The organism is Photorhabdus asymbiotica, from assembly GCF_003634575.1.
Classification (GTDB): Bacteria; Pseudomonadota; Gammaproteobacteria; order Enterobacterales; family Enterobacteriaceae; genus Photorhabdus; species Photorhabdus asymbiotica.
The window spans coordinates 173015-230685 of the sequence record NZ_RBLJ01000006.1 but is presented as its reverse complement, the minus strand read 5'-3'; the positions used below and the strand labels follow the sequence as shown (position 1 = coordinate 230685).

Sequence of the window (57671 nt, the reverse complement as noted above, 5' to 3'; positions counted from 1 at the left end):
AGTTACACAGTCAATAATATTATTTGATTAATATTCGGGCAAAAAGATATCCCAAAAACCCAACGGTGTCTTGATGATGAGCCAAATTACTACCGGGTAAATTTAATGAAATGTGATAAGTGTCACGAAATAACGCCAATAATCTCGCTGGAAGCCAGTTTTAATTAAGTTAAATAGTAAAAATCTTATTAAACACATTCACCTTCCCGGTTTATAGATCTTGCATTATTCACCATAAAAAATTAATTCTGTATTTTATCTAATATTCATAATATTAAATAAAATATCCCTATTGTCATCAACAGCTCATTGCGAACGGTTTGTTTAAGCATCGTTGCTCAACTATGTTGGATGTTAACCCGCAAAAGAAGAGCGTTCATTCCCATAATTCAGGGATAAGATAATGAAGTGGTTCACAGAGTAGGTGAACCATTCTTTATCACTAATTAACTGATTTCCTGTTTCTCACATGATTCTGCATCAGTGTTCAGAAAACGATGAATTGCTCTTAAAACTGCGTCTGGTTTTTCTGAATGAACCCAATGGCCGCAACCGGTAATAACCCAAGCTTTAGCTTGTGGAAATTGTCTGACAATATCATCACGATACTCTTCCTGAATATAAGGAGAGAGGCCACCACGAATAAACAGAGCAGGGTGAGGCCATGCGGGAATTTCCTGCCAGCCAATAATTTTTTCATATTGGTTGATTAATATCGGTAAATTGAATTTCCATTCGCCCTGACGGAATGATTTTAGTAAAAACTGAATGACACCTTCTTCCTGAATATCTTCTCGCATAATTTTAATGGCATCTTGACGGGTTTTAACTCCCGCTTCTGTGACTTTATTCAATGCCGTAAAGATTTTATCATGGCGACGAACCTGATAGGCAACTGGGGCTATATCAATAAGAATAATTTTTTCTATCCGCTCTGGTGCCAGTGCGGTCATTGTCATTGCGATTTTACCGCCCATTGAATGACCAATAATAATGGCAGACTGAATTTTCAGATGATCGAGCAGCGAAATAATATCTTGAGCCATATCGCGATAATCGATGTTATCGACCCACGGAGATGAACCGTGGTTGCGTACATCAACTTGAATGATTGGATAATGTTGTTGTAAATCACGGGCTAAGACGCCAAGATTATTTAGATCACCAAACAACCCGTGGATCAATACAATAGGCGTAGTGGAAACCGGATTTTCCGGTACTTGCATATGATAATTTAATTGGCCGTCTAACTTCATGATGAGAATTTTTTCCTCTGAGTATTAAATGCTATGCCACATATTGTCACGGGATATTGTTGCTTAAAGGGCAAAGAAGCAACCAGAATGCAATTATAGTTAATAATCTTTTTTAATTAAATTGTTACTAAAACGTTCAAAGTGTCAAAAAGTTGTCAATTTTCCAATAGTAATACTTAATAGATTGAAAAATAAAGATTCTTCAGGTAACTGATATTTTTAAATAGAAAGTTTTAAATAACTTGTGAGATGATTGTCGATTCAGTCACTTTAGTGTGGTTATTTATTGTGTATTTATGTGATCTATATCTTATAAAATTGTATATTAGTTTTAATTTTTTGTGAAAAAATGATAGTAGTTTACGTTATATCCTGTGCAAATGAATATATAAGGTAAATTAAACAATAATCATACTATTCTAATAAGAATAAAATAGAATCTGGTTTTACACTATGGATTAGGGAATTAATAAGTGAAAAAAAATTTACTAAAAAGTCTTTATTTTCAAGTTTTAGTTGCAATAACTGTCGGTATTCTTCTGGGACATTTCTATCCTGAGCTTGGGGCAGAAATGAAACCGTTGGGTGATGGATTTGTAAAATTAGTTAAGATGGTTATTGCACCTGTTATTTTCTGTACTGTTGTGACAGGAATAGCAGGTATGGAAAGCATGAAAGCTGTTGGTAAGACAGGCGCTATTGCATTGATATATTTTGAAATAGTTAGCACAATTGCTTTGATTATTGGGCTGATAGTTGTCAATGTCATGCAGCCTGGTGTAGGGATGAATATTGATCCATCCACGTTAGATGCTAAAGCTGTATCTATGTATGCAGAGAAAGCGTCTGAACAAGGCATAATTGCATTCCTGCTTGATGTTATTCCGCACAGTGTGATAGGCGCATTTGCCAGTGGTAATATTTTGCAGGTTTTATTATTTGCGGTGTTATTTGGCTTTTCACTTCATCATTTAGGTGAGAAAGGAAAACCAATCTTTAATATTATTGATGGTTTCTCTCATGTGATATTCGGTATTATCAATATGATAATGCGATTAGCTCCTTTGGGGGCTTTTGGCGCAATGGCATTTACCATCGGAAAATATGGTATTGGTACATTAATTCAATTAGGACAATTAATCGTTTGTTTCTATATCACCTGTATTCTCTTTGTCATATTTGTTTTAGGGGCAATAGCAAGAGCCACAGGATTTAGTATCTTCCGGTTTATTAATTACATTAAAGAAGAGCTATTAATCGTATTGGGCACATCATCTTCTGAATCGGTCTTGCCTCGCATGTTAGATAAAATGGAGAAAGCGGGATGTCAGAAATCTGTTGTTGGTTTGGTGATACCGACAGGATATTCATTTAATCTGGACGGCACTTCTATTTATTTGACAATGGCAGCTGTGTTTATTGCGCAGGCAACAAATACGCATATGGATATTGTGCATCAAATAACATTATTGGTTGTGCTACTTTTATCTTCTAAAGGTGCCGCTGGCGTGACAGGTAGTGGATTTATTGTATTAGCTGCAACAATTTCTGCTGTTGGACATTTACCATTAGCAGGACTGGCGTTAATTCTGGGCATAGATCGTTTCATGTCGGAAGCAAGAGCCTTAACAAACCTGATTGGCAATGGTGTTGCAACTATCGTAGTAGCAAAACGCTGCCGTCAGCTTGATGAAGGGAAATTAAACCAAACGTTAAATGCTAAATAAGTTAATGATTGGGTTTTAGCTTACCCGATGACAATGGCATTTAGGCCCAATGCTTGTCAGTAACGCTATATCCGTTATCTTTCAAGTTGCCTCTTTGTTGGCTGCACTCACCCACCCCGGTCACATAGTTCTCTATGCTCCCGGGGATTCGCTCCCTTGTCGTCGCGATGTATCTTGAAATCCATTGGGTATATAATAAATTTATTGATAAATTAGCAGTTCAGGAAAACCGGATCGGATAATGATCCGGTTTTCCTTTTATTGAACGGGGATAACTTCGACTGAAAGTAACCGGTTTGCGGATCAGCTTTTACATCCAAACGCAGCCCGTTATAGGTTGGTACCTTATAAGGCGACATATCGGCATGCAGCTGATATTCAAGATAATCTTTTGATTAACGCCTAGTGAATAAAATAGAGAGATAATAAGGGTAACGTTATTTTCAATATCTTCATACTAACGATTCCTTTTGATCACAGTGTTCTCGTGTTGGCATTTAAGCAAACTGGTGATATGACTTTAGAAACATGGCTTTATTTTCCAGACTCCTCTGATAACGTTACTTCATATACATATACCGAAAATCGGCTATTTGAGTACCTTTATCAATCTTTCCGCTTTACGAAATGTAAATTTTGTAAGAAAGTGTTACAAAATCAATAGAGATTGAGTTATTGACAATCTTATATAAGGAATTAATGATAAAAATAACTTATTTATAAGGTAAAGCAATCCTCGATATATAAAACAAACTGGCTTTCACTTATTTCCCATTTCATGACTATGGCACCAAACATTCAACATCTTAATTTTTAACTAAAACATATCTTTAATACCCCTTATCATGGTATGGGTGGTCGTTGGTATAATGCGCTATCCAGCTGCTAATATCGTAAATTTATACCCTTCATCCTTCAAGTTGCTGCTTTGTTGGCTGCGTTTACTCACCCCAGTCACATAGTTATCTATGCTCCTGGGGATTCGTTCACTTGCCGCCGCGCTGCAACTCGAAATCTATTAGGTATATATATCCACCGTTGGGAAATGATTGAGAAATGAAACAACATTGATTGAATAACAAGTTCACCCTATGAAGTAAACAACCCGCCTTGGTTTTCCTAAGTGATGAACGTGTCAATAAATTTTTTATAGTGTTAACTGACAACTCCGGCTTTTAGACCGGAATTTTTATTTAATTTAGATGTAGCGCAAAAAAATAAATTTATTTTTATACCTCGTAAGACACTTAAATTTTCCTGTTCTATTCTTTTGTTTATATCTCAACCGAAAAGATCGTGATTATTTGAGAAGCAAGGAGTCGGACAACATTATGGCTCAAGACAACCCTTTAGTGCCTTTTCACTTTAATGCTGGCTTTGTGATGATGCCGCGCGACTGGCAGGATGTCAGCATTTTGGTGCTCAATAGCCCGGATGATAAAAACGGCAGCAGTTTTACCCTTTCCCGCGATACCTTGCCGTGGGGGCTCGACTTTGCGCAGTTTACTCAACGGGAAATCACTTCGTTGAGCCAACAACTAAAAAATTATCAAATGGTTTCACAGGAAAGTGGACAACTCAACGGATGGGAAACCGTGACGTTAGAGTTCTCTTGGTCCTCCCCACAAGGCCCTATTCATCAAGTCATGATGTTACTCAACCTGTCCGAACAGGTACTGATTTTTACTGGCACCTGCAACGGTGATATGACCCCAGTCCAGCGTGAAAAAATGCTCGCTATGATGACCTCGTTTCAGCCTCGTATCGATGCTCGTGAATAAATAATAATAATTAATGTCAGGGGAGCGTGATGAGTACATTACAAAATGTCTGGATAGGGGCAGGTTCAGCCCAGCGCTCCCCAGCCGCTGAACCACAGAAAATTGCCCCGGATACCCATAAAACGCTTATCAAACCATCCTCTCCGCTACCCCGGACAGCCAAAACTGCATCAGACAACGTACTCGATTTTCTGGAAAGCAATACCCTCAGTAATGTCTCTATGGCGATGGCGGGAGCCTATGCTGTTGCCACCGGTACCATCGCTCCCTTTGCTGTTGGGCTGGGGGCGGGGATAGTTGGTGCTTATACGGGTGGTTATGTTGGCGATAAAATAGGTCATCAGGTTGCTGATTTTTTGGGCATGCAGACAGTGGCCTCCGAAGGAGATGTTCCGGCCCGGCTGGGAGATGTGATTGCCCATCAGAACAAAAGCGCGGGGGCATGGGGTACCTTGGGGGGTATTCTGTTGGGCACTGTAGCGGTGGTGGCGGCTGCGGCTTTTGTCGTCGCCACTGCGGGTACCGGTGCGGTTATTCTGGCGGCGGTAGCGGCGGGGTTAGCTGGCGGTTTTGTTGGTGGTGTTATCGGGGGTATCGGCGCGGCTATTGGGCAGTACGGCCAGAATAAGGGCACCATTATTGAAGGCTCTCCCAATGTCTTTTTTGAAGGCAAGTCGGTAGCTCGGGCTGGGGACAAAATTCTGTGCAGTAACCATCCAGGGCCGATGGTGATTGCGGAAGGGGCCAAAACCGTATTTGCCAATGGCAAGCCAATTGCTCGGTTAGGCCACCGGACGACCTGCGATGCCAATATCAATAGTGCAGCTGCTTCCATTGTCATTACCAGAGAGACGGAAGGGGTTTATGACATCATGGAAAGCGGCAACAAAGCCTTACGTTGGGCGGTTGCTATAGCGGGGTTAATTCCTCTGCCCAGAAGGAAGAACACGGGTAAAAATCAAGAGGCCAAACCGTCGGTAAAAAAGAGAGGCTGTAGCCATAAAAGCTGTGGTCAAGCGGGTGAGCCGGTGGATGTGGCGACCGGTGACTTCTTACAGGTTTGGCCGGTGTTGTCTTTACCCGGGTTCCTGCCACTAGCTCTAAACCGGGTCTACCGTTCAACCGCGAATTTTTCCGGCCTCTTTGGTCCCAAATGGGCATATGACTGGTCACAGCACCTGAAACGGGACGGTGAGGAGACTCATTTCACTGATGGCGAAGGGGTGATTTACACCTTTCATACACCAACGGAACAGGTTTTCTCGGTTAACCTGCATGCTGGTCACTATCTGTTGTATGGTCAACGAAGTGGTGCACTGCATCTGTTTAACCGCCAGACTCAACAGATTCTGAGCTTTGCTAAGGGACAGGGCGATAAATACTGTCTATCCACCATTGAGGACCGTAACGGTAACCAGATGGTATTACGTTACGATGAAGTCGGGCGTTTGGCGGATATCGGGCGATCGGACGGTACTGAGCTGGTCTTGCACTATGAACAGCAACAATTAACCGCTATTGATTGGCTGCATGAAGGGCAGCGTCAGCGGTTGGTCAGTTGCCGTTATGATACACACGGTTTTTTGGCGGAATGTCAGCCATTCCAGTTTTTCCATTTGTGGCATGAATACAGCCCACAAGGGTATATGACCCGATGGCATGACATGGATAAAACCGATTTCACTCTGCAATATGATACGGTTGGTCGGGTGATATCGACGGCTACCCCGCAGGGTTACTGGCAGGACCGTTTTATCTATGATGACACTGAAAAGGTCACGACTTATCTGGATGCGGAAGGCGGCAAGAGTCGTTATTGGTATAACGCTGACGGGCTGGTTACTCAGCAAATTGATCCGCTGGGTAATGAAACTCTGAGCGTGTGGGATTTTAGCCACAAAGTATCAGAAACTGATCCGTTGGGGCGGACTGTCGCCAATGAATACAGCCCTTATGGTGAGCTGATAGCGGTCACTAATCCGGCAGGGGAAAGTACTGCTTATGGCTATGATGAATATGGTCAACTGGCTCAGGTTAAGCAACCTGACGGGGGTATCTGGGGATATCACTATAACGACCGGGGAAATCTGGATGCAGTCACTGACCCGCAAGGCCGACGGGAGGATTATCGTTACGGTCCACACGGAGAAATTTTGCGTCATGTGTTACCGGATGGCAGACAGTGGTATTACGGTTATCAACGGCAGCGATTAAGTGAAGTGGTTGCGCCAAACGGTTGTGCCACGCAATTTGAATTTGACGGTTTAGGTCGCTTACTAACGGTAACTGATGAGCTTAATCAGCAAACCCGTTATCACCATAGTTCCTTTCATGCTAGCCCAGCGGGTAGTGTCAGTGAAATTCGCTTACCGGATGGGGTACGTCAGACGATTGGTTATGACAGTGAACGACAAGTATCGGCGGTAACGGATGGACAAGGTCGGGTTACCCGGTATAACTATGGGGCTTTTGACCTGTTGAGTGGTATTACCCGCCCGGATGGTACGACTGTTACATTTGCCTATGACAAACTGACCCAACTGATAGCGGTAACTGGCGCTACCGGAGAGACTTACCGCTATGTCCGCGACCGTGCTGGACGCATTATTAGTGAAACCGATTTTTCGGGTCGGACTCTCCAATATCAGTATGACCGTGCCGGACGTAGAATTATCACGCGTTATCCTGATAACCAATTACTGCGTTGGTGCTATAGCGTTGAAGACTGGGTGACGCGGCAGGAGGTTTGGCAGGAAGAAGACAGGCAATGTCAATTACTCGAAGTCACAGAATACGCCTATGACAGTAAAGGTCGGCTTATGCGTGCCATCAACCCAGATGCGGCGGTGGAATTTGAGTACGATCCGTTTGGCAACCTGACCAATGAGAAGATTAACGGGCGGACCGTAGCCCAACAATGGGACCCGCTGAGTGGTTTGCCGACTCGTCACCAGGTGGATGGCGTGCCGGGTTTAAACTGGGAGTATGGCGCGCTTGGTTTGGTGACGCATTTCCGGCTGGACGGTCATAAACCGCTGTATATTCAGCATGATGGACTGGGGCGGGAAACGGTACGGGAAAATGAGGTCGGTTTTATCCAGTCGCAGTATTACACTTCGACTGGGTTGTTGTCCCATCAATCTGCTGGTTGCAGTTCAGCGATGTTCAGACAGGCATTGCAAGAAGCTGACCCGCATCACCCGCCCTTTGGCAGTGTGGTTAATCGCCGCTGGCACTATGACCGGGCGTATAATGTGGCCTGCATTGAAGATAGCCGTTGGGAACAGACCCGTTACGGTTATAACGCTAACGATCAGGTGGTGGAAGCCTTGTTTGGTGGTACGCCTTCGGCGCGTGAAGAGACGTTCAGATATGATGCCAACCAGAATATCAGTTACTGCCGACAGATACCGGAATGGCCGAGTAAACCTATTCATCAGGCTTATCAGGAACAACAGGACGGGCGGGTGGTTCGTCATGGGGAGAATGAATATCGTTATGATGAAAATGGCCGGATGGTGGAAAAGATCGTGCATAAGTACGGTTTCCAGCCCCGGACCTTTCGTTATTGCTGGGATGCGCATAACCAGTTAACTGAATTTATCACCCCGGAAGGCACCCGTTGGCGCTATCGTTATGATGCCTTTGGGCGACGCATCAGTAAGCGCAAAGAAGTGGACGCTACGCTGGAAGCGATCAATTTACAGCGGTGGTTTGATGGATTACCGGATCTGGAAATGAAGCCGACGGCGGTTATTGGCTATGATTACCTGTGGAGCGGTGATCAGCTGATAGCCGAAACACCGGTTTATGCTAACGGTACGGTGGCGTATGAAGAGAGTATTCATTGGTTGAACCGGAGGAACTGACCCCGACGGCCCGTTATGAGAAAGGCAAACTGCACTATGTAGTGAGTGACCATCAGGGGACGGTGCGGGAAATTCTGACGGAAGAGGGGAAATTGGCATGGGCTGGCCGGCTGTTTACCTGGGGAGACTTGGAATTTTGGGGAGTATCATCCCGCAAAGCGGAGACGGTCAGCTGTAACCTGCGGTTTGTAGGCCAGTATGAAGACGAAGAAAGTGGGCTGTTTTATAATCGTTTTCGTTATTATAATCCCGAAACGGCGCAGTATCTTATGATGGCGTCGGAATAGTGCCGAAGACCCGATTGGGCTGGCGGGGGGCCTGAACTTATACACTTATGCGCCCAATCCGGTGACGTGGATCGATCCTTGGGGGTTGAGTGGTACATATATATATCGAGGAATGACAGAAGAGAATGGTCAACCTAAACCTGGTGAAACTGCTAGAACATTAGGAGCAAGGCCAAATGGAGATCTTCCTGTAGATGCACATGGAAATGTTCACCCCAATACAGGTGGTGTATCAGTATCACCATCACCGCAAGATTTACCTTCCCATAGAAGGCCTCCTGAACATGGTGGTACAGGTAAAGATCCTGTCTGGAAAATGGATACAACGGATCTTGGTGATGACTTAAAACATGTACCAGATAAGCCAGGTCATGGGACTATTCAGCCTAAGCGCACGATGTCATTAACGAAATACCAGCAAGCACTAGCTAACTTAAAAGGTAAATGGACAAGATGCTAATAGAGCAAGAACTAATGAATGCCTTGACTGAGAAAATTCAGTCAAATAAGAATCTTTTGGAACTCAGAGAACTACTTGTTTTATTTAGGGATAAAGGAATGACAAAAGAATCTATGCGAGATGCCTTGAACAGCCTTATATCTGATGAAAATGAAGATACAATTTGGGATTTATTAGATTTTGTTGAAGGTTTTTGTAATCCTGATTTAGATCTTTACTAGATCTAGTATCTAAAAGTGGAAATATAAATTTAATACCGGAAGATCAAATGGATATTCCGGTATTATTTGTTTTTATCGTATGAATATCGGTGATAGGCTAGCGCACTCTGTAGCCGCTCAATTTCTGCTCTTATGCTTGTACTCACCAATCAGCTCACGCATTCTCAGCTTAATATCACTAAGTTGATCCTGCTGGCGCTGGTACTGTTGCTTGATGGTGCGGGTATCATCGCTGTCAGGGATCAGCACCAGACAACCGTCCATCACCTTCACGGTAATCTGGCCGCCGGTATTAAACCCCGCCTGTCTAAGCCACTGCCCTTTAAGATGTATCGCCGGTGTAGCCTTGCTGACCCGGTTGCTATTCAGCACATAATCCACCGTATAATAATAACGTTCTGTTTTAGAATGCGCCTTAGCCATAAATGGACTGGCGCATTCAGGCATCCATGACGTCATTTTTGACGCTCATCAGGGAAGCTTTATAAATTTAGCCTGAAGCAAGCAAAGTTCAGGTTAATTAAGCAAATTTCCCTCTACCAATCGCTGCATCAGTCCACGCGGTTGTAATGGCGATTTTCGCTTTACTGTCCAAATTCTCAATAAAACCGTTATCCCCCGATGTTGGTGCAAAACTACTCATTGTCTGGATTAAAGAATCAACCATACTGTCAGAAAATGCGGTAAATTCACCCTCACCTGATGCGTTTTTATCCCCCATCTGCATCACCAATTTGGCGCGATGACCATTAAAGTAATCATCAAAGGTGACTGACCCCACCGATTCAAATATGCCTTGAGCGGTTTTGTCCCTAGAATGACGATTCACCGACAGCACCAGATCATATCCGCTGCGTTGGAACCACAGATTTTTCCAGTCAAGATTGTGCAACAGAATGATGTCTTCTGCGTTGATATCATTAACCCGGCTATCAATCACTTCGTCACTGACCACAAAACTGTCTACACCTGCCCCGCCCTGGAAGCTGTTCTGATAACCTCCTAGCACTAACAAATCCTGACCATCACCACCGTCAAATTGGCTGAACTTCGAAATCGCGGCAGCTATCAGGTGATCATCACCTTCTCCGCCATTAATCACCGCATGGTAACCCATGAGTTTGATCTCATCGTTACCGATGCTGCCATCAATTCGGTTATCGTTGCCAAACACTCTGGCACAGTCATTACCTTCACCTAAATCAACTCGGTTGTTATTGCCGATGGTCACCGCATAGTCCTGACCTGCCCCAGTATCCACCCGATTGTAGTTACCAGAGGTGACAACGTAATCCTGCCCGTTACCCGCATCAACAAAACCACCTTCACCAAAGACAAAGGCTTGATCATTACCTTCGCCCATAAAGGCATAGTTAATACGTCCGGCCACCACGGCGGTATCATCACCATTTCCACCAAACATCCAGTTTTCACGCCCCATCAAAACGCCCAGGTCATTCCCTTCACCGCCCGTAAAGATGTTGGAGGTACCCATCGAGTAATAAACATCATCACCACGACCACCCCAGAAGTTGTTGTTATCGCCCAGATAAGCGCTGAGATCTTTACCGTCACCACCCCAGTTGAAGTTATAGTTCCCCAGCGATATATGCATGTCACCATCTCCTTGCAGATGACCACTGTTACGCAGGAAATCAAAGGTTTTTTGCTCCATGTTAAGCAGATCTGCCGTTAAATTTTCTTTTAAGTTAGCCATTAATGACTTCATTTCTGCTTGCTTCTCTTGACTGAATATCGTCGCAAACAGGTTAGGCAAGTTCAGTGAATTAAAGCCAAATGTACGCTCTGATTTGTCGTTAGCCTGAGCATTCTCTCTATTGTTAATAATAACCGGCGATCCTTGTTCCGGGTTTTCCTTAAGCGTTTTCCCTATCAGCCCATGACTTTCCGCAAATGACCTGACACCATCTGCCCCCATATCGATGCCTGCTCGCAAACCATCAAGTAATTTTTCTGGGTTAGTGAAGACTTTCAGTTGGTCACCGCTAAATTCTCCTATCACTTCCAGCATCTCGCGCAGAATCACCTCGCCATCAACCGACTCGCCTGTACGGGAAACAATTTGCCCCTCCGCGGTGTAATCCACACCAAAGATATCCGCTAAGGTGGTATCCGCACTGACACCTGCCAACCGACCAAGTAATTTGTTTTTAAGCTGACGCGGCAAGTCCTGCGGGCTATAGGTGAAGGTGGTCTTTACTAGCCCGGTTGCCGTGAATTGCTGGCTCATCAGACCAAACAGCGAACCCAAGTTAGTATCCAGAATCGACTGGATATTGTCACCGAACATTAAGTTCCAATTACCAGTTGTAACCTGGATATCGGCCCCACGTCCGCCAACCGCAAAATTGAAAGCCAGCCTCTGATCAGCCTGACGAAATTTATTTGCACGGCTCATGTTGCTTGTATCCGTACTATTACCACTTAGCCATTGGTAGTATCTCTTGTTCAACGTTGCTTCCGCGTCACTCTTCAAGCCACGACTGCTTCGTTCATGTTGTGAATCCAGATTAACCAATGTCTTGTAGTCCACACTGCTGGTTTGGTCTAAGCCAGATATATCCTGCACAAACTTCTCCGCGCCGGCGACTGTCCACTGCTGATCTTGTTCCGTTAACCAATCCTGTTCTTCACCAGAACGGGAAATCGATTTCAGTACACCAGTAACACGAACCGCACCGTCAAATGAATTGACCAATGGTGGCGTTGGAATGGATTTATCCATCATGACGATCAGATCATTACTTCGTCCTTGGTTAAAACTGATGTTACGGTTACCAATAAACATCTGTGCTCCTTCAAACGCTTGGTAGCCGCCAATATCGAAGCTGTGTTTGCTATCACCATGGCCGATGTGAACCATTACATTGTTATCACCGAAAGCCAGTGATTTAAAACCTCCAGTTCCCACTTTAACGCCTACGTTCGATGTTCCCCAATTGAGCGCTGTAAACTCTCCTTCACCCACGTTTATCTGAATATTGCCAGAGTAACTGAGCAAGCGATTTAGTTTATCGTTTGTGGCAATCTCAATACTCTTTTTACGTTTTTCAGGCTCTGTAAAAACACGATGATGCTCCGCAATCGCCCCTTTAGCCATGGCATCGGCATCGGTGTATCCCACTCTGGAGAGGGTGATATCACTTTCAGCAATACCGCGAATAACCCTTTCTGTACTGGTCGTCAGTTCACCCTGTTTATTCCATTTGAATACGATTTTGTTATCAGGCAGGTTGTTAACCCATTGGTTATTTTGGTCACGGGTAAATTTACGACCACTAACATCAACCGCCACTTCGCTACGGCGGGCGGAAACATCACTGCGAATACCTTGTTTATCCATAGCGACGATAAAACGACGGGCAAAACCGTCCCGTTTGTCATCACTGATCAGAGAACAACCCACGATGCTGATGTGACTAGGTTTATCTGCCCGCCGAAGATTTTGACTGAACTGTTGTAGTTTTACTGCCAGTTCATCAGCACTGTAACCACTCAGGCGAATGTTATTCTGCGCTGATCCGTCACGGCCATGCCCCACAATTTGCCAGCGTAATATGCCTGATAATTTAGACGGATTTCCATAAACCACATGGTATTTACCATCGGAACCGAGCTGTACAACCACGCTAGAATCAGGATGTTTACCCGCCAGATTAGCGGCTGCTTTAGCGACTACCGGATCATCCTCCAGCTGAATAATAACCTGACCAGTGAAACGAGTTTCACGATCATCAATTTGGGGGGTGACAGCCACACGTTCCCAATTTTCTGCGTTTTTATTTTTAACCGTGTCATTTGATGACAGTTTTTCCAACCCGGGGAACATCATGTCACCCTCAGCTGAAGCTTTTAATATCAGTTTGTTTGCTACCGGGTAAGTCAGGATCTTGCTGATATTCGACTGCACGAAACTGGCAGCCTGTTTAAAGTTATTGCTCTCAACTTCCACCAGGATTTTTTTGCTTTGCTTCGTTGTCACTTCCAGCGTTATTTCTCCTTCACCGTAATCAACCACGCGCCCGGTGACACCTGAACCCCAGGTAAAAATCTTGCCCTGCTCTTTCAGAGCACGCAGTATGTAACCTTGCTCGCCCTCACGAGCCTGTTTCCAAACGCCGTCATATTTCGCAATGGTTCCCTTTTCAAACTTATTGAATTGAACATAGAAACTTTGGCTGGATTCTTTACTCGCTTGGAATTTATAACCTATATAACCCGTAAGGTATCCTTTATGGAAAGCGTCCATAAAACGGCGAAAATCATGGTAATTGGCAAACGACTTAGCACCATAGTTAGGATCATAGAACGACCAAACCGTTTGAGTTCCATTTTTATCCACCACAACCGACATGGCATGTTCTTCAGACATAAATGTCATGTAAGTGGATTTTTTTACATTACGCAATTTATCCATGACAGATTCATAGCCTTCAGCCTCATAATTCAACGCAGTGCGAATATTCGGCCCGGTCAGCCCATTGGCTTTTAGTTTTCCGCCATAAGCAGCATTGGCTTTGTTATACGCCGCAAGCGTGGAGCTATCCATCGACTGGCTGTACTGCATCGACAATAAATCTTCAATCACCGGACCGATATTTTGGCGGCGATATTGGGTCAACAAAGAGGATTCAATAGAGTTAATATCGGTTTTCTTATTAACTGAGGTGTCGTTATAAGCTTTAACGGCATCCTTCAACCACATCATATAAGCTTTACCGCCCCCAGAGCCATGTACCCGTTCTTCCATCAAATAACGAGCAGATAAGGCAAAGCATAATCCCTGACGCAGTGATTTTGACTCAGCCTTATTTCCGTCTGTCAGGAGTACGCTGCCAATTTCAGGAATCATCTTACTGAGTTTATCCAACAAATTGACATCCTGGCTGAAATGGAATGAATAAGCCTCCAGCTCTTTTCCAGATGCCATAAAGTCGAAGATTTTGTTGTCAATTTTTTGCAACACATCTCCCTTAATGACATCACGATTTTGAGAATAAGCGACTTGTTTATCAGGTCCCGATATTACGGGTAATGCTTTTTCTTTATTGTCGATCAGCGTATTCGTCGTTAGATTTTTATGGTTTTTCTCTACTGAGAATTGATTGTTCACCGAATGGCGGAAATTGGCATTAATCTGCAATCGGCTAATGGCACCTTTCGCCTCTTTCAGTATGCCCAAATCTTCTTCTGTTAATCCTGTACTAAATCGCCCATCGGCATGTACGACAGATTCAGGGTTAGCATGGTTGCCAGTTTCTACCATCTCCGCCGATTGATAAGCCTTTCCAGACAAACCACTGCCAGAGGCACCTGCACGTTGCGGTTTAGCATTATCACTTTGCTGCACACTTTGCGCATCAGTTCGTGCCTGAACTACTTTCTCCTCGGCAACCGCAATGTCACGTTTACCCTGCTTTTCCGCATTCTGATAGGCAATATTGGCATCGTTTGCCGCTTTTTCCGCTTGTTGTGAAAACGCCTCTTTTTTTCTTAATTCTGCCCTTATCCGCGCTTTCGCAATATCTTGTTTCACGCTGGCACGATGTTGCTCACTTTGCGCTACACCTACCTCTGATTTTGCTACCGCTTTTTTGACTTCTTGATTGTTACCGGCAACAATTCGTTCCGCATTAACTATTTTTTCCTGTGCAAGATGCTTGGTGTCATCCAATTTATCCTGAACATTACCCAAAAATCCGACAGCAAATTGATTACGCCATTGGTCACCTGACTCACCGTAGTCATTCGCATAGTCACTGAGTACATCCAGACCTTGAGTCATTGAGATAAGTTCGTTAGTGATTGCCTGTGATTCTTCTTTCACTGCATCACGCTGCATTTGCCCATTGGTGTTTAACACCGTCTGATCTGTTGATTTAAGTTGAAATTGTGTTTCTGCAATCGCTGCCAGTTGTTTATCTTTTTCTTGCTCCAGGAGGCGACGATCTTCTTCGGCTTTTTCTTTATCGTTTAACGCATCTTGCGCCGCTCTATCCTGTTGCGCGTGTTCGGTAACGGCATTGACTTGTCTGGAATTCTCAGATTTTGCGACGATATTATCCAGTACATAACCCACCCCATCATTTAAACCAGTACCTTTAAACTCAATTCGGTTACTACCCGTTTTTGCTGTCAACTCCAGCGTTTTATTTTGCCATCGAGTGACATCTCCAGATGTTGAGAATACAGATTTACCGTTCCAAAAAACCTCCATACCATTGTTGGTAAGATAAGCATTGGGACGATTGGCAAAATCAAAGCTCAGTAAAATCACTTCTCCTTCAAACAGGTTTTGCAGGTCCTGATAAATAGTGGTGTTTTTATCCGCATCAAGCTCACTGACTCGCTCTCCATGACCTGCATTATCCAAGCCGTAAGCACTCGCCGGGTGATATGCCTCAATACCATTGGTTGTTAACCAACCATGATTACCTTGTTCAAAATTACCATTGATGATCAAATTGGTTTTCTGGCCTGAATCAGCATTTTCGTTAATATCTAATGAACGATGAATCTTATCGAGCTCTGGCGTTGCTATCTCTGTCACAGAGCCCCTCAAGCGACTGTTCAAATCCGAACCTAACGGCGCAATTTCCTCCATTTTAAACCCGTCAATCGCAGAGACTTTGGTTATATTAATCGCACCACGGCCCTTATGTGTGCCAGATGTGCTGGCCTCATCCCCCTGAATCAGATAGTTGATCGCTTGACTGCCGCCTACACCTAATGCCGTTTGTTTGATATTTTCAAAGAAAGCAGCGAGTTTATTGCTTTCGGTGCTACTTTCTGCAATGGCAAGGCTGTAAAAATCACCGTTACCAATCTTAATCGCCACGTTATTACGTGCATAAGAGACATTGATACCCAAACCATCACCAACATGGATATTGGCATTACCTTTGCCTTTCATAACCGCAACATTCAGACCATTTCCAATGTTGGTATTAACATTGTACTGACCCCATGCCAGATTAACCGAAACACCATCACCGACTTTGGTATTCACGTTAAAGTCGCCGTGAACCGTACTCACACTTAAGCCGTTACCTACCGTTGTCGTGATGTTGGCCTGACCTTTTGCCGCAGTAACCTGCTTACCATCACCCACTTTGGTAACGATATTGCCTTTACCCCACAAGGCGCTAAAGCTGTCACCCTGCCCCACCTGAGTCACAATATTAGCGTCACCTTTAGCTAACACCACATTGCGCCCATCACCGACCTTAGTGATAACATTTGCTTTGCCCCAGGCCCCCGTATAATCATCACCACTACCCGCATGAGTGATAATATTGGTATCCCCCTGAACAACCGCAACTTCTTGTCCATCACCCACTTTCGTAATAATGTTCGCTTCACCTTTCGCAAAGTTGTAACGATCACCATCACCTTTTTGCGTCAGAATATTAGCCTCACCCCAAACAGCGTTAATTCCAGCACCATTCCCCACTTTGGTAATAATATTCGCTTTACCTTTAGCGAAACCGACTGTAGTCCCATCACCGACATGAGTCATGATGTTACCCACATCGGAAACAAGCAGGCCGATGGTCGTACCATTTCCCACTTTCGTCAGAATATTCCCTTTGCTAAGTAGTACTCCAGCGGTTGCCGAGTCGCCTACATGCGTGATGATGTTAGCTTTCGCTGCGGCAACAACCCCCATAAAATCATGACCCACTTTAGTAACAATATTCGCTTCACCCTGCGCCAAAACACCCGTCAGGCCATTGCCCGCATGAGTCATAATATTGGCTTGACCAAACATTGCCGCCAGCGTTATACCGTCACCCACTTTGGTCATCACATTCAGTTCACCAGCAAACAAGCCAATACTGGTGCCATCACCCATATGCGAATAAATATTAGCTTTGCCAATCATCAAGGCGGCGGTCAGATCATCACCGACTTTTGTCAGCACATTGGCACCACCGATCATGGCAGCAAAAGTATTACCCTCGCCCACATGGGTAAAGATATTGGCTTCACCAATCATCGCCGACAGAGTCATACCGTTACCCACTTTGGTCGCGATATTACCTTTTGCTAACATCAGAGCAACGCTCGTGCCATCGCCAATATGGGTAAACACATTGCCGACAGCAACCATCAGTGCCAACGCATTACCGTCACCCACTTTGGTAAAGATGTTCACGGCTCCTCCCATCAACGCCCACGCATCGCCCTTGCCAACATGGGTAAAGAGGTTGCCCACGCCGATCATGGCGGCAATCGCGGTACCATCCCCAACTTTCGTGAAGATATTGCCCGCCGCCCCCATCACGCCCAATGTCTGACCGTCACCGACATGAGTCAGTACATTACCTATCCCCAGCATGGTACCAATCGTATCGCCGTTTCCTATTTTGGTCAGAATATTGGCACCACCCAGCATAACGCCCGTTGTATTGCCGTTACCAATGTGGGTTAGAACGTTTGCACCACCCCCCATCACAGCCAACACATTGCCATGCCCTTTCTTAGTAAGAACATTAGCGCCACCTAACGCAATTACCTTGGTATTTGACATTTCAACATCACCACTGATATGCGTGATAATGTTGGCCCCCCCTAACATGCCGGAAACCAGATCACCGTCACCAATCTTAGTTAGCACATTCGCGCCGCCCACCAGCACCGAGGACACATTGCCATTACCCTTTTGGGCCATAAGATTAAAACCACCCGCACCTGACCAGTTCGCTCTACCGTTACCAATATGCGTGTGCGTATTGTAGCCACCCAACAGCATCACTTGGCTGTTGCCGTTGCCTTTATGAATCGAGATATTACCAACCGCCAAAAGATGGGCCAGATATCGGCCATCACCGATTCGTACAAATACGTTCGCTGCGCCGCCGGCGTTAACATCCATTTCTCCCCGCAGGCTTTGATGAACAACAACATTTGCTAAACCGGCACCATGAAACGTCAGATTTCCTTCTTCACCATGTCTTACAATGATGTTAGCAATGCCTCCACCTTCAAAATCGACATTGCCACGGGTGACACTGGAGGTAATCACATTTCCACCACCTGCACCGCTAAAATGAATATCACCGGAACTGGCACCATTTTTGGTAAACGCGCTTACCAACTCCTGCTGAAGGTATTCTTCGGTATGCGCCAACCGATCAGAGGCCCGACGTATCGTTGTATCAAGACTATATTGCAGCTGACTTAACATGCAGCTATCAGCACTGATAGCGTAATAATCGTTTGCGGTCGAAACTTCTTCATCAGCCAAATTGCCAGTATGATCACCGGCCTTGTACCATGCACAGGCAAAGTATTTAAGTTCCTCCGTAATCGGATCGTTTTCCAACTTAACGACCACTACTTTGGTGTGCGATCCCAAATATTTGGCATACATATACGTGTTCGGTTGACGGTTAGATTTCACCGCAGAAACATCAACTTTCTCACCATTAGCACAAATCGCCGGCCCTCCCATTTTTGCATGGAGCAGCGTGATATCTTCCGCTTTAACCGTTGTCCCACCGGCATAAATAATCCATTCGTTTCCAGTGACATTCTCCTCAACTGAACAAATGGTAACGGGTTGATGATGTTCAACACCCAAATTAAAAAGGCGGTAGGCATCATTGATGTTTAGATTGATAAATCCATTAGCTGAAGATATATCCGCTGAAGCAAGATCTTTAAGATGTTTACCCTCTTTATACCAAGAGGTAGCGTAATAATTGAGCTTACCGGTTTCGGGATCGTTAAGAAGATGAACTTTGCTGATTTTGGTATACATTTCATCAGCAAATGCGAAGAGATAAGTATCAGGCTCCATCGTTGACTTTATGCCAGTCACTGGCTGGGATTCCAGAATCCAACTTCCTCCCATTGTCGCAGTGGTTAAGACTACCTCTCCAGCCTTAGCATATTCCAGTGCCTCACTAAGAAAATCCTTATCTGCGCCGATTCTTGATATTTGATTGTAGGCACCAGCCCCGGAGAAGCTGATATTACCGTGTGCAATATCAGAGTAAATTTTGTTATAACCACCTGTGCCTTCAAAGGTGATATCACCATGGGTCTGCACATAGATATCTTCTTTTTGGCGAATACGCTTAATTCGGTTCGAAGCTCCTGCACCACTCAAGGTAATATCACCTGCTTTACCTTTACGTATAATGTGGTTATCTGCTCCTGCCCCAGTGAAATTAATGCTACCACTTTCAATTCGCGAACTGATGCTATTTGCAGCACCTGCACCATTAAACGTCACATCTCCAGAGCTTCCTTTATAGCGGTCATACCAAGTGTGGTCGATTTGGTTACCCGCCCCTGCGCCATAAAAGTACAAATTACCCTGATTAATTTCATGCCATAATTTATTGTAGCCACCAGCCCCTTCAAAGCTTATCTCACCGGTTAGCCCTTTACGGATCATTTCGTTATAAACAGCCGCACCAGTAAAATCCAGCTCACCGTGGTTACCTGTATGATTCAGGAAAACACTACCCGCTGCGCCAGAAAATAAAACATCACCATCACCACTTTTATCAATATCTGCGTAACCTGCCCCCCCTTTTACGGTCAAATTACCCGTAGAATCCTCGATTTCTAAATACGCAGTACCACCAACCACCGTGTCATTACCGGTACCGGTATATACCTTAGCCGCTATTGAACCCAACGTAATATAGTCATTCCCGCCGCGGGCATAAATGTAACCACCAAATCCAATAGCATTAATGTCATTATTATCGTCATCAGCGAAATAATTTCCGGTAAAAAAATATTCTGCGCTCCTGCTTGATGATTTACCCATAAACAATTCCATTAGTTTAATATAAAATTTAAAATTGTATCTGACAGATATAACAACAATGTTGAATATCCTATTTCATACACAATACAAATCCCCAGTCCTTCTAAAGAAAAAGAACCGGCAGAGAAAACCATGAGTAACCTTATAACCACAACCAAATAGCATGCTTATTTCAGAAAAGAAGCATACGAATTTGTTTAATAATCAGGCTTGATTTGGCGTTTTTATCGATAGAAATATTGTTTCATCATCATTTCACTAGACATGACATTTACCCAGATATAATCAAAAAAAGAAAAAAATCTAAAAAAACCAATTACGTAGATAATTTATACGAATTTTTTAGACATATTTTTACCCAAAAGACAATTTATTAATAAAAAATGCACAACAACGACACTATTAAATGCAGCAAGATTTTAAGCTGATATCTCTATACCCGTCATCTTTCAAGTTGCCTCTTTGTTGGCTGCACTCACTCACCCCGGTCACATAGTTAGCTATGCTCCCGGGGATTCGCTCCCTTGCCGTCGCGATGCATCTTGAAATCCATAGGGTATATAAACCCTTTCAAATAAATGAATCGAATAAAATAAAGCAAAAATTCAAAAACAATATTTAATGAAGAAAATATAATGAATTGAAACTAAGATATAACGTTTTACGAATTATGACCAATTATTTATTATCTCTTTATGAAAATATCAAATAAATTTATTACCAATGAAATTAATTTTCAAGAAACAATATTATTTTAATATAGTTATATAAAGAAATTTATAATAATAATCTGCCTGAGAAAAAACAGGTAAGATAAGGAATACATAGAAAAAATCCGGCATAATCCAATTATGCCGGATTATAAAATAAACACAGGATCGTTCAGTCTCAATTAAATCATCACTGAACTTCCCCGTCACAACTGATTGTCAGCTCCATACTTAAAGCTCGAATTAAAACGACTTTGTCCTCACTATCTTCCAGCAAACTGAAATGATTACCCGGAATAGGAATTAGCCGAAGCAAAGGAGCCGGCACTATCTGCGACCAACCTAATGATGGCTCCATACTTAAAGGTCGTGGGTTGTCATCCATAACCAAAGGAACGGGTGGAGAGGGTTCCATCGCATAGAACTGATGAAGGCTTACCGTTAATACTTGCGGTTCATAATCCCTGACGATTTGTGCATAATTTTCTATCTGTTCCCAACGCCTCGCAATCAAATTAGGACTCAGATTTAACGGGTACAACGCCAGTTCTTGCGCCGCCGTAATAAATTGAACCAAACTCAGTTCGTCGATTTTTCGGTACAATGCTGCAAGCTCTTCAATGCGTTCTTCCCCTAAATGCCTTGCTAATTCAATAAAGAACTGGAGTTTTGGCGGTATTATCTGTTTCCTGGAATAGTAAGGCGCTGGCGTATCAATCACCCCCAAGAAATTGATCGTCTCACCGGCATCCAAAAGTTGCTGAGCAATGGCGTAAGCCAATATACCGCCAGAAGAGTAACCGCATATTCGATATGGGCCTTCCGGTTGAACAGCCTTCATTAAGATGATCATTCTTGTCGCCTGTTGCTCCATCGTTGGCATAGGTTTTTCACTGATGGATGGCCAAGGCAACGCATAAATCGGATAGCCTGATTGAATGTGCTGAGCCAGCCCAAAAACATAGGAATAATCACCCATTCCACTGGGAACAAAGAACAACGGTAGCCCTGTTCCGTCAGGTCGCACAGGTATGGCATTATTCCGTGGCTGAGACAACCAATCTGAGGCCATTTTTGCTGCCAGTTCCACCAGCACAGGGAATTGAAATAAATCATTCAGTGTACATACCAAATCATGACCTGCAGCAAGGTTTATCATCCGCATGGCAAGCAGTGAGTGACCACCCAACGCAAAGAAGTTGTCATGTCGGCTAATCTGCTCAACTCCCAATAATTCACGCCAAATAGCCACCAATGTGATTTCTATTTCCCCTTGTGGGGCCTCGTAAATCTGACGGGCAAAACCCCCTTCGTTTGGCATCGGCAATGCCCGGCGATCCAACTTACCATTAGCGGTCAGCGGGAAGGCATCCAGACGCACAAACGCCGTCGGTACCATGTAATCAGGTAAAATTGTGTTCAGATAAGTACGCAGACTATTAACCAATCCGTCCTCAGCGTCGGCCACCACATAAGCAATCAATTGCTTATCTTGTCCATTACTCAACGCCAGCACCGCCGCCTCACGCACTGCAAAATGTTCCGTCAATCGAGCTTCGATTTCTCCCGGTTCAATACGGAAACCGCGAATTTTAACCTGCTGGTCATTACGACCAAGGAATTCCAAATTACCGTCAGGCAAGTAGCGAGCTAAATCCCCGGTTCGGTACATGCGCGCATTCGGGATACCACTAAACGGATCTGTCAGAAAGCGTTCAGCTGTCAATTCCTGCCGATTGAGGTAACCACAGGCAACCCCATCACCACCAACATAAATTTCACCAGCCACCCCTAACGGCACCGGCTGACTATCATCATCCAGCAAGTAAACACAGGTATTGGCTATCGGTCGGCCAATCGGAACCCTTGCCGCTCCCGGTGGTAACGCGACAATACGGTACATGGTAGTAAAGGTGGTTCCTTCACTCGGACCATAAGCCTGCAATAATTGTTGTGGTGGACTGTTGTCCAAAACCTCAGCAATCACACGCAGATCGGGGATATCTCCCCCGAAAATCAAAATTTTTATCTGCGGAAGAACCGGGGACAACTCTGTTACCAGCCGGTTAAATAATCCGATAGTCAGCCACAGAATCGTGACTCGATACGCCTGTAACACCCGCACCAATGCCTGCGGCGTTAGCAAAGTGGCATAGTCAATCACCACCAGCGCCCCGCCATTGAGTAAAGGTGCCCAAACTTCAAAGGTGCTGGCATCAAAAGCCGGGTTAGCCGTAAAGGACACCCGGTCATCTTGCTTAATTTCCACATAGCCATTGTTAATGACCAGCCGAACTACCGCACGGTGAGGCACTACCACGCCTTTTGGCATACCGGTCGAGCCGGAGGTATACATGACATAAGCTGGGTCTGAACTACGACCAGACCAATCAAGATTGGAATCTTCTTCCCTGCTTGTGCCTGCCTCATCAGTAAGACGAAATAACGGAACAGCAAGGCCAACCGGAATATCAACCCATCCATTAGTGAGCAACAACTTGGCTGAGCAATCGTTTATCAACCAATTTTTCCGCTCATCCGGCACATTGGGATCAATAGGAACATAAACAGCACCCACCTTGAGAATAGCCAACTGGGCCACTACCAATTCAATTGAACGCTCTAACAGCAGCGCAACGTGGTTATTCGGGCAAATCCCCTGTGCAATCAATTGACGGGCTAGCCGGTTAGCTCGAGTATTCAGTTCAACATAGCTAAGAGTTTCATCTCCCGCGATCAGTGCCGTGGCCGCCGGAGTTTTCTCCACCTGTTGTTCGAATAATTGATGAATACACAGCTGATCGGGATAGATTGTTGCAGTAGCATTCCAGTTTTCCAGCAACAATCTGCGCTCAGTCTCAGGCAGAATTTCTAACATCCGCACTGATTTTTCTGGGGTCTGTTCAAGTGCTTCCACCAAACTTTCCAGTGCCTGTTGCATATAACCGCATATACGTTTCGGATCAAACGGCTGAACAATTTGAGCTGTCAGCCCCAGTGCATCACCAAAATCTTCCACCGACATGACAAATGGATAATTAGTACGCTCCTGTCCACCAAAGGATTCAATACCGCTCATCGTTTCATACTGGGTTCTCAGAGACGCGTTATGTCGGTAATTCAACAGAGTATTAAAGAGTGGTGTTCCATCCTGCACGCCACTACAACGCTGAGCTAACGCCAGAGATGCATGCTCATGTTCCAGCAATCCAGCCAGCCGGGTATGTACTATCTGTACACTATCCCGTACTGGGGTATCATCTATATCCAGTCGCACTGGCAGGGTATTGATAAACAATCCCATCCCACTATCAACCCCTTCCCCCGCTTGCATACGCCCAAACAGTACAGTCCCGAACACCACCTGTTTTTGTCCGCTGGTACGCGACAACACCTGCGCCCAAGCAAGATGGCACAAAGAAGCCAGACTCACACCCAAACGCCGGGCTTGACCCCGCAAGCGGTCATTAAGTTCAGTTGCCAACAACTGGTATGATTCTGTTACTTGCGAACCATCATGATGCACTTCTGTTAAACCGAATGGTAATGTCGGCTCATTTACCTCAGCCAACATGTCAGTAAAGAAGTGAGTATGTTTTTCCTGACTCACGCCCAATCGTGCCTGAGCCACCAGATTGCGGAAGGGAACCGGAGCAGGCAAGTTGTCCCCTTGTCCGGCAAGATACGCCTGAACTTCACGGTTCATCACGCCCAAGGTTGTATGATCGCCAATCAGGTGGTGCAACAATTGCAGCACTATCCAGCGACCATCCTCCTCCTGCGCCACCACAAAGCGCAGTAATGGCGCTTGTCCCAAGTCAATACGATGTTGACGTGTATCAAAACGTCGCATCAATTGATCACGAACTGGACCATCATCCGGGTGCAGAGTCAATTCAATCACTGACAAAGGCGCCTGACGCCAAACCACCTGAGCCGGAACCGATACCCCTTGCCAGATAAAAGCAGTACGCAGAATATCGTGACGATCAACCATCTGTTGCACTGCGGCCAGATAACTCTCCAGTAAAGAGCGATTAGCAAAAGCCATTTGACTAACCAGTAGATACGGATCACCTTTATTTGCCAGCAGATGATGGAACAAAATACCATCCTGCAACGGTGACAAAGCATAGATGTCCTGAATATTCGTCATTCCACCCGGCACTTGTCCGACAATACAGTCAATTTCCGGCTGAGTCAGGTCAATCAGCGGCAACATCTCCGGTGTCAATTGAGTCGCCGTCGGTGTAATGATATTAACTGGCACCACTACAGCCCGGTATTGCCCCAGCGTTTGAGCCAGTTCAGACAATACTGGAAATTGGAACAAGTCGCGCACCGCCAACGTTAATCCAAGATTACGCAGGCGTTCAACCATTCGCACAGCAAGCAGGGAATGTCCCCCCAGTGTAAAGAAACTATCATGCCGACTGATCTGTTCAATTCCCAGCAATTTGCGCCAGATAGCTGCCAGTATGGTTTCTATTTCCCCCTGCGGTGCTGCATAAACCTGACGAGCAAAATCTTCCTCGCCCGGAACCGGCAGTGCCCGGCGATCCAGTTTGCCGTTAGGCGTCAGCGGAAATGCATCCAAACGCACAAACGCCGCCGGCACCATATAATCAGGCAAAATTATGCTCAAGTGGCTACGCAGGTTATTAACTAAACCATCATCCGCTGGCACTACGACATAGGCAATCAGCCGTTTGTCCGGCCCATCACCGGACGCTAGCACCAGTGCTTCACGTACCGCAGAGTACTCCAGCAGCCGAGCTTCTATTTCCCCCGGTTCAATACGGAAACCACGAATTTTAACCTGCTGATCATTACGGCCAACAAACATCAGATTGCCATCCGGCAAGTAACGCGCTAAATCCCCAGTTCGGTATATACGCGCATTCGGGTCATCGCTAAATGGGTCAGTAAGAAAATGTTCAACAGTCAGTTCTGGATGATTTAAATAGCCACGTGCTACACCAATACCGCCAATATACAACTCACCTACCGCTCCCAGCGGCACCGGCTGACCATAAGTATCCAACAGATAAATCCGTGTATTCGCTGTCGGGCGACCAATCGATATCAATTCATCCGTATAGTCTGGCGGGCAATACCAGACAGTGGCGCACACGGTGATTTCCGTCGGACCATAAGCATTGAACAGATTCACCCGGCCACTCAGTGCCCCGAGCAATGCTGCACTGGGCGCTTCACCACCCAGTATCAATGTCGGTTTTATTGTCATCACCGGCAAACCCGCCCCCTCCCGGAGCATAGTCGGTGTCAAACAAGCATGCGTTACCGTATGTTCTTCCAGATAATGCCAAAGGTGATGTGGCTCCTGGCGAACTATGTCAACAGGAATATCCAAAGTGGCACCACCACATAGCGCCATCATGACCTCCCAAACACTGGCATCGAAACCAAACGAGGCGAATTGCAACATTCGGCTCCCTGAATGAATATCAAACTGAACAATTTTTTCCTGAATAAGATTAACTAACCCACGATGTTCAATCATCACCCCTTTCGGTGTGCCAGTAGAGCCAGAGGTATAAATCACATAAGCCAGATGACGAGAAGTTAATGAAGAGACCAGAGGGTTGCTGTCCGGCTGGTCAAGCAATGAATTCGGATCAAGTAAGGTCAATCTCGTTAATACTTTCTCGCCTAACGCATCGCATCCAGCACTATCCGCCAGCAAAATCGCTGGAGCGGCATCAGTCAAAATATGTATTAAACGCTCTCCCGGATAAGCCGGGTCCAGAGGTACATAGGCACCACCCGCTTTTAGTACTGCCAACTGTCCTACTACCGTTGCAGGTGAACGTGTCACGCAAATCGCGACTCGCTGATCTGGTACTACACCTAATGCAATAAGCTGATGAGCTAACCGGTTAGCGCAGATATTTAATTCGGCATAAGTTAAACTCTGCCCTTCATGCACCACCGCAATGGCATCAGGATATTTTTCAACTTGTTGCTCAAATAACTGATGAATACACAATTGGTCAGGATACGGTACTTTAGTCGCGTTCCAGATTTCCAACAGCAACCTGCGCTCCGCCGATGTCAGAATATCGATCTTCCCGACTCGTTGCTGAGGGTTAGTCACCATCGCTTGCAGCACCGTGTGCAGATATCCCAAGTGTCGCTCGATAGTCTGTTGATCAAACAAGGCCGTGGCATAACTCAAATAACCAACAATCTTGCCATCCCGCTCAGATAAGTTCAGTTCAAGATCAAACTTAGCGATATCAAGGAATTGCTCGGCAGGTGAAACCGCCATCCCCGGCAGTTTCCAATCTGTGCTCTCATTGTTCTGCCAGGCAAACATCACCTGAAACAGGGGCGTATGCGCCAATCGGCGTGGCGGTTGCACGATTTCCACCACTTGTTCGAATGGCAAATCCTGATGCTCCTGAGCCGCCAGTGCCGTCTGCCGCACACGCGCAAGCAACTCAATCACATTTGGCGCACCCGATAAGTCGATACGTAAGGCTAACGTATTAACGAAGAAGCCGATCAGGGATTCCACTTCTTGACGACCACGGCCCGCACTTGGTGTACCAATAACCAGATCATCCTGACCTGACAAGCGTGATAAAACCGTAGCCCAAGCTGACAGCAAGGTCATGAACAATGTGACCCCCTGCTGCTCGCTCAGGCGCTTCAAGGATTGGGTTAATTCGGCATCTAAACTGACAGGCAATAAATTCCCCGCAAATGATTGCTGGACAGGACGTGGTCGGTCAGTTGGCAAATCCAACAATACCGGCACATCCGCCAATATCGTTCTCCAATAGTCAGATTGATTCTGAATACGCTCCGCCGACAGCCACTGACGCTGCCAAGCGGCGTAATCAGGGTACTGAATCGGTAATGGTGGCAATGGATCGGGTTGCCCGGTCAGAAAAGCCGTATAGAGGGCACTTAATTCACGCATCAGGATGCTGACAGACCAGCCATCGAAAACAATATGATGCAGGGTCAACAGGAATAAATAATCATCATTAGCCAGTTGTATCAAAGCAGAGCGGATTAACGGCCCACGAGCGAGATTAAACCGCGTTTCAGACTCCTGCATGCGCAGATACTGAAGTTGTTTCTCCACATCAGGTACTTTACGCAGATCGTATTTTTTCATCGGCAAACCAAATTCCGCCGGCAACAGTTCGATCTGGGGGTGACCATCAACCGTCACAAAGACAGAACGTAAAGCCTCATGACGAGCAAACAAAAGATTAAGTGCGCGCTGCCAGACAGCAATATCGAACTGACCACGCAAACTCAGTACTACCGGGATATGATAGGTATTACCGACTTCTTCAAATTGGGCAAGGAACCACAGACGCTGTTGCGCAAATGACAGAGGCAGCTCGCTATCGCGGGATATCGGTACGATGGCGGATAATATCCTATCCCGCTCATTACAGCGGATAATCATCGCCTCCGCCAAGGCCATCAAAGTGGGTAATTTAAACAGCGTGGTCAACGGCAATTCGATGCCTAAAGCGGCTATCCGGTTCATCATCCGTACAGCCAATAGCGAATGACCACCCAACGCGAAAAAGTTGTCATGGCGGCTAATCCGCTCAATCCCCAGTAATTCACGCCAGATAGCGGCCAGAGCAATCTCAGTTTCCCCTTGCGGCGCTTCATAGCGCTGACGGGCGAAAGCTTCTTCGTCTGGTACAGGTAATGCCCGACTATCCAATTTACCGTTAGAGGTCAGTGGGAAAGCATCCAGACGCACAAACGCCGCCGGTATCATATAATCAGGCAATATGGTACTCAAATGGGTACGCAGACAGTTAACTAATCCCTCATCCTCATCTGCCACCACATAGGCAACCAGACGCTTATCCAGCCCCTCACCCAATGCCAACACAGCGGCCTCACGCACCGCAGGAAACTCTGTTAATCGGGCTTCGATTTCCCCCGGTTCAATCCGAAAACCACGGATTTTAACCTGCTGGTCGTTACGGCCAAGGAATTCCAGATTACCATCCGGCAAATAACGGGCTAAATCGCCAGTCCGATACATTCTTGCACCCGGTACATCACTAAACGGATCAGCCAAGAAACGTTCAGTCGTCAATTCAAGGCGATTGAGGTAACCACAAGCAATCCCGTCTCCACCAACATAAATCTCACCCATCACTCCCAACGGCACCGGTTGACCATATGCGTCTAACAGATAAAGGCGCGTGTTGGCTATCGGTCGGCCAATCGGAACCCGCGTCATCCCCGGAGGTAACGTTGTAATACGGTACATGGTGGTAAAAGTGGTTCCCTCACTTGGGCCATAGGCTTGTAATAGTTGTTGTGGTGGACTCCTATCCAAGATCTGAGCGATCACGTTCGGATCAAGCACCTCACCCCCGAAAATCAGAACCTTAATCTGCGGAAGCACCGGAGACAGTTCCGCCACTAACCGATTAAGCAGCCCTACACTGATCCACAGAATAGTAATTCTGTAATCCTGCAAAGCCCTGACAAACTTCGATGGCGTTAGTAAAGTCGTATAGTCAATAACTACCAGTGTTCCACCATTGAGCAACGGTGCCCAAACTTCAAACGTGCTAGCATCAAAAGCCGGGTTAGCGGTGAAAGAAACGCGATCATCTGGTCCTATTGCGACATAGCCATTATTAATAACCAATCGGACTATCGCACGATGAGGCACCACGACCCCTTTAGGCGTACCCGTCGATCCAGAGGTATACATGACATAGGCTGTCCCAACACTGGAACAGGATAAATCAGGATTAAGGTAATCCTCTTCCCTCATGGTGTCCGTTTCATCGGTCAAGTAAAACCGTGGAATAGCAAGGCCAACTGGGATATCAACTTGCCTATCAGTCAGTAACAATTTGGCTAAGCAATCGTTTATCAACCAGTTTCTCCGCTTATCCGGCATTCTAGGATCGACGGGAACATAAACGGCACCAACTTTGAGAATAGCCAGTTGTGCCACCACCAGCTCAACAGAGCGTTCTAATAAGATTGCTACATGGTCATCCGGTAAGATGCCTTGTTCTATCAATTGGTAAGCTAACCGGTTAGCACGGGCATTCAGCTCCGCATAGCTCAGGATGTTATCTTTCGCTATCAACGCCGAAGCTTGCGGGGTTTTCGCCACCTGCTGCTCAAACAACTGATGAATACACAACTGGTCAGGATACGGTGTTTCGGTTGCGTTCCAGGTTTCCAACAACAATTTCTTCTCTGCGCCTGGCAGGATATTCAATGCCCGTACCGGTGTGCCCGGGGACTGTTCAAGTGCTTCTGCCAGACTTTCCAGCGCTTGCTGCATATAACCGCATATTCTTTGTGGATCAAAAGGTTGGATTATTTGCGCAGTCAACCCTAATGCATTACCAAAATCTTCCACTGACAGTACCAATGGATAGTTAGTACGCTCCCGTGCACCAAGAAATTCGATTCCTCCCATCATTTCATTTGAAGTCGCCGACAGCGCATTATGCCGGTAATTTAACAGAGAGCTAAAAAGTGGAATTTCACCCTGCACACCACTACAACGCTGGGCCAGCGCCAATGATGCATGTTCATGCTCCAGCAATCCGGCTAAGCGGTTATGTGCTGCCTGTATGCTGTCCTGCACCGAGGTATCATCCATATCCAACCGTAGCGGTAAGGTGTTGATAAACAGTCCCATGCCACTGTCAACACCTTCACTTGCCCGCATACGACCAAACAGTACCGTGCCGAACACCACCTGTTGCTGTCCGCTGGTTCGTGACAATACCTGTGCCCAAGCCAGATGGCACAGAGCAGCGAGACTGACTCCTTGACGTCTCGCCTGACTTCGCAAGCGGGCATTCAGCGCAGGTGTCAGCATCCGATGCGATTGTGTCATCTGTGAACCGTCATGATGCACCTCCGCCAATCCGAATGGTAACGTCGGCTCATTGACTCCAGCCAACATGTCGGTAAAGAAGCGGGTATGTTCCGCATGGCTGATCTCCAACCGAGCCTGAGCCACCAGATTACGGAAAGGGACCGCAGCAGGCAGACTGTTTTCCTGACCCGCAAGATACGCGCGTACTTCGTTGTTCATCACTTCCAGCGTGGTATGGTCGCCAATCAGGTGATGCAGCAGTTGTAGCACAATCCAGCGACCATCAGTTTCCTGCGCCACCACAAAGCGTAGCAACGGTGCCTGGCTCAGATCGAGGCGATGCTGGCACGGATCAAAACGTCGCTTTAACTGGTCACTGACCGATCCATCGACTGAATCCAATGTCAGTTCAGTGACTGATAACTGCGCCTGACGCCAGACCACCTGAACCGGGACTGACAATCCTTGCCAGAGAAAAGCCGTACGCAAAATATCATGACGATCAATCACCTGTTGAACCGCCGCCAGATAACGCTTCAATAAAGCTCGATCCGAAAAAGCCATCTGACTGGCTAACAAATACGGGTCACCGGCATTTGCCAGTAGATGATGGAACAAGATACCGTCTTGCAACGGTGACAAGGCATAAATATCCTGAATATTGGGAATTCCGCCCGGCACTTGATCAACAATATAGTTAATTTCAGACTGAGTCAGATCAACCAACGGCAACATCTCCGGTGTTAATGCAGTCGTATCCGGTGTAATACGGTTATCTGGTATCTGGATTTCACGATGCTGAACCAGAAACTGAGCCAAGATACTCAATATTGGATACTGGAATAATACCTGTACCGATACGCCCAATCCCATACGCCGCAAACGTTCAATCATCCGTACCGCAAGCAGTGAATGACCACCCAGCGCAAAGAAACTGTCATGACGACTAATCCGCTCAACCCCCAACAACTCACGCCAGATGACTGCCAAAGCAATCTCAGTTTCCCCTTGCGGTGCTTCATAGCGTTGACGAGCTAAATCTTCTTCGTCTGGTGCTGGCAATGCTCGGCGATCCAACTTACCGTTCGGCGTCAACGGAAACACCGCCAGACGTACAAAAGCGGTCGGCACCATATAGTCAGGTAAAATTTTGCTCAAATGGATACGCAAACGGCTAGCCAATTCCTCATTCGCATCAGCCACCACATAGGCAACCAGACGCTTATCCTGCCCATCACCCAGCACCAAAACAACCGCTTCACGTACCCCAGGATATTCCGTCAACCGGGCTTCAATTTCACCGGGTTCAATCCGGAAACCACGGATTTTAACTTGCTGATCGTTACGCCCCAGAAAGACCAGATTACCGTCCGACAGGTAACGTGCTAAATCCCCGGTCCGGTACATTCTCGCCCCCGGTGCATCATTAAACGGATCAGTCAGGAAGCGTTCAGCTGTCAATTCAGGGCGATTGAGATAACCGCAAGCCACCCCATCGCCACCGACATAAATCTCACCCGGTCCTCCCAGCGGCACCGGTTGACCATATGCATCCAACAAATAAACATGGGTATTCGCTATGGGTCGGCCAATGGGAACTCTGGTCATCCCCACGGATAGCGTCTCAATATGGTATATCGTGGTAAAAGTAGTTCCCTCACTCGGGCCGTAGGCTTGTAGTAACTGTTGTGGCGGACTGTTGGCCAAAACCTGAGAGATCACATTTGGATCAAGGACCTCTCCGCCAAAAATCAGAATCTTAATCTGTGGAAGCACCGGAGACAGCTCCGCCACCAGCCGGTTAAGCAACCCGACACTGATCCACAGAACAGAAATTTGATGAACCTGTAAAGTCCGCACAAACTCCTGTGGCGTCAGCAAAATAGCATGGTCGATAACCACCAGCGTTCCGCCATTGAGCAACGGCGCCCAGACTTCAAACGTGCTGGCATCGAAAGCCGGATTAGCCGTAAAGGCTACCCGATCATCCCGTCCGATGTCAGCATAGCCATTATTGATAACCAGCCGGACCACCGCACGATGCGGCACTATTACCCCTTTTGGCGTACCGGTCGAACCAGAGGTATACATAATATAAGCTGGCCCGATGCTGGAACGAGGTAAATCAGGATTGAAGCGACTTCCTTCCTTACTTATACCTACCTCATCAGAAAGGCGGAATAACGGAACAGACAAACCAACCGGGACATCAACTCGCGCACCAATGAGTAATAATTTGGCTGAGCAATCGTTTATCAGCCAGTTTTTTCGCTCATCCGGCACTCCAGGATCGAGCGGAACATAAATAGCGCTGGCTTTGAGGATCGCCAGCTGTGCTACTACCAGCTCAACAGATCGTTCTAACAGGATCGCAACATGGTCATCCGGGCAGATACCTTGCTCTATCAATTGGTGAGCTAGCTGGTTAGCACGAACATTCAATTCCGCATAGCTGAGGCTTTGATCTCCCGCTATTAGTGACATCGCCTCTGGAATTTTTTCTGCCTGTTGCTCAAACAACTGGTGAATACAACACTGTTCAGGATACGGAGTTTTCGTGGTATTCCAGATTTCCAACAGCAACCTGCGCTCCGCCGATGTCAGAATATCGATTTTCTTTACTGGCTGTTGAGAGTCAGCGACCATCGCTTGCAGTACCGTATGCAAATACCCTAAGTGCCGCTCGATGGTCTGTTGATCAAACAGAGCAGTTGCATAATTCAGGTAACCTACAATCCGACCATCCACCTCAGATAGATTCAGTTCGAGATCAAACTTGACCGTGTTAAGGATTGGATCAATCGGTGAAACTGTCAAACCCGGCAACTCCCAGTCTATGTCCTCATTGTTCTGCCAGGCAAATATCACCTGGAACAACGGCGTATGAGCCAGTCTGCGCGGTGGTTGCACGATCTCAACAACCTGTTCGAAAGGCAGATCTTGATGCTCCTGTGCTGCCAGCGTGGTTTGTCGTACACGGGCAAGTAACTCAGTCACACTTGGCATATCCGATAAATTGATGCGTAAGGCCAGCGTATTAACAAAAAAACCGATCAGGGATTCCACTTCCTGACGACTACGGCCGGCGCTCGGCGTCCCAATAACCAAATCCGTCTGACCTGACAGACGCGACAAAACTATAGCCCAGGCTGACAGTAAGGTCATGAATAGCGTGACACCCTGTTGCTCACTCAAGCGCTGCAAAGATTCCGTTAATGCTGCATCCAGATTGATGGGTAACAGATGGCCGGCAAACGATTGTTGAATGGGACGAGGCCGATCAGTTGGCAAATCCAACAGGATTGGTACGTCATTCAGCATCATTCGCCAATAATCAGATTGGGTTTGGACACGTTCAGCTGACAGCCATTGACGCTGCCAGGCAGCATAATCAGGATATTGAATCGCCAATGGTAGTAACGGATTAGGCTGTCCGTTCAAGCAAGCCGAATAAAGCACGCCCAGTTCTGATTTTAATATCCCTAACGACCAGCCATCAGAAACAATATGGTGCTGAGTTAGCAGGAATACGTAATCATCGTTAGTCAGTTGTATCAGACAGGAACGAATTAATGGGCCGCGGGTCAGATCAAATGGCACCTCAGCTTCCTGCACACACAAATACTCAAGCTGTTTATCCGCATCAGGCACTGCACGCAGATCATATTTTTTCATCGGCAGACCAAATTCTGCCGGCAACAGCTCGACCTGAGGCTGACCGTCAACAGAGACGAAGACAGAACGTAATGCTGCATGGCGGGCAAACAGATGATTCAGCGCCTGCTGCCAGGCAGCGATATCAAGCTGTCCGCATAAACGCAGGGCGATAGGAATATGATAAGTATCACTGACACCCTCAAACTGAGCGAGGAACCATAACCGCTGTTGAGCAAATGACAGAGGCAATTCGCTATCACGGGATATCGGCATAATTGCGGGTAATATACTATCTACTTCACCAAGCTGAACACTCATCTGCTCGGCAAAAGTTGACAATGAAGGAAATTCAAACAACGTGCTCAACGGCAGCTTGATACCTAAAGCTGCTATCCGGTTCATCATTCGTACCGCTAACAGAGAATGACCGCCCAGCGCGAAAAAGTTGTCATGCCGACTTATCCGCCCAATTCCCAGCAATTCATGCCAGATAGCCGCCAAAGCAATCTCAGTTTCCCCTTGCGGCGCTTCATAGCACTGACGGACAAAATCTTCTTCCCCCGGAGCCGGTAACGCCCGGAGATCCCGTTTGTCGTTAGGCGTGAGCGGAAAGGCATCCAGACGTACAAAAGCCGCTGGCACCATATAGTCAGGTAAAATTGTACTTAAATGTTCACGCAGACTAACCACTAGCCCATCACCTGGCTCTGCCACCACATAAGCAATCAGCCGTTTATCCTGTCCATCACTTAACGCTAATACCAGTGCTTCACTCACTGCTGGGTGCTCTGTCAAACGCGCTTCGATTTCCCCCGGTTCAATGCGAAAACCACGGATTTTAACCTGTTGGTCATTACGGCCAACAAACAGCAGATTACCATCCGGCAGATAGCGGGCTAAATCACCAGTCCGATACATACGTGCATTCGGTACATCACTAAATGGATCTGTCAGAAAACGTTCAGCGGTCAGTTCCGGGCGATTAAAGTAGCCATTGGCAACCCCATCACCACCAACATAAATCTCACCGGTCGCACCGAGTGGCACCGGTTGCCCATATGCATCTAACAGATAAAGGCGCGTGTTAGCAATTGGCCGGCCAATAGGAATCTTTGCGACTCCCGGCGGTAACGCCGTAATGGGATATATCGTGGTAAAGGTGGTGCCTTCACTCGGGCCATAAGCTTGTAATAATTGTTGCGGCGGATTCTTGTCCAAGATTTGAGCGATCACATACGGATCGAGGACCTCACCGCCGAAAATCAAAATTTTGATCTGAGCAAGCACCGGAGACAACTCCGTCACCAATCGGTTAAGCAAACCAACACTCATCCACAGAATAGTGATTCGATGAACCTGTAAAGCTCGTACAAAATCCGATGGCGTCAGTAAAGTAACATGGTCGATAACCACCAGCGTTCCACCGTTGAGTAACGGTGCCCAAACTTCAAACGTGCTGGCATCGAAAGCCGGATTAGCCGTAAAGGCCACCCGGTCATCTTGTTCAATTTCCGCATAGCCATTATTAATCACCAGTCGGACCACAGCACGATGAGGCACTACCACCCCTTTTGGTGTACCGGTCGAACCGGAGGTATACATAATATACGCCGACCCGGTGCTAGAACCCGGTAAGTCAAGATTGAAGTGATTCTCTTCCCTGTCCGTGATGATATTGCCAGAGAGACGAAATAACGGCACAGCAAGGCCAGCCGGGATATTAGCTTGCTCATCAGTGAACAGTAATTTGGCTGAACAATCGTTTATCAGCCAATTTTTCCGCTCATCCGGTACTTTCGGGTCTATCGGCACATAAACCGCACCGACTTTGAAAATCGCCAACTGTGTCACTACCAACTCAGCTGATCGTTCTAACAGGATCGCAACGTTGTCACCCAGGCTAACCCCCTGTTCAATCAGTTGACGAGCCAACCGATTAGCACAAACATTCAGTTCCGCGTAACTGAAAACCTTATCTCCCGCTATCAGTGCTATCGCCTCTGGGGTTTTCTTCACCTGCTGTTCAAATAACTGATGAATGCATAGCTGATCAGGATACGGTGACTCGGTGGTGTTCCAGATTTTCAGCAACAGCTTTTGCTCTGGTTCCGGCAAGATGTTCAATGTACGTATCGGCGTTTCTGGTGCCTGTTCAAGCACTTCTACCAGACTTTCTAATGCTTGTTGCATATAACCACATACCCGTTCTGGATCAAACGGCTGCACCACTTGAGCGGTCAATCCCAAAGTAGAACCACCGTCCTCCACCGACAGCACAAATGGATAGTTAGTACGTTCTTGTTCACCAAGGAATTCAATGCCCGGCACAAACTTACCCGGCATCATCGGCTGATCATTATGCCGGTAGTTCAATAAGGCGCTAAAAAGTGGCGTTTCGCCCTGCACATCACTGCAACGCTGAGCTAACGCCAACGATGCGTGTTCATGATCCAATAATGCTGCTAACCGAGTATGTGCAGCCTGTACGCTGTTCCGTACCGAAGTGTCATTCATATCCAACCGCAACGGCAAGGTATTGATAAACAGCCCCATTCCGCTATCAGCTCCGTCACCTGCCTGCATACGCCCAAATAATACCGTGCCGAACACCACCTGTTGTTGTCCGCTGGTACGTGATAACACCTGAGCCCAAGCCAGATGACACAGCGCAGCTAGGCTCACACCCAAACGTCTTGCCTGACTGCGTAGGCGGTCATTCAGCGTGGATGTCAGCATCTGGTGCGATTGGGTGACTTGTGAACCATCACGATGGACCTCCATCAATCCAAACGGTAACGTCGGCTCATCCACTCCAGCCAACATGTCGGTAAAGAAACGAATATGCTCTTCCTGACTCACCCCTAAGCGGGCTTGAGCCACTAAATTACGAAAAGGCATTGGTGCTGGTAGACTGTCCCCCTGCCCGGAAAAATATGCCTGAACCTCACGGTTCATCACTTCCATCGCTGTATGGTCACCCGTCAAATGATGCTGTAATTGCAGTACTATCCAGCGACCATCCGTTTCCTGTGCCAGCATAAAGCGCAACAACGGTGCCTGGCCCAAATCGAGGTAATGCTGACGTAAGTCAAAACGCTGGGTTAACTGGTCAATAATCGGGCCATCAGCTGGATTCAGCATCAATTCAGTCACTGACAAAAGTGCCTGACGCCAAACTACCTGCGCCGGAACTGACAATCCTTCCCAGAGAAAAGCAGTACGTAAAATATCGTGACGATCAATCACCTGCTGAACTGCGGCCAGATAACGGTCCAACAAAGACCGGTCATCAAAGGCCATCATATAGACCAACAGATACGGGTCACCGTCATTTGAGAGTAAATGATGGAACAGAATACCGTCCTGTAGCGGCGACAGAACATAGATATCCTGAATATTGGCGATCCCTCCCGGTACCTGTCCGACAATACAGTCAATGTCAGACTGAGTCAGATCAATCAGTGGCAGCATCTCCGGCGTTAATACTGCCGTTGCCGAGGTAATCACATTCGGCGGCACCACTACGTCCTGATGCTGCCCTAACATATGAGCAAGCTCGGACAACACTGGATATTGGAACAAATCGCGCGCAACCAGTGTCAACCCAAGGTTACGCAGACGCTCAATCATCCGTAAGGCAAAGAGAGAATGACCACCCAACGCAAAGAAGTTGTCATGTCGGCTAATCTGCTCAATACCCAATAATTCACGCCAAATAGCCGCTAACGTGGCTTCTATTTCCCCCTGCGGCGCTTCATAAATCTGACGAGCAAAAGCCTCCTTACTCGGAGCAGGTAACGCCCGGCGATCTAACTTACCATTAGGCGTCAGCGGGAAGGCATCCAGACGCACAAAAGCCGCCGGCACCATGTAGTCAGGTAAAATTGTACTCAGGTAGGTACGCAGATTATTAACCAACTCCTCATCCACTTCTGCCACCACATAGGCAATCAGCCGTTTATCCTGCCCATCATCCTGAACCAACACGACAGCCTCACGTATCGCAGGATATTCCGTTAGTCGGCCTTCGATTTCTCCCGGTTCAATGCGGAAACCGCGAATTTTAACCTGTTGGTCATTACGGCCAAGGAATTCCAGATTACCGTCCACCAAGTAGCGGGCTAAATCCCCGGTTCGATACATGCGCGCATTCGGCTCATCACTAAACGGATCAACCAGAAAACGCTCAGCCGTCAATTCCGGACGATTGAGATAACCACAGGCAACACCAGCACCGCCAACATAAATCTCACCAACCCCACCCAACGGCACCGGCTGACCATAACCATCCAGCAAGTAAACACGCGTATTGGCTATCGGTCGGCCAATCGGCACCTTCGCCATCCCCGGCGGTAACGACGCGATAGGGTACATAGTAGTAAATGTCGTGCCTTCAGTCGGACCATAGGCTTGCAATAACTGTTGGGGAGGATGCTTGTCCAAAACCTGAGCAATCACCTGCCGATCGGGGATATCTCCCCCAAAAATTAAAGTCCTTATCTGCGGAAGCGCTGCGGATAACTCTGCTACCAACCGGTTAAATAACCCGACAGTTAACCACAAAATCGTGATGCGATGAGCCTGTAACACCTGTATAAACACCTGTGGCGTCAGCAACGTGGCATGATCAATCACCACCAGCGCCCCACCATTAAGTAAAGGTGCCCAGATTTCAAAGGTACTGGCATCGAAAGCCGGGTTAGCGGTGAAAGCAACCCGATCATCCTGTCCGATTTCAGCATAGCCATTATTAATAACCAGCCGAACCACCGCACGATGAGGCACGATGACCCCTTTGGGTGTCCCCGTCGAACCGGAGGTATACATGACATAAGCTGCGTCTGAACTGCGACAAGGTAAATTAAGATTGAAACCCGTCTCTTCTTCCCGGTGCGTATTTACCTCAGCAGAAATACGTAATAACAGAGCAGTCAGGCCAACCGGAATATCAGCCAGCTCGTCAGTGAGTAACAATTTGGCGGAACAATCGTTTATCAATCCGTTTTTCCGCTCATCTGGCATATTGGGATCAATAGGAACATAAACGGCCCTCACCTTAAGGATAGCCAACTGGGCTACCACCAGTTCAATCGAACGCTCTAACAGGATTGCAACGTGATCACCCGGGCTAATCCCCTGTGCAATCAATTGACGGGCCAATCGGTTAACACCAGCATTCAGTTCTGCATAGCTAAGCGTTTTATCGCCTGCTATCAGTGCCGTGGCTTCCGGGGTTTTCTCTACCTGTTGTTCAAATAACTGATGGATACACAGCTGATCAGGATAGATTGTTTCAGTGGCGTTCCAAGTTTCCAGCAATAGTGTGCGTTCAGCTTCAGGCAATAAATTAAGCTGACAAACAGGTATTTCATCACCCACTTTTTCCGATGATGCCAACACCTGTAAATGTTCATTCATCCGCTGAATGTCTTCCGTACTCAAACGGTTTGCATCGAAAATCCAGCGAAAACCACCCTGTGCATTAATCTGCAATGTCAGCAACTCACCTAGCGCATCCTTCTCCCACTGTCTGTCATCCTTTATGGCCGAGACAGCGATCCGCCATGGCCGGCTGGTTGTTAACGCTGGGATAGCACTTAATACAGGAGAACGGGAAAGGAGGTCACAACAAAATGTACGGTGTTGCGTTAAACATATCAGTTCGTTATCAATCCAATCAGCTACCACACTCCACGGCTTATCAAATTCTACCTCAATAGCCATAGGAACCACTGGCGCCAAACCAGACAATATTCCCAGTTCATCTTTTGCTTCATCCACATACCAACCGATTTGGAACTTGGTCTGATGAGTCAAACGCGCCAGATAAATGGCGAATGTCTGCAACAACATCTGCAATGAATCTGTTTCACTGTTTTTCGGTAACGGAGGCTGCCAGACACTCATTGTCCATCTGGGTTCTAGCTGTTCCCCGGCAATTTCGAAAGGTAATTGGCATGGCTGCCAAGAAGCAAGACGCTCACACCAGAATGATTCACTGGGTGCCAGTGACTGGAGGATATTTTTTACATTCTGCGCCTGCGGTGAAGAAAGCAAAGGTAATGATTTACCCGGCTTGAGTTCTGATATAGCAGCAAGCTCACCAGCAGATAACACTTTGCCCTCAAGAGTGGTAAAACCACCAATCCGCACATCCTCACTACCCGTCGTGACTTGCCAGACATCCTCTGCCACATCAATCAACGTACCTGGTGCCGTCCCAGAACAACCGTTCAGCCGTTGCAGCCAAGAAATTCGCACAGTGCCCTGCTTAAGTAACACTTTTGGGCAACCCAGTAGATTTAGATAATTCTCGCCAAAATCTAATGCCCGAACCAAAGCTGACAATACTTCACCCGACTGCTCCCAACACAGATATCCCCCGCCATCGGGCCGACATGACTGAGCATAAAAACTCCGTCGCGTGAGATCTTGTGGATGGGTTATCAATGTGCCCTGACCAAGATCCTGCAATAACTTAATAAATCCTTCCTGAGCAGCCTGATAACATTTCAGATTCAATGAAAACGTACTATCGTGTTCCTCAATAGATACCGGCCATTGCACAGCAATATCGCCGGTATCCACACCCGCTTCAATGCAATGCCAAGAAATAGCATAATATGTCTCCCGCGCTAACAGCGCCCAAGAAGTGGCATGACGGCCAGCATAGCGGGGTAAAGGGCTATCGTGATAGTTAAAAGCACCGCTGCGAATTTGTTCAATCAGTGACATCGGCGGAATGATCGGATTGACGATTGAGAAAAGCCAATCGACAGGGTGTAGCATGATTTGCTGTTGTAATGCTTCAAAAGAGTTCACACAAACGATTCCTTGCCGGATAGCCCACGTTTGCAAAACATCATCATTAGTTAGCACAGCTTGTATCGTATGCCCAGCCGATTGAATTTGCTCAGCACAAAATACTGCGAGAGTTGTTCCCCCCACCACAACGCAAGGACGTGATGAAGTAGGAATATTATTGACATTATTGATTATATTTTTTGACGTCTGAGAGAGGAGTTCTGCTTTAAGGATATTTCCCGCGTTAGCAATGCTATCTTTCATTTACAACCTCAACAATTCTAATTCTGTTAGGTATTTGAAAACTGCCTTTCCTGACAGTCATCACAAGTGCTTTCTTTTACTTTTCCTCGTTTTACCTTTGGAGGAATAAAGACGGACTCGCCAGGCATCAATCAAGATACTCAGGCAACACGTTCTCTCTGGCGTTGGATGTAAATAACCACCTAATTAACCACGCTATGGTGATAATTTTTCTGGCAATGGAATAAAGGGTTCATTCTATGAAGATGTTGTTTCGCCCCTATTTTTATATAAATGTCTATGATTAGTTGATGTTTAATTCCATGACTTAAAAAGGATTTATAGACTACTATTGGTATGAATTTACTTCGATCACGCTCCAAAAAATAAAGATTATCATTATAATAATGAACGGGAAAAACTCCCTGCTAAAACAACTTATTAAAAATTTACAAAGACATTCTGTATATTTAATTACTTAACGATATAAATTCAGTTGAAAATCAATTTCACCCCATGTTATTTAACAACAATAAAATCCTATAGTTAATGTAAAAGTTAATTACATTTAACTCTGCAAGGAAATAATTTCAAATAAAAATCAACCTTATTATATATTGCTTGATTATAATATAGCTAAGTTCAGCATTGATGCAATACTGTATTGATTATTAGAAAACATATTCTAAAAGAGTCATTCTTCGATGTGATTTATCAGATATTAAACCCTATTTATCAACGTATGGTGTAAGCAAACTTTAGTTTTATATCATTTATACCCTTCATCTTTCAAGTTGCTGCTTTAGTTGGCTGCTTTCACTTACCCCAGTCACAGAGTTATCTATGCTCCCGGGGATGCATTCACTTGCCGCCGCGCTGCAAATTGAAATCCATAGGGTATATATCTAATTTTCATTTAAACATCTTCAAAATACTGCAAATCATCAGATAGACTATTAATTTATTCAATAAGTTAATAATAATTTACTGACATAAGCAATTAATACACTCATTGAAATCAATAAAAATACAATAAATACCCACCTCACCATAATAACTCACCGATAAATGACTCGTAATAATTCCAGTTTAAAATTAAAAAAATGATTCAGATCAATAAGTATAGGAACATTATGAAAACAAATACGTATTAGTCAATACTATAGTCATTATAGTCTATACCCTTCATCCTTCAAGTTGCTGCTTTGTTGGCTGCGTTCATTCACCCCAGTCACATAGTTATCTATGCTCCTGGGGATTCGTTCACTTGCCGCCGCGCTGCAACTTGAAATCTATTGGGTATATATTTCCACAATCTCTTTCAGCAAAAATTTTAAGATATTGTCAACTAAGCACATGCACACCTTACTAACACTATTCTTTCCTGATATTCAGGTAGTTATGCAATAAAATATCACAAATATCTTATTACTCTTTGCGGCTTGCGTATTTTCTATTCCTGCACCGCAGACCCTGCGGTGCTGTTGTTATTAGCCTCTCAATTATCTATCATTTTTCGGTAATGGCCCCAGTTTCACCCCTTCTGGATAGTATTTCCATCCATCGCGAATACGGATATTCTCCTCCCAAGGTAATTTATATTCACCGTTTGCCAAGTCGCGTACCCAAGTCAGATAATTAGCTCTCTCACCACCGGGTTTACCAACATATCCCCGACAACCGAGATTAAAAATACTGTTTTCCAATGCCCAATTTTCACGTGCCTTATCCACCAGACGCGGGAACAATTCGGCGGTGACAATTTCCCACGGGTTACGCTGCCCTTGTTGAATAACATTACCGTCGTAGTTACAAATCGTACCTTCACCGAAGTAATAGAAAACCTCATCGTAACCAGCCAAATTAACTGATACGGTATACATCAGGTTTTGCCAGGCATTGGTACGATTAGTCCAGATCCACTGGTCATTAACTTGAGTAGAATAACCGGAAATACGAATAAAGACGTTACAGCCTTTATAGGCTGCCTCACGTGCCAACTCAGGAAACATACCATCATGACAGATACAAACCGCCAGTTTTGAACCTTTCGGCCCCTCACAGACAGGCATTCCCATATTGCCCGGCATCCAGGGTTCAATTGGCACCCAAGGCTGCAATTTACGGTAATGCAATACAATCTCACCTTTATTGTTAATAATAATAGCGGTGTTATAAGGAGGGAGTGACGGGTCTTCATTGCGCTCCATTACCGAGAATACGCCCCAGATATCATTGCGGATACAAGCCGAACGAAAACAGTCAACTTCCGGGCCGTCTAACAATAACAACATCTCATCATAGGTCCAGATCTTCGTATTTAACCCCTGCGTGGAATATTCCGGGAATACGATAATATCCAAATCAGGATAACCCGCTTTCGTTGAATCTATCGTTTTACAAATCTGCTGCACCTGAATCTGAATATCTTCAGGCCCCTTAATCACAGGAACAGGATATTGAATAGCCGCAATTAATAACGCTTCATCCCATGCACTTACACTTCCGGTACTGCCCATAGTGAACCTCTAAATGAATCATAGTGATAAATTAAATGATAAATTTCATCGTCATACTGACCAAATAGGTCACGACTTTATTTTCATCTGTCTTCAAGTAAGCGATCTTACTAACGCATAATAACGCCGCTTTTCATCACCAAAATGCGATCCATAACATCAAATAAAAAAATTAATAATTTGGTGGTAAGAAATACTTTTATTAACGCTGACATGAGCTTGTCCGATCTGAGTTGCTAATAAGAGAATAAATAGGTTAACCGATCGGATGGGGAATGCGGAAAAATAGATTTAAAACCATTGCATGTAAGTTAAACGGCCTTATCTTGATAATCATATTCATTTTTATTAATAAAAAATCGTACTGATATAACTTTTCTACAAAATTCAGATAACGTTCTGCTATTATATGTCATTCATGCCTGAGGACTTCGTGAACAACTTTATTGTAAAAGATCAGATAGTTCCTCATGCACCGAGTTTTCTTCTTATTAACCCACTCAGGTTATTTACTCATTGACGGTTCTTTTGCTGATAATTGCATCCCAGAATCCAAAGGTTTAAATTCAAATCCTCGCAGGTAACCTTGATTAACAGTATTAAAATAAAATCACACAAGGTAATCATGTAAATCATTAACAATTAATTGAAATAAATAATTTTAAAAGTAATTTAAGGACATCATCATGTCAATACAATAAATTAAAAAATACAATATTAATTTCAACCATTAATTGATTAGGTAGTTTAATTTTCTACAAATAAATTCAACCATAACATAACATTGATACCGACATTAAATAATCATACTGACAAATCCATTAAATACTATACCCAATAGATTGCAAGTTGCAGCGCGGCAGCAAGTGAACGCATCCCCAGCAATTCTCTTGTGGGGATTTACCTTCATTTAACATAGCGGTAGCCAGACTTGATGCTGACCGACCGTAATCCACCATCCCTTTGGGTAAGCTCAGTGCATTATTGTCCACAACAAAAATATCAATTCTGGCTTAAGTGACGGAATTGGTTTCATTTATGTGAATTATAATAATAGTAATATCTAAACCAAAATCCTATTCCACTAACAGAACCACCATAAAAACCACCTTTGATGCATAACAAAACATCAACTTTAGATAATCCAAAAGGTAGGCCATAAAAAATCATATAAAACGTACAGATAACTATTTTTGCTATTATTGCTCCTAGGATTACAACCACAATACAGGCAACTACTAAATAAATTAGCATAATTAGCCACTTTCTCTTTGATATATTCATTTATGTTCTCCTTCGATCTTATTAACTCCTTTGTTTATCTGATCGTTAGAGAATTCTGTTGAAATTGAGCTAACTACATTACCAGCAACTCCCGGCAATGAACTTAAAGGTAATGACTTCGAGATCCCCATTCCCATATCAACCCATTCATAATTTTTCCAGTTCGGATTAATGAATTTTTCCAGGGGATTTTGAACCAGTTTACCTACCCCATAACCAATCCCAGACGCGGCTCCGCTTATCACGCCTCCTTTTAACGGATCATCACCTTTCACATAACTTGAAGCCGCCCCCATACCCGCATTCCAGGCTACTGTGCCCCACAGACCAGTATTAGCCGTGAATACCCCCGTCCAATACGCAAAAATAGCATCATTGGGGTCGACATTGCCATTAGCAAGATATTGGATACCGGTATTGGCTACGGCACCAATCAAGCCCGTTGTTGCAGCGGCTCCCGATAACCACGGCAAGGCCAAGATACTCCCTTCTGCGGCAACCAGGGTTTGGCAAGAGAGCGGGGTATTACCACTACAGGCTTTCTGGATTTCGGTTTGCTTGTCCTGTTGCCATTTTTCAACTGTGCCTTTTTTATTCGCTTCTGCCGCTGCCAGTACATTCGCTAAAGAGTTATTGTCGACAGTAATTTTTTGCTAGAGAAGAAATAGTTTCATGCTTTCCCAGTGCAATAATCTCACAGCCAGGATCATCAAACTCACCTAATATCATTAAAACGATACCACCATGTTGCCAAATAAAACTGGCCCAATCTGAAACATGTTGAATCTGAGTTATATCTAACTTTTCATAAACATCTTCGTTAGGAATAAGTGCCAAATATGTTTTCTTTTCAGTTAATACTAACTTTGCGGCTGCTTTTAAATCGGAAAGATAAAAATAGCATAATCCTGATAAACTCAAGCCTTGTGAAGACTGAACCATAACATTCTGTTTTTTTAACGCAAACTCTATATCATTGCTTCTTGATTTTAATAACCCCCAAGTTTGTTTATATCGAATAATAGATGTATCCGGTTGAACGCCAGATAGTTCTATATATAAATAAATAGAACTTCTATCATTATAAAACTCCAACATTTTTACCATTTTCGTAAAAAGTGGTACAAAACCTTCTTCACGATTTACATTTAGTAGCTCCCAGCTTACTGCTTCAATATCCTCTGTTGTAATAAATAAGGAATTAAAATCAGTAATATCATTATCTTTACGGATATCAGCAGCATATCTAACTATCATATTAATAGTCATAGTGATTCCCTTTTTCATCATTAAAGTGAGGTCCTCTATTTTGAGTATCATTTACTCCAAAATCATGTCCTTTAGCATCGTCCCTAATTTGTATTGTTTGAGTTCCGCCTCCTGCTTTAGGAACATCAAATTCATATATTTTTCCAGGCTGGAGCTTCCCACGCTTATCAATATTTGGCAATACTCTATCAGGATGTTTTCCAACAGGAATTCCTGAGCGACGTTTTGCTTCATTAAATGCACCAGACCTACCAGCTCCTACAGGAGAATAGTTTTCTGGTTTTTCTCCTTTGGTCTGATAAATAAAATCATCTTTCGTTGGCCCATCAGGAATTGGTGTCACCGTCGTATTACCACCTACATCCGGCTTACCTTCCGTATTGCCGGTATGATTTGGTGCAATGCCAGACCGATTTTCCTCATTGCCTGTATGGTTCGGTATACTACCCGGCTCTAACTGTTGGTTTCCACCGGTATGATTAGGGGATTTCCTGATATCACCGGATTGATCACCACCGGTATGTGTTGGTAGATCAGTTGGATTAGCAACTCGAGTGTATTTATCCTGAAGTGTATTTAGGTAACGCTGTGTAATTTCATCATTTCCCATCATCTGAAGCATGATCAGATGGTCTAAGTCTTCTGAAGAAATCTTATCAGCAATTTCCTTTGCCACTATTCCGGTTATACCCGCCTTAACGCCTATCTCCAGGACTTTCTCTGCTACTTTGGCTCGGCATGGGGCAGCTATTGCACACCCTTCCGTTACCAGTTTACCCAAGAAATTATTGTCAGTAACAACTTTCTCTGTCGTGAAGTCTGATAGCGAACCTAGTTTTTTATAACTGACCTGAGCCGTTGACCCCGAAACGCACTTTTCGACCAGGGACAAATTTTTAACTATGTCAGGTCCATTCAAAAGAACCGTCTTCTAATACCCAAACAGCACCTCCTGGACAGATTTCATCAAAAAACCAAATACCGTCCTCCATCTCAGCTTCTGTTTTGGGAAATACCTGGCGGAAAAGTTCTAACTGTTCGTCCACAGTACTTTCAAGAAATTTACCATGTTTTGCTAATCTAATTCGTCCTTCTTCCATAAGACGCCCCAACAATCTCAGAAAAAGGAGATGCCTAGAAGAAAAATCATCCGAAAAATCCTCTGTTGACCACCATAAAGCTTGTAGATTACGTCCTTCTAAAGCTTCACAAAGGCCCAAATAGTCCTCTTCATTTAACATAAATCACCTAAATTTAATTTCGATACCCGTTTTGTACTTAGTAGCAACATCACCTAACTGACCATTATCTTTTACATCTATTGTCCATCTAGCTCCGGTTTGTGCTTCTGACGTTGATACATTTCGTAAAGTAACGGTAGTACCATCACCCAATTTCGCAGTATAAATCCCAGACCTAACCTGCTTGAGTGGAGTATCTCCTGCTAATTGTTGAGCATAGTTATGAATTTGTTTATCTGTAAGCTTTTGGCTCTCGAAAATTTTTGTTGTGCCATATCGACTAGCTCCTTCACCTTGACGGATCGTCTGACCATCAATGACTAGATCTTGTGATGGATGATTCTTATCGTATACTTTAGTCAGCTCGTTGAATCGATCCTGTTGCTGATGCTTGACCAATTCCTCATTTCTAGCTCTCTGTTCATTTTCAGGTTCCCAGCCTCCTGGAGTTCCTGCTCCTGAACCACCAAGTTCGGCTTTCTCTGAATCTGTCAGATCCTTTGATATATTAGGTTGGTTTTCACCATCCACATAATCTGAAGAACATACCCGTCCAAATGAACACTCTGTAGCTTTATCTAGCGTTTCTCCTATCTCCTTTAACTTTTTGTCCAAAGCTGAAGCTATCGTCTGATTGGCTTCGTTCACGGCTTCACCCGTGTTTGAACTCGCTATCGGTGGCGGTGGCATGGGTACAGCTAGAGCATTATTGTCAGTTGCGTTCTTCCCAGCCTGCGCCCCAGTGAGCACACTAGCCGTAGAATCACCGGCAATGCCGCCGGCCAGTCCCGCTGCCAGGGTGGAGAGGGTACTGATAGTCTGTTTCTGCTCCTCCGTTAACTAGCTGACTTTAGCCGCGTCGCCGTAAAGCTGCTTTATCAGCACCTGAGCCGCCAGTTCGCCCGACGCGGCCCCGGCTGCTCCCGCCACAGCGTTGTTACCACTCACCTCCGCTGCCACCGCGCCTAAAAGCGCATGGGCCAGCGTGTTGGTGGCGATATCCACCTGATGGGTTTGCGGGTCGGTGGTCAGCTCTTTTATCACGCCCGCCAAATAAGGCGAAGCACCGCCGGCCAGTGCTTGCCCCAAATGGTTTCCGGCCAGCCCCTGAATGGCTGCCGTGGCCGCCTGTAAGGCTTTCTGGTATGGGCCACCCGTGCCAAAACCGGAGTCATTCAGCGCCTGCGTGTAAGCGGTGTCATAAACTTGCTTATTGATATCCGCTGGCGAGGGGGCTTTATTACCTGCGTTGATCAACTTTTCTCTGGCATCGGCTTTATCCTGTTCACTGATATGATTGAGTTTCGCTTTCGCCGCCTTAGTGGCGATAATTTTCCCTTCCGTGCCGGCTATCTCGGTCATCTGGGCGCTGAGTTCGCCCATCAGTTGCGCCTGTTTCAGCCGTTGTTGCGCTTTCTCCTTATCAAATATCGGCCTCAGGACATTGGCCGCATTATCGGTATCACGGCTTAAGTTCGCGATATCCTGCGTCTGGTGGTCCTTATCCCGAATAATCAGGGTGCCGTCACTGACCGCTGCGTGCGTGGTACTGCGGTCATGGCCCTGATTATTTGAGCCGGTCAGCGCATTGACCGCCAGATTATTCAGCACCTGACCGGTGGTTGGCTGACCAAGGCTGACGCCGGCACTTTGCTGCTCAACGCTAAAGTCCGCTTTATTTTGAATATCTTTAAAGCCCAGTGTCCCGGTGTTGAGGGTGTTTTTCGCGTTGTCGGCCTGACTCGCTATCACGGCCCCGTCCAGTTGGGTGTGGTCCCCCACATTAACCTGATAGCCGCCTTTACCGGCAAACAGCCCGGTTTGCTCCTGCACCGAATCGTAATTGCTGTGCAGTTTGCTGCGGCTGGCATTGAGGCTCAGGGTACCGTCCGGCTGTGGCCCCACTGTCGTACTGACCCCGGCCCGGGCGTTGTGTTGCTGGCTGTCATAGCGCTGGCTGTCCTGCTCGCTGCTGAGTGTCAGATGGCGTTTTACCTCAGCGGTCATCTGTTCGCCGCTGACTTGTGCCCCTTTCAGCGTCGTATCCCGGCCACTGTTCAGCTCAACGGTCTGTCCCGCCTGTAACGTGGTGTTATTGTGGCTGACACCGTGACCGGTTTCATGGCCGTTGCCCCGACTGACATTGGCCGACACCGTAAAGCCAGTGCCGCCCGGGCCGGCGGTGACGCCCATGCCCATTGCGCTGCCGTGACTGCGGCTCTTGCCGGTGGTCTGTTCGGTGTTCTGGCTGGCGGAGAGCTGAATATCCCGACTGGCATTGAGTTGTAGGTCTTTGCCCGCCTGTAACTGGCTGCCCTGAATGCGGATATCGCCGTTCGGACCGGATGCCCCTTTATCGTCACCGTGCGCCGTTATCGTGAGGTTATCCCCGGCGGTCAGGTGGCTGCCCTGTTGGGTAGTCTGCTGGTGCTGCTGTTCTGAACGGGAAGACTGACGACCGTAGGACAGGCTCACCCCGGCCAGGGTGTTATTGCCTTTATCACTGCCCTGGGCTTCGGCCAGCCGGGCAGCCTGTGTCGCCTGTACCCCACTGAGGGCGGCCTGAGTGTGTTGCAGGGCTTTGAGGCGCGGGTCTTCGGTTTGCTGCGCGGCCCGGGCCGTCTGCACCGCACTGTTGAGGGCGCCGCCTGCCGTGCCACTCAGCGCCACCGTCAGGCCACTTTGTTTCTGTTCGGTTTTGGTCAGGGTAGTGTGATGGTTTGCCGCACTGGTGATATTCACGTTCTGGCCGGTCAGGGTGATGTCCTTGCTGGCCACCAGGTCACTGCCGTGAAGGTTGAGCTGGGTACCGGCATTGAGGGTGACATGGCCCTGGCTGCTGCCCACGGTGCTGCCTTTATTCCGCTGGCTGTCGCTGTCCGTGGTGACTTTCTGGCTGGCCTGGCCTAATGTGAAACCAATACCGCCCGTGCCCATCAAGCCCGATTTTTTCTCTTGCCGCAAATGGGTTTCACCGTGAGATTCTGCGGCGGTGGTGACGGTCAGCTGATGACCGGCGTTCAGGCGGACATCCTGTGTGCCCGCCACATTGCTGCCGCGGATATGCAGGTCTTTACCGGCCTGTAAAGTCACTTTATCGCCGCTGAAGGTGGTGCTCAGGGCTTGTCGGTCATGCACTTCGTCGTGGGTTTCCACTGACGACTTGGACAGCCAGCCTTTGCTGGTTTGCTTACTGTGCTCCACTAAGTCGGATGAGGCGGTACCGGTTGTCAATGTCAGGTTATTTCCGGCCTGCGCCGTCAATTGTTGACCGGCATTGACGTGGGCGGCGGTAGCGGTCAAATCCTGCCCGGCTTGCAGGGTCACCTCACCGGCACCGGTTATCTGGCTGCCGATATCCTGCTGTTGGCTCAGATGGCGATAGTTATCTTTCCCCCAGTCGCCCTGTTCTGTACGGTGCGTGCTTAGGGTATCCAGCGTCAGGTTATGGCCGGCGGTTATCTCGGTGCGACCGTCTTTACCGGCGTTCTTCACCTCACTGGCGGTTAATTGCACATTGTTGATGGCACTCAGCGACAGGGTGCCCTGGTCGTTCTGCACATAAATCCCCGCCGGACGGTCCCGCCAGCGGTTCGCGGCATCTCCGCGCAGGGTCGCAGCGCTGGTGATATCCCGACCGGCTTGCAGCACAACTTTATCCGCCCCCTGAATCTGGCCGCCCCGGTTGGTGATGTCCTGCCGGGCCGTCACATCCACTTTGCCGCCGCGAATAAAGCCGCTGTTGGTCAGGTTGTTGGCCGTCAATTGGGTAACGTCACGCCCGCTAATCGTGCCGCTGTTGGTGATATCGCCCTGACTGTTGAGCGCCACGGTATTACCGGCCAGTAAAGCGCCGTCTCCGCTCAGGTCGCCGGGTCTCACCCGGGCGTAAACCTGGGGCACCGTCACCACCTGCGTGCTGCCGTCCGGCAGAGTCACCGTCTGGTTGGTCAGCCAGATAATGTCGGCGGTCAGCAGCGCCATCTGGGCCGGACTCAGGGCAATGCCGGGGGTGAGTTGTTGTTCCTTACCGAAAGCCACTCCGGCATCCATCAGCGCCTTAAACTGCGCTTCATCGTTATGGTAACCGGGCAGGTAGCGCTGGCCGGTCAGCTGGGTAATCTGCTCCCGCACCAGTCGCTGTTCATAGAACCCATCGCCCAGGCGTTTGTGCACCAGCGCCGGGTCGTGCGTTAACTGTTGCCGCATATAATCCGAGCCCAGCCACTGTTTATACTGGGTAAATTTCGGGTCGGTCTCGACCAGATAGTGGCTGTCACTGGCCGGTTGCACCGTATGCAGGCTGTTATCCGGCAGGCGGGTATTGGGGGTCACGACACGTATCACCGGGTCGATGGGTTGCCCTTTCACCGTTTCTGGGGGCAAACTCAGTTCAAACGGTTGACCAGGTGGCAAGACCCGCGGCTGGTCGTTTATCCCGCTCACCGGTTTCACCGCCGTGGGAGCCGCGTGAATTTGGCCGGTCTGTCGGTCCGTAATCGTGATATCGGTGTTCTGTGGACGGGCATGGTCCTGCCAGGCCAGCGTTTTCAGGTCAATCGTTTCTACCACCGGCGCAGGGTTATAACCACTGCGACTTTTTCCCTGCGAAGTTTTGGTGCCGCCGATGCCGAGTTTGTTCCGTTTTTTCTTGGCGTACCAGTGGGTCTGGCTGCCGGTCTCGGTGGTGATACGTTCGCCCTGCGTGGCGAGATTGTGCAGTTCGCCAATCGTGCCCGTCAGCGCGCCACCGGCAATAATTTGGCTGTCGTGGTTAGTCACGTTTGCACTGTTAAGGGTGAGATGGCCGCCGGCCAGAATTTTACCCGGGTCGCTGTGTTTGACCTGCGTTTCCGTCACGGTACGGGTGTACTGATACTCATAGAAGTTATCGCTGCGGCTGCCGTCCGGCATCCGGGCGGTATGCACGCCGTATTTGTCCCGCCGGGCGGTGTCTACCTGCGACCAGTCATAGCGGGCAGTCTGGCCGCTGAGCGCCGCATCGTGATGCCGGGCGTGTTCGGTTTCGGCGACCTGAGTCACCAGCCCGGCGTTGGTGTTGTGGAGCTGGTTGGCGTCAATCGTCAGATTACCGCCGGCTTCGAGGGTGGCGGCGTGGTTAGTGAGTTCACGCGCCTGACCGGTGGCGGATAAGGTGTTATCCAGCTGGCCGCCGATATGCGTCTCGCCCACACTGTAAATTTGCGCATGATGCTGGTTGTTCAGGGTGTCAGTGCCGATAGCCAGCCGGTCACGGGCGGCAATCACCGCCGCGTTGCCGGCGTGCGCGGTGTTATTCAGGGTCCCCGTCTGGAGGGCGAGATGGTCCCCGTAAATCCGTCCGGTGCCGGTGTTGGTCAACGTGTGAGCCGTAAGATGGGTCAGGTTGCCGTCAATCAGTCCGGTATTGGTCAGCGTATCGTGGACCTTGATTTGCGTTTGTTCGGCGCTGATTTCACCGGTGGCGCTGTTAGTAAGATTTTGCGCCCCAAGATGCAGCGCCTGACCGGCTTTTATCGGGCGGTCATTGAGGAGATTGCCGGTGGTTTTCAGGGTCAGATTGCCATTGGCCGCCGTGTTGCCGGTATGGTGAAAATCCTCGGTTAAGGTCACCGCCATATCGCCCTGCGATAACAGTTGGCCGTCACCGCTGAGCGTATTAGCCTGAATATCGACCTGTTTCCCGGCAATCAAGGTGCCTTGTTGGTTGTTAATCCTCAGAGGCGGTTGCTGAGCCTCGCGGTTGATAGTGAGCTGTTTGCCTGCGGAGACCCGCCCCTGAGTATTATTCAAGGTCTGGCTGATATTCGCTTGCAGGTGGTCGGCGGCCCGTAAAGTGCCCTGACTGTTGTCCGCCTGTTGGGTGCTAACCGTTAGGTTTTGGGCTTCCAGTCCTTTATCCGTCTGCGCCGTGTCGCGATTAATCAGGTGAGCGGTGCTCAAGGTCAATTGCGCACCGCCACGAATCAGGCCGCCGGTGTTATCGGTTTGGGTTTTAACATTCAATACGGTGTCGCCCACCGCCTGCACCTGCCCATGACGATTGTCGAGCTGCTGGGTTTTCAGGTTGAACGTACCTGCCGACAACAATTTGCCGTCCCGGTTATCTGTCTGCGCCTGTCGGGTGCCAATAACCAACTGTCCGCCTTGCAGATGACCGTGGCGATTGTCCAGCGGGCCGCTGGTGACGGTGGTGATGCCATCGCCGAGAATACGGCCCTGCTGGTTATCCAGTCCCTGTCCATCGGTATCGAGATTCAGCGCATCGGCGGATTGTAAGGTGCCCTGACGGTTGGTAAGCCGCTGACTGTGAATGTCCAGTCCGCCATTGCCGGCTATCTGTCCCCGGGTATTGTTAAGCGCGGTGCTGGTCAGGGTAGTGTGGCCGTCTGCGGCGATGATCCCGCCGGTGTTGTCGATATCGCCGGTATGCAGCGTTAAGTGTCCGCCGCTCAATAACTGGCCGCCTTTTTGGTCCGTCGTGGCGGTGTTGGCGAGCCAGTGACCGTGAGTTTTCACCGTCATGTCGCCCCCGGACTGTAATAGTCCGGCGGTGTTTTCCAGCTCACCACTGTGTAAGGTCAGGGTATCTTGCGCGATCACTTGTCCGGCGGTATTGGTGAAGCGGTGCCCGGTCGTCTGGCTGGTGATGTGTTGCGCCAGTAATGTCCCCTGGGTGTTATCCAAAGCCTGACTGGTCGTAGTGAGTCGGGTTTTGGCTTCGATATGGCCGTGGGTGTTCTGAATCTGTTGCCCGATAGTCAGCGTGGCACTGCCCCCAGAGGCCGCCAGGGTTCCCCGGCGATTATCCAGTTGGGTCGCGGTGAGTTGGATATCGTTACCGGCTTCCAGTCGGCCATTCTGGTTATCCAGCGTGTCGTTAACCGTCAATGTCAACGAGCCGTTTTCAGCCGCCACGATGTTGCCATGGCGATTATCGACTGTGGTTGCCTCAACATTCAGGTTTCCGTTACCGGCAATCTTGCCGCCCTGATTATTCAGCGTGTTGACCGTCAGGGCCAGGGTATCGGTGCCCGATTGTTGCATCACACCCTGCTGATGATTCAGCGTATCGGCGTTGAGAGTAATGCGATGAGCGCGGGTCTCGGCCTGATTCAGTTGCAGGTCACCGGCCTGAATAGCCAGCGTGCCGTTGGTCAGCAGTTTGCCCTGATGGCCCAGCCAGTGTTGGGCTGTCAGGGACAGCTGACCGTTGCCGGCCAGTTGCACTTGCCCCTGAGTGTTGTCTGCGGTTTGCGCGGTCAGGTGGAAGTTATCCCCCTGATTGACGAGGTTGCCCTGACGGTTATCGAGCTGGTCGGTGGTGATCGTCAGCTGTGATCCGGCATTAAACAGGGTGCCACCCCGGTTATTCAGGGTCCGGGTGTGGAGGGTCAGTTCACCGGGACCGGTCTGGGTCATTTTTCCTTGCTGGTTCGCGATATCGGGCGTGGTTAAATGGATTTCCCGCGCTGTTAATTGCCCCCCGGTATTATTAAACTGGCCCGGGGTATGGGCAGTAAAACGGTCTGCGTTAACGCTGGCGTGTGCCGTGCTGATGCCCGGTTGACTGGCCGTCAGCTGAATGTCGCCCGCTACAGTTTGACTGCCGCTGAGGTCAATCTGTTGACCGTGAATATTCAGCGTATGGGTCGCCAGATTTTTCCCGCCAGCCTGAACCTGCTGGGCGGTCAGGGTCAGTGAGCCGGGGCGGGTGGTGTTCCCGTTATCATCCAGTCCGGCGGCCCAGACACTGTGGCGGTCACTCTGTATCGTCTGGGCGGTGGCGGTGATATCCCCCCGCGCCTCAATCCGGCCCCGGTTGTGCAGTGGGCCCCCAGCCTGCAAAGTGACCGTCGATTGCGACAGCAGTTTGCCCTGATTATCTATCCCGGCGGTACTGGTTAATTGCAGCGCGTCCCGGCTGCTGATTGTGCCCCGGTTCTCAATCCGGCCATCGGCGGTGACGAAGACTTCCCCCGCGGGCACGCCGATATCGCCGGCATTCCGCACCCCGACACCGGCTTCGGTGCCTATCAGCAGAATCTTATGAGCATACATCCCGCCGAGTGCCGTACTGTCCAGCGCGAACAGTGGGTGGGCCTCATCTTCAGCGGCGGATTTTTTCGTGATGGTCTGGTGTGCGGCATCCACGCGATTGCGCCCGGTGGTCACTTTCAGGTTCTGGGCGTGTAATTTGGCGTTGAGGGCAACGGCGCGGGCAATGATGTCCGTGTAATTTTGCTGCCGGCTGTCCATCCCTTGCCCCTCAATACGCACTTCGCCCTGATTCACGTCAAAACCGGTCAGATGCCCCCGCTCCATCAGGGCTTCACCGGTGGTCAGGGTGGTGCGATGGGCATTGATAAAACCACAGCCATTACAGGTAATCCCGGACGGATTGGCAATCACCACCTCAGCCTTGCGCCCGGCGACTTCAATCCAGCCATTGAGGTGGCTGGGGTCACGGCTGTTGACTTCATTGAGGATCACTTTGGCTTCCCCTTTAGCCAGCCAGGGGTTGCCGGCGACCATGCCGCCCAGTTGGGTCTCGGTCGCCTTTGCGCTGTTGTTGAGGATAACCCCGCGTTTATCGACATCAAACTGGCGGTAAGTGTTGTGGGACACGCCGGCAGCGCTGGGGGTCTGGATATTCACCTGCGGCGTGCCGTTGGCACTGGGGATAATGGTCGGCTGTTGCTGGCCCGGTGCCTGTCCATCGGCCACAATCGCCGCCTGGGCGGTGAGTGAAATCCCGCCCAGGGCCAGCAATAAACCGAACTGGAACGCGGTAAGGCGACACAACCGTTGAGCCGATGGCCGACCGCGACGGCGCGCGGTGCTGCCTTGCCCGGCCCGGGCAATCTCCGCCACCACCATCAGCCTATTTCGGGATCGGTTAAAGATAAGACGATATAACTGTTTGTTCATGGGGGGTCTCCACGCACAGACTACACACGGGCAGCCGGGTTATTTGAATGAATACGGCCAGTACCGAATGGCGGGACCCGGGCAAGGGGAAAGCCGTGTGCTGCCGTCGGAAAGGCGGCGGGCGAGGTTTTTTCCAGTACAGACAGGCGAACTGCTTCAGGCGATGGAGCTAATTGGGCCTCCAGTGCTTGCTGACGCGCCTGTTGATGAATACGTTGTTGATCTGAGAGGTCAGCGGCCTGACTGCCTGAAGCCGTGCTATAAAAAACCGCTAATACCAAAATACTGCTTTTCATTGCTTTTCTATTCCACAATTACGAAGCGGTATTAACCATAAATTTAACTTAGCGATCAATGTTTGAGGTTTATTGTCACGCAGGTAACTAAAAGCAGGGATGGGGTTAAGATAGCAGCAAAAACAAGGGGTTGTATTTTAATCAAAAAATAGACCCAGGTTATTATTGTGTTACAAATCATATAAAAAATACATTAATATTAGTTATTTAATAATCAATAGTAATAATTTCAAATTAATTTCATTTTTTTGTTTTATTTTGTGATTAAAATCACAAAAATAGATCTCATTACCGGAAAAAGTTACTTGCAATAAAGAGGATTTTCGTCATTACCTGAACAGGTAAAACTATTTACCCTTGTCCGATAATACTGAGGCTAAATTGCGCTGGTTTCGTTGCTCTGACGGCTGAAACGTTTTGTGCTGAACGTTCTTCTGT

At 47.3% G+C, this 57671-nt stretch carries 18 protein-coding genes and 1 pseudogene; 6 read left to right on the top strand and 13 right to left on the bottom strand.

Annotated features, from left to right (window positions below; genetic code table 11):
• Window positions 1–446: 446 nt before the first annotated feature.
• Window positions 447–1256 carry an esterase gene (gene ybfF, locus BDD30_RS22660; RefSeq protein ID WP_015835133.1) on the bottom strand — a complete coding sequence of 270 codons (810 nt, stop codon included), beginning with the start codon at window positions 1254–1256 and terminating at the stop codon, window positions 447–449.
• Between the two features lie 473 nt (window positions 1257–1729).
• Between ybfF and BDD30_RS22655 the strand changes: the two genes are divergently transcribed.
• From BDD30_RS22655 to BDD30_RS22635, 6 genes are all read left to right on the top strand, one after another.
• A complete protein-coding gene (locus BDD30_RS22655; protein ID WP_015835134.1) occupies window positions 1730–2983 on the top strand; it encodes a dicarboxylate/amino acid:cation symporter in 1254 nt (417 codons plus the stop codon).
• 1331 nt (window positions 2984–4314) lie between these two features.
• Window positions 4315–4764 (top strand): DcrB-related protein, encoded by a 450-nt coding sequence (locus BDD30_RS22645; RefSeq protein ID WP_015835135.1) that lies wholly within the window; start codon window positions 4315–4317, stop codon window positions 4762–4764.
• Window positions 4765–4793: 29 nt separating this feature from the next.
• Entirely contained in the window at window positions 4794–8633 is a 3840-nt protein-coding gene (locus BDD30_RS22640; RefSeq protein WP_015835136.1) for a PAAR domain-containing protein, read from the top strand.
• On the top strand, window positions 8612–8920 hold the full coding sequence (locus BDD30_RS24840; protein ID WP_049795211.1) for an RHS repeat domain-containing protein: 309 nt from the start codon (window positions 8612–8614) through the stop codon (window positions 8918–8920). The genes BDD30_RS22640 and BDD30_RS24840 overlap by 22 nt, the downstream gene beginning before the upstream one ends.
• 13 nt (window positions 8921–8933) lie before the next feature.
• On the top strand, window positions 8934–9380 hold the full coding sequence (locus BDD30_RS24500; RefSeq protein WP_387795771.1) for a Tse2 family ADP-ribosyltransferase toxin: 447 nt from the start codon (window positions 8934–8936) through the stop codon (window positions 9378–9380).
• Entirely contained in the window at window positions 9374–9601 is a 228-nt protein-coding gene (locus tag BDD30_RS22635; RefSeq protein ID WP_015835138.1) for a hypothetical protein, read from the top strand. Before BDD30_RS24500 ends, BDD30_RS22635 begins: the two co-directional genes overlap by 7 nt.
• A gap of 117 nt (window positions 9602–9718) precedes the next feature.
• On the opposite strand, the gene BDD30_RS22630 is transcribed toward BDD30_RS22635, so the two are convergent.
• The 12 genes and pseudogenes from BDD30_RS22630 to BDD30_RS22580 form a co-directional block, all read right to left on the bottom strand.
• Window positions 9719–10024 (bottom strand): SymE family type I addiction module toxin, encoded by a 306-nt coding sequence (locus tag BDD30_RS22630; protein WP_041382893.1) that lies wholly within the window; start codon window positions 10022–10024, stop codon window positions 9719–9721.
• A 97-nt stretch (window positions 10025–10121) separates the two neighbouring features.
• Window positions 10122–20411 (bottom strand): MARTX multifunctional-autoprocessing repeats-in-toxin holotoxin RtxA, encoded by a 10290-nt coding sequence (rtxA, locus tag BDD30_RS22625; RefSeq protein ID WP_015835140.1) that lies wholly within the window; start codon window positions 20409–20411, stop codon window positions 10122–10124.
• Between the two features lie 900 nt (window positions 20412–21311).
• Window positions 21312–41714: a non-ribosomal peptide synthase/polyketide synthase gene (locus BDD30_RS22620; protein WP_015835141.1), complete on the bottom strand. Its 20403-nt coding sequence runs from the start codon at window positions 41712–41714 to the stop codon at window positions 21312–21314.
• A 1481-nt stretch (window positions 41715–43195) separates the two neighbouring features.
• On the bottom strand, window positions 43196–44212 hold the full coding sequence (locus BDD30_RS22615) for a formamidase (protein ID WP_015835142.1): 1017 nt from the start codon (window positions 44210–44212) through the stop codon (window positions 43196–43198).
• An 821-nt stretch (window positions 44213–45033) separates the two neighbouring features.
• A complete protein-coding gene (locus BDD30_RS23845) occupies window positions 45034–45204 on the bottom strand; it encodes a hypothetical protein (protein ID WP_170152975.1) in 171 nt (56 codons plus the stop codon).
• 40 nt (window positions 45205–45244) lie between these two features.
• On the bottom strand, window positions 45245–45496 hold the full coding sequence (locus BDD30_RS22610) for a hypothetical protein (RefSeq protein WP_041382175.1): 252 nt from the start codon (window positions 45494–45496) through the stop codon (window positions 45245–45247).
• On the bottom strand, window positions 45493–45969 hold the full coding sequence (locus BDD30_RS22605; protein WP_049795264.1) for a hypothetical protein: 477 nt from the start codon (window positions 45967–45969) through the stop codon (window positions 45493–45495). Before BDD30_RS22605 ends, BDD30_RS22610 begins: the two co-directional genes overlap by 4 nt.
• Before the next feature lie 157 nt (window positions 45970–46126).
• The gene (locus tag BDD30_RS22600; protein ID WP_015835144.1) at window positions 46127–46765 is read right to left on the bottom strand and encodes a hypothetical protein; all 639 of its coding nucleotides are present in this window, start codon (window positions 46763–46765) and stop codon (window positions 46127–46129) included.
• A complete protein-coding gene (locus tag BDD30_RS22595; protein WP_081461598.1) occupies window positions 46755–47684 on the bottom strand; it encodes an HNH/endonuclease VII fold putative polymorphic toxin in 930 nt (309 codons plus the stop codon). Before BDD30_RS22595 ends, BDD30_RS22600 begins: the two co-directional genes overlap by 11 nt.
• Window positions 47671–48006 (bottom strand): DUF596 domain-containing protein, encoded by a 336-nt coding sequence (locus tag BDD30_RS22590; protein WP_015835146.1) that lies wholly within the window; start codon window positions 48004–48006, stop codon window positions 47671–47673. Before BDD30_RS22590 ends, BDD30_RS22595 begins: the two co-directional genes overlap by 14 nt.
• A gap of 3 nt (window positions 48007–48009) precedes the next feature.
• Window positions 48010–56937, bottom strand: a pseudogene (locus BDD30_RS22585) (two-partner secretion domain-containing protein).
• Between the two features lie 20 nt (window positions 56938–56957).
• Complete coding sequence (locus BDD30_RS22580; RefSeq protein ID WP_041381875.1) at window positions 56958–57233, bottom strand: hypothetical protein; 276 nt, start codon at window positions 57231–57233, stop codon at window positions 56958–56960.
• Between the last annotated feature and the right edge of the window lie 438 nt (window positions 57234–57671).

What these genes read in the sequence shown, in the direction of transcription:
- ybfF (WP_015835133.1), bottom strand. Translation starts at nt 1,256, where the DNA reads ATGAAGTTAGACGGCCAATTAAATTATCATATGCAAGTACCGGAAAAT.
- BDD30_RS22645 (WP_015835135.1), top strand. Translation starts at nt 4,315, where the DNA reads ATGGCTCAAGACAACCCTTTAGTGCCTTTTCACTTTAATGCTGGCTTT.
- BDD30_RS22640 (WP_015835136.1), top strand. Translation starts at nt 4,794, where the DNA reads ATGAGTACATTACAAAATGTCTGGATAGGGGCAGGTTCAGCCCAGCGC.
- BDD30_RS22635 (WP_015835138.1), top strand. Translation starts at nt 9,374, where the DNA reads ATGCTAATAGAGCAAGAACTAATGAATGCCTTGACTGAGAAAATTCAG.
- BDD30_RS22630 (WP_041382893.1), bottom strand. Translation starts at nt 10,024, where the DNA reads ATGGCTAAGGCGCATTCTAAAACAGAACGTTATTATTATACGGTGGAT.
- rtxA (WP_015835140.1), bottom strand. Translation starts at nt 20,411, where the DNA reads ATGGGTAAATCATCAAGCAGGAGCGCAGAATATTTTTTTACCGGAAAT.
- BDD30_RS22620 (WP_015835141.1), bottom strand. Translation starts at nt 41,714, where the DNA reads ATGAAAGATAGCATTGCTAACGCGGGAAATATCCTTAAAGCAGAACTC.
- BDD30_RS22615 (WP_015835142.1), bottom strand. Translation starts at nt 44,212, where the DNA reads ATGGGCAGTACCGGAAGTGTAAGTGCATGGGATGAAGCGTTATTAATT.
- BDD30_RS22610 (WP_041382175.1), bottom strand. Translation starts at nt 45,496, where the DNA reads ATGAATATATCAAAGAGAAAGTGGCTAATTATGCTAATTTATTTAGTA.
- BDD30_RS22600 (WP_015835144.1), bottom strand. Translation starts at nt 46,765, where the DNA reads ATGACTATTAATATGATAGTTAGATATGCTGCTGATATCCGTAAAGAT.
- BDD30_RS22590 (WP_015835146.1), bottom strand. Translation starts at nt 48,006, where the DNA reads ATGTTAAATGAAGAGGACTATTTGGGCCTTTGTGAAGCTTTAGAAGGA.
- BDD30_RS22580 (WP_041381875.1), bottom strand. Translation starts at nt 57,233, where the DNA reads ATGAAAAGCAGTATTTTGGTATTAGCGGTTTTTTATAGCACGGCTTCA.